Raw genomic sequence first — 56,503 nt, 5'->3', positions numbered from 1 at the left:
ATGTTACGGCGGCCAAAGCCAACCTTGTCCGGGTAGGACACGTGAGCGCCAATCGTGACGTTCTTTGCGGCAGCGGCTTTCAGTGTCCGCAGGATGCCCGCCGGGTCGCCGGCGTGAAAACCACAGGCGACATTGGCGCTGGTTACGATGTCGAGCATCGCGGCATCGTCGCCCATGCTCCAGGCGCCGAAGCTTTCACCCAGGTCGCTATTTAGATCAATCGCACGCATTTGAAATTACCTCTTTGTAATCAGGCATTTTTAATCAGGCTGCGCCAATGAACGCAAAGATGGCACCGGCCGACTTGTAGGCCATGAACCACGACAGCAGGCAGGTCAGAATACCCAGCACCAGCAACCAGCGTGGATAGTGGTAGCCATCCATCAGGTCAGACCGGGCCCAGCCCACGTACATGAAGATGCTCAGGCCCAGCGGCAGGATCAACCCGTTGAAACCGCCAGCAAACACCAGCAACGCTGCCGGTGGCTTACCCAGCACGATATAGACAGCCATGCAGATGACGATGAAAACCACGGTCGCGAGGTTACGAACGCGCTCTGTGATTTTCTTGGAGAACACCGTGATAAAGGACATCGACGTATAAGACGCGCCGATTACACTGCTGATACCCGCCGCCCACAGCACCAGGCCGAACATCATCATGCCGATGTCGCCTGCCGCTGCCTGAAATGCCTGACCAGCAGGGTTTGCGCCCTTGCCAGACACATCGATAACCACTCCGCTTGCCACCACACCCAGAATAGCCAGAAACAATACGTAGCGAGCAATGCCTGTGACCAGGATACCGGTCAGCGCTGCGCGTGATACCGCCTGAAGATTTTCTACACCCACGGTGCCGCGATCAAGCAGACGGTGAGCGCCGGCATAAGTGATGTAACCGCCTACCGTGCCGCCGACGATGGTGGTGATGGAGGCAAAGTCGATGTAGTCAGGCCATACCGACTGACGCAGGGCTTCGCCCAGCGGAGGATGGGTCGCAAAGCATGCGAACACGATCAGGCATATTTTCAGGATGCCCAGCCCCATCATGATCCGGTCCATCGCCACGCCAGCGCGATGAGACGAGAAAATCCCAATGGCAAGCAGCGCACTCAACGCACCACCCCATTTAGGATCAAGACCAGTCAGCGCATTCAAGCCCAGACCTGCACCGGCAATGTTACCCAGCATGAACACCAGCCCACCGCACAGCACCAACACCGTCAGCAAGTAGCCACTGCCCGGAATAGCAGCGTTGGCCAGATCGGCCGCGCGCATTTTAGTCAGCGACACTATGCGCCAGACGTTCAGCTGAACGACGAAGTCAATCAGGATCGAAGCCAGAATGCCGAAAGCAAACGCAGCACCCAATGTTGCCGTGAACGTAGCGGTCTGGGTCAGGAAGCCAGGCCCGATGGCAGACGTGGCCATCATGAAGACAGCGGCGACTAAAGACGCCCGCCGCGCCTTTGTGAACTCTTTTGTGGTCGTTGTCACGGCATCATTCCTACGGTGAGAGGTATCTCGACTGAGCAATGAGCATGCCAAGACTCAAGAATTGCCGCTGTAATGTAGGTTGATAAAGGATTTATTGTTGAACAATTTGTTGTTTATGACTGATGCAAAAGCACCAATTGTTACCTTAAGCGCTTGCGGTGCTACCTAATGAAGCATGTTCCAGGCTTGATCCTTGTGCCACGCACTAGGCTCTGATGGAATAACCCTGCGGTTTTCCTCATCCTGGACCTCTTAATGAACGACGCCTCTCCCACCCTTCCCCGAACACTGGGAGAAACCATCACCCGAGAAATACGCAGAATGCTGGTCGAGGGAGAACTCGTGCCCGGCCAACGCCTTTCAGAAGCCGCACTGGCAGAAAACCTCGCCATTTCGCGCAACACCTTGAGAGAGGCATTTCGGGTTCTGACGCGCGAAGGCCTGCTCAAACACGAACCTAACCGCGGAGTGACGGTTGCAGAACCCGACATGGCCTCGATCATCGACATCTACCGAGTGCGCCGCTTCATCGAGTGCAAGGCCATCGCCCAAGCCTACCCCCAGCACCCAGGCACCCTGCACATGCGTGAGGCTGTCGAATCAGGCGTGCACGCGCGCGAATCGAAAGACTGGGTAGCGGTCGGCACGGCCAACATGATTTTTCACAACTCAATCGTCGAACTGGCAGATAGCCCACGCCTGCTGGTGTTTTACGGGCAGATCTCGGCTGAATTGCGGCTGGCCTTCGGGTTGCTCAACGACCCCCGATTACTGCACTTGCCGTTCCTCGATATGAACGCATCGATACTTCAATGCGTTGAAGAAGGCCGAGCGGGCGACGCGACGATCATGCTGGATGCCTACCTGGTGCAATCTGAGCGAACTGTCCTGGCCGCTTACGAGCGCAGCATGAAACGGTAGTCGCGTTGGTGTGGTGCTGGGGGGGGGCGGTGTCTTTGTTGGAGTCTTCGTTTATGCGGGCATTGGATTTATGGGGGCGTAAAAACGATATTTTGTTGATTGATGATCCAGCTAGGGTGGAACGTAGGTCCTTTTCCTGGATGAGGAATCGTCACGGGTCGGTGCGTTGGCCGCCCACGTCCGGCCTGTGCGAAACGACCTTTGACATTCCCACGCCCAGTGCCTGGAGCACCTTCAGGATGGTGGAGAGCTTGGGGTCGCCACCAGCTGCAATAGATCTGTAAAGGTTGGGTCGGGCCAGGCCTGTGTTCTTTGAGAGGTTTCCCATACCGCCTCTCGCCTCGATCAAGCGACGGATGGCGATAAGAAAAGCGTCTTCGCCACCGTCCTCGTCGATTTCCTCCAGCGCAACAGACAGATATTCGATGGCAAATGCTTCGTCTTCACGAAGCATGTCGAGAACGCTTTCGTCATGGGATCGCGTATGAGTGGTCATTTCTTTTTCACCTTGTGGCATTTCCATAGCGCCTTGGCTTGGTCGATGTCGTTTTGTTGCTTGTCCTTTGAGCCGCCGCCCAAGAGAAAAAGCACCTTTTGACCTTCTATCGCGTAATACACACGAAAGCCGGGACCAAAATCCAGCTTCATCTCAAAGACCCCATCACCTACCGGTTCGGTTATACCGAAGTGGCCAAGCGCCGCTCGGTCGACTCTGGTGGTGATTCGTGCCTTGGATCGGGTGTCTCGAACGGTGTCGAGCCAACCCTGATAGATATCTACCCCATTGGCAGACAGTACGTGTTCCACTTCGTACATAGAAAAATGTACCTTAAAAGAGACATTGTGGTGATTGAATATTCTTATCGATGGCGAGTGTGGTGATCGGAAATGGGTAAAACCGCGCTCCGCGTTGGCGGACGCTACAGAAATTTTCGTTTTTGAGAGAGCGATATAAAGCGGCGAAATGTTGCAGGGTCCATACATAATCTAAAATTTAGGCGCGGTTCAGTTCATTAGCGAAAACACCGAAGTCAGAGCCTCCAAGGAGATGACCCATACCCCAACCGACCACATTTGCCGGCATTGTAACTCCAGTACCTATTTCTCCCTATTGACAGCTTAACGGGGCTCTGATATTTAAAATCAAGGATTCAACAACCCCAGCGATAAAGGAAGTCGACCATGAGTATCAAACCTGGCCCTAAAAGAACGAACGAGGATGGCACTCCGGACAAGCGGCAAAGAGTCACGCCTGAAAAGCAAAAGGAGCATCCAAAGCTGAAGCCCCATAAGCATAAACCGGGGGAGTAGGATTAAAAGGCGGCTCTTAAGCATAATGATGACAGCTGATATGACTCGCAGCCTTTTCGCTCTGCCAGCTTGCCGCCGGATTTTGCCCATTGGCATATTTAACGTTGATGAGCATGCCCTTCCTCCCGTAAGCAAGATTCGGCAATCAAACTAGTCAGTAAGGTAGTCGATTGCCGTATTACCGTCTCAGTATGGGGTGTTGTGATTTATTCGGTACGTGAAGCTAGCGCAAGGTCTAACATACTCACAATCTTTTTGTCCAATTGACATAGTGGAGACTTTTCATGAGTCAGCATCCATTCCATTGGATACTCCCCCATTGGGTAAAGCTCGTCCTCAATCAAAATATTACCCCACCTATTGTATTCGATGTATGGGATATCTATATATTGAGCATCACATTTTTTACCACTCAACGAAAAACGGACTTCGTGCATTAAGCAATCAGATTTTGAAATCTCGAAATATCCCGTTTTGGCAACTTCAATTGCATCCTTCGGGCTAAGACCTATCACTCCTTCAAACTTTAGTCCTTTCCCTGCATAAGATCGACTAAAGTGCTCAAAGCATTCGGCGACGTAATTAGTAATAGCATCATGCTTAGAAATATCGCCATCGAACACGGGGCAGTTATGAAATGAATAAACACTACTGCGCAGCTTTTCCATCAGTTTCTCTACGACTCTGAACCTAGCCTTGGCAAAAAACTCTTTACCCTTTGGATCTTTATCATAGAAAGTTACTTCCACTTGATCTTTAATATCAGATTCATGAATTAGCGATAGAGGTATTCTCAGCTTAAAATTGTGATGACTAACGGCATTGCGCAGACGCGTGACAAGTTTAAGTATTGGCGGATTTTTAACCGCTTCATCCTCAATAATATCAAATTCGCTAAAGTGCCAATCGGATTTGAGCTTGTCACTAATTTTGTTAGGGATTTTATCTGATGCTATTTCTTTTGCGATGCCCAAATTAATACTCATATACGCTGCCAAGGATCCTAGCCCCATTGGGAACTTTAAGTTTCGAATCGCCTGTTTTTCATTTGGGTTATCCGCTCTCCCTCCAACCACCCTCGGATAGTCATCATGCGTATTAATCAGACCAAGGGCATATAAATAATCTCTGTATACACTTAAAAGAGAGCGATGCTGTTGCTCTCGGTCGAAGATTGCTGCTTGAAAATACTCTAGAAATCTTATGGTCGAATGATAGCTAGTCATCAGATCTAACGCTTCACGCTTTGGATCTAATTCATCTTCTTCAAAAAGCGCCTTCAATGACATATTTATGCACCTCAGAAATAATTATTATGTAAATGATGAAAGATCATTCAGATCGCCATAGAACTATCATGAATAGACTTAACCAAATCCAAGCAATCGGTGGCGCAATATCATTATGATATTATAATAGGTATATTTCAACCGTCCGGAAGGTCTACCTTCGGTAAAAGCGACTGGGCAAGACTTGCGACCTTCCAGCTAGGTCGGTATCACTCTGTTTAAGGTCGGTAATCGCACATTGAGATCCTCACCTTAATACTTATCAACCGTACGCTCACTCAATAATTGCGAAAGCAGTTGCTTGAGCAATACAGGGTCATCTGGAAGATCTTCGGGCATGGAAATCATGCCCGGATTATACCTGTCAGGCGACGAATCTTGGAGTTAAAACCTGATGAGGACGGTTGCGCCAGAGATCAAAACCGTCAAGCAACCAGTTCAGTTCCTGAACCGTCAGCGCGATGGCGTCGTCTGTCTCATCGGGAGATGTTTTGAAACGCTCGGACTCCAGGCGCTTGAGCCAAAGGCATAAGCCGTTGCGCTCCCAGTAAAGGATTTTCACCAGGTTACGAGGGCGATTCAGAAAAACAAAAAGCACGGGGTCGAACACGGCGACTTTGATATCTAGCTCGACCAGCGCAGCAAGGCCGTCGATAGATTTTCGGAAATCCACAGGCTTGGGGTAGAGGTACACTTTTTCGACTTTGGCGTCGGGTCGCATCATGAGGTGCTGTCTCCTGAAAAGAATTTAGAGCACAGCATCAAGCTTTAATTGTCGGCTGGGAATGTGGGGTTCATGAGGCGCTTACACCTAAACCTGGTGGTCGGCCATAAGCACAACGCCACGGTGGGCGGCGACATGTTGGAAAGAATTCAAGGGTTACGAGAGAGTATCACCAGCGAGAGCCAACGGCTGCAGGCTCCCAAAAACTGGGTAGGTGTCAACGCCAACTAAAAAGTGACCCCCTTCCGTGCTAAATCGCCAACTTAGTTTTGACCCCCCTCGGGTTCATATTTTCGAGCCGGTTCGGCCCGAGAAGATTTGGTTCCTGCTTTGCGCTTGTCCTTGAGTCGATAGCTTTCACCTGTCATCTGCACGATATGGGCATGATGTAACAGCCTGTCCAGCATGGCCGCTGTCAGTGTTTGATCATCCGCAAAGGTTCCGGCCCACTGGGTAAACGGCAAGTTACTCGTGAGGATCAGGCTGCCTTGCTCGTAGCGCTTGGCGACAACATTGAAGAACAGGTTGGCTTCATCACGACCAAACGGCAGGTAGCCGATTTCATCGATGACCAACAACCCAGGGGCCATCACCACACGACTGAAGTATTCCTTGAGCCGTTCCTGGCGGTGCGCAGCGGTCAGTTGCAGCATCAAGTCAGCCGCCGTGACGAAGCGGGTTTTGATACCGGCCATCACTGCCCGGTAGGCCAGGGCGATAGCCAGGTGGCTCTTGCCTACACCACTAGGCCCCAGGAACACGATGTTCTCGGCACGTCCAACAAAACTCAGTGCTGCCAGCTCCTGGAGCTGTGCCCGGGGGACGCCGGTGGCAAACGCGAAGTCGTATTGCTCCAGCGTTTTCACAGCGGGCAGCGCGGCAGTTTTCAGCAGGGCCTGTCGAGAGCGTTCACTTCGGGCATCGGTCTCGGCAGCCAGCAGCTTTTCGAGGAAGTCGGCAAAGCTGTCTTCGCCGCTTGCTGCTTGTTGGGCCAGGTGCGGCCAGTCCACCCCGACGCGCTCAAGCTTTAGCCCCTTGCATAGTTCTGTCAGGCGAGCATGTTGAAGGTTCATGCTCTCACCTCCAGCAGTTGCTCATAAACCGACAGCGGATGCTGCAAGCTCTCGTACGGCAGGACCCGTCCCAGGCGTAGGCCTTGGGCGGGTTGTGGGCGCAGGCTCTGTGTTGGCAGTGGTAATAGTACCTGCTGCTCTTGGGCCAGACGTACCGCCGGTTGAACACCCGTCGTGCCGTGAATCCGCTGATGAGCGACTTCGTCGAGCCATTGGCCGATATGTGCGTTGGCCGTCACCACATCCAGCGTCAGACCCGCACTCTTGAGCGTAGCGGCCAACGGGGTAATGAAACTGCCCTTCAGATACCCGTTGAAGCGCTCAACCTTGCCCTTGGTCTGGGCACGGTAAGGGCGGCAGACCTTGGGAATAAAACCAAACTCATCGGCCAGCGCAGCCAATCGGGGATGCCAACGGTGCTGGCCCTCCCCAAAAGCATCTCGCTCGGTGATGATGGTTCCGGCGTTATCAAACAATGCCTGCTCGGGCACGCCGCCAAAGTAAGCGAACGCCTCCCGAAGCCCTGTCAGCCAGGCTTCGCTGTCCTCTCGCTCGGAGAAACGTAAGCGATCCACCAACCACACCTACCATCAGATGCGGCTTCCGTTTATCTTGGCATTTCCGGTGAGCAGTTCCACGGCAGCAACGCCTCATAGTCGGCCACCGACTGCGCAAGTGGCAACCTCTCCAGTACGTGGCGCAGCCACGTATAGGGCTCCTGGCCGTTGACCTTGGCGGTCTCGACCAAGCTATAGATCTGTGCACTGGCGGTGGCGCCTTTAGGCGTGTCGCTGAACAGCCAGGCTTTGCGCCCAATAACAAACGGCTTTATTGCGCGCTCTGCCGGGTTGTTGTCGATCGGTAAAAAGCCGGCTTCCACGTAACGCTTCAGCCGACTCCAGTTATTCGCCAGATAACCAACTGCCTTGCCCAGCACGCTTTGCGGCGTCACGTGGGACTGAGTTTTATCCAGCCAGCTTTTCAACTGAGCCAAGATTGGCAGGCTTTTCTCCTGCCGACCGGTAAAGCGCTGTTCGTCGCTGCCGTCTTTCAATTCGCGCTCGATACCGTACAGCTTATTGATCATCGTCAGCGCGATATCGGCACGCCCGGTCTTGCCCTTAGGTTGCACTTTTTGTGCTTCGACAAATTTGCGCCGCGCATGGGCCATACACGCCAAGCGCTCCACGCCCGGTTGTAACGCCAGCGCGTTATAGCCCGCGTAATCATCAGTCATCACATAGCCGCGATAACTTTCCAGCAGCCGTAACGGTACGTCCTGCGCGCGGCTGGAAGTGTAGTCGAACAATACGACTTTATGATCTGGAGGCCCGCTGGCCTGTACCCACATCCAGGATTGGCTGGTCGGGTCTCGATCTGGTTCTTTCAGTACCTGAACGCGGGTTTCGTCACAGTGGATGACCGGGCTTTCCAGCAATCGATCACGCATCAGATTTAACAGCGGCTGCAAATGTTCGCCGCACTGGATAATCCAGCGGGCCAACGTTTGACGCGGGATTTCTATGCCATGTCGGCTTAGCACCGTTTCAAAACGATGCAGCGGCAAGCCGTCGACATACTTGGTGGTCAGCAGCATGGCCAACACGCTGGGGCTGGCCATGCTCTTTTCAATCAACTGCGCAGGCTTGCCGGCTGTGACCGGTGCCGACTCACAGCCACGACAGCCGTAGACTTTGCGGATGTGTTTGATCACCCGAATCTGCATCGGCACGATATCCAGTTGCTCGCTGGTTTCCTCGCTGACGACATGCTTGCGGCAACCGCAGGCACAGGTCAGTTCGTGTTCGGGCAGCTCGTGGATGACTTCAATGCGCGGCAGATCAGCCGACAGTGGCTTGCGCTTGCCACGGCGTGGCGCAGGAGCAACTACTTCCTCATCAGCATCGCCGACCGGGAGCATAGGCTCGCTTTCAGGTTCATTGAACAAGGCAAGTTGAGGGGTATTAGGCTCGACGGTTTGTTCGGACTTTCGACCAAAAATACGGTCACGCAGCAGCTTGATCTGCTCTTTGAGATCAACGATGTGAGTGGCGTAGGCGTCTTTAACTTCCTGTTCGCGCGAGCGTGCTTCGTAGCTCTCAAGCAGCATCTGTTTGAGCAATACGGGATCGTCAGGAAGGTTGTCGGGCAATGGTCGCATGCCCTGGATTATACCCGTCAGGCAACAAACCTTGGAGTCAAAATCTTATGAGGACGGTTGCGCCACAGATCAAATCCATCCAGCAGCCAATTCAATTCCTGAACCGTCAGCACAATGGCTTCGTCGACATCATCTGGCGAGATTTTGAAACGCTCGGACTCGAGACGCTTGAGCCAAAGGCAGAAGCCGTTACGCTCCCAATACAAAATCTTCACTCGATTCCGGGATTTGTTGAGAAAGACAAAGAGCACCGGATCAAAGACCGCCACTTTAATATCCAACTCGACCAAAGCAGCTAAGCCATCGATGGATTTTCTGAAATCCACGGGTTTGGGATAGAGGTAGACTTTCTCGACTTTGGCGTCGGGTCGCATCATGGTGCTGGCTCCTGAAAGAAAACGGGAGCACAGCATCAGGCGTCAGCCAGTGGCTTGAAATGTGGGGTTCGTGGATCGGATACGGAGAAACGGACAAAGCTTGCTCGACTAAAACCAAGTGTCGCCACGAACGCCTTAAGCGGCTGACGGCCTCGTCGAATGGTGGTGAAGTCCACCTGTATCTGCTTGCCGGGCAGTGTCTCGAAACGTACCACCGGCTCTTCTGCCTTACGTTTGAAGGGGCGAATATAAGCCTTCAGACGACTGACGCCGCCGCTGTACCCCAATGCCGTGATCTCACGCAGCAGGACGGTCGCCGGAATCCAGTGTGGGCGCGCCGCCTCAATACGCTCGTGCAGGTAGTCCTTGAAGGGGTCGATTTTGCACGGACGTGCGGGTCTCACCTTGTCACTGGGTAGCGACCGGGCCTTTCGCAGGTACTTGCGCACGGTGTTACGCGAAATACCCAGCTCACGGGCGATGAATTTGATGCCATGGCCCTGACGGGCCAACACTTTAATTTCCACAGACTGCTCCTGGGTCAACATATTGGCAGCTCAAAGCCGCCAGTTTTACCCAGGGGGGTCAATTCTAGGTTGGCGTTAGGGGGTCATTTTTACAGTGGCGGTGACAGGTAGGCTCGAACAGTGTAAATATTTTTCAAGTCGTCTGTGAACTTTTGGAACTGCTGCATGATATGAGCAGCGAGATCGCTGCCCATACACATGGGCCAACTTCGATACCTGGCAATGCATTGCCATTCAGTACAACGGCTGCCAAGGCAGCATGGTTGCACACGCTCCTTCAGCCGATAACTACTCAGAAAGCATAGAATTCACTTGCTGAGGTTTCAGAACCAGTTTTTCGAGAAAGTTCATCTCGCTCCCTTCTGCCGCTATCATCTCCAAGATAAGAGAGTTATCCATAGTAACTTGGGTGCTTGCGATGTCTTCTGTTTCTGGCAGGGGCAATAGTAGTAAGGCTTGGCTTTCCGGTGTTTGACGCTGTGTCGTAGACTGCTGTTCAAATCTGCCCGCAACATGCTTAATGACAAATGTCGGATATGATATTATGGCGTGATCGCCAGTGAACGTATATAAATCATCTTTGTCGCTGAAGTATGCGTAAATAATCTTGGCATGTGCGCCTAGATTTTCAACGTATCTTTCAAAATATTGAGAAGGTTTGGGGTCAGAGAAGCCACAGCTCTGATAATTGTGAAACTCCCTTGCTTTCATTAACCACTCTGTAGGGTATAGTCCATCTATCTCTTGAGACAATAGTCGAGAGTTCGGGAAGTTTTTTTCCAGAAGATAAAGTACCGACCCATGAGAGCCGGAAAGGTTTTTCTCCGCGTTTCCGCCTGCGCAGTATGATTTTTTGCGTGGAAATGCCGTGAGGCACTCCCCAGGCTGTGTTTTAATCCATCCCAGCTTCTTGTTTACTGATACATAGGCAACGCCTTCAAGGGCAAGCAATGCTCTGACTAGGTAGAAAACTGAGTAGTAAAACTTTACAGCGCTCCAAGTCCAAGTTTTTTTCTTAACCCTGCTATCGCTTCGAGATAGGTAATTAATCCGGACTGATAATACTTTCTAGCATCCAGTCGTAAAATATTAGTCAGCTCCCAAGACTCCACCTCTGTCAAGGGGGCGCCAATATCTTGGGTTAAAATTCGCTCTGCTAAATAAGCATTTGCTCCGTGCGCGCTCATAGATTAGATTCTTATTTGATCATTGCCCGTCGATGGGAAGAAGTTGTTTAGTAGAGCTTTGAATACTATATTTGGAGCCTCCTTTCCCTGAATTCCTTTCACCTCTTCTTGGAGTATCAAAGAATCCTTGTCAATTTTTAAAGCCGCCTGCATGTGTTCTCTGGTGAAGTTATAGCTAGAGTTGGTGCAATAAGGTATCATTCTTTTTGCTAAAAACTCCATTGCCCCCGTGAAGCCAGAGGCATACATAAATGCGTTAGTTTTCTCCTGCCATATTTCGCCATAAGGATTGGAGATTATTATGAAAAAATTCTTTATGATGTCTTTTTGTTGTTCAAAGTTAACAATGCCTATTTGCTCGAAAGGGCCTTTTTCTTCCACAAGTGGTTTTATAGCACCAACGGCTGAAGACAATGCAATTCCTCCTTTTCTTCGGGGTGATCCTGGAGTTTTTATTTCTTCCAGATAAGGAGAGTCTTCTTCAGTGTTTAAGGCCTCGGCAATATCCCTGGCTCTTGCAATCGTTGGGTCAACTATCTCTTCGTCGGCAACAAGATACAAATCATAGACTAAACTACGTGGAACCGGCTTCTGCTCGGTGTTGATGGAGAGAAAAATGTTCGCGCACTTTTTGGTGGAGAGACCTATATATATAGTAACTGGAAGTTCCAGCTCACCTAGCTCTTCATTTTCTTCGACTGCTGCCTGAATTCCCGCGACTCTGTGCTGGCCATCAATTAGCTGTGCGGATTTTGGGACGATGGGAATGCTTAGACGGCTTTCGTCGAACTCAATATTCTGTTCATGGTTAACCCAGTTTAAAACAATAGATGAAGGAAAAGAAGCTTGATGTAGTGTGAACTCTTTAATGCTCGATATGCGTCTTGTGTTCAGGAAGCGTTGCACCGCCCCAGCCTCATTGTCTCTACCTCTCACTGAAACGTAGGAGATATTAATCAAATCACGAGCCTTAAGTTTAATTAGAAAAAATTCTTGGCCTCGCTGTTCAATTTTTATGTATGGGCATTCTATAGTTGGCATTTCATGTCCTTTTGATAATGTCATGAGTTTTGGGCTTCTAATAAATTAAAAGTTCTTCTCATAAGCTTACAGGGCCTTGAGAAAAATCTGCCTCAATTTACGCCAGTGACAGGCATTTATTCAAGCGCAACTGACAAGTTTCGCAAGAAATTTCAACGCCTTGCTAGTCTATTTTCGTTTGCCCCGCAGCTTTGCTCTGGTTGTAGCATATTCACCATGCCTTCCCCCTCCCGCCAACGGGCTTTGCATCCTTTTTTTGTGCAAACTAGGATGCGATGAAAGCAATACTCCAGCCCAGGCCGGCTGTGGGGTTGCGCAGGGCAGTGGCAATTGCACAACGTGCAAGGTTATGAAGAAAAATGTCATCGCCTTGCACAGCGAGTGACAAGGCCGCGCGCGAGGTGCGAATACTCGAAGGCCCGGCCAGACTGGGTCAAAAATTGGAAAACCGAGGAAGGGGGCAGTTTTCTAAATCGACACTGGTCCTAAAACTGTGCATCAGGGGCGCGCTGGTTAGATCCGGTCCGGCCTCTACATACTAAGCAGGCCCTGGGCTGCAGTCGTATCGACGACGTTTCCCAAGTTGCATTCGATTGCATCGGTGCTGCGAAGGTGGGGAAGATCCGTGTTGCGAGTTATTCGGGCGAATTCAGCTTCCACCATCGGTATCAACAACTCACATAAGGCACTGTGCAGTGCCTCGGCTTGGTTCTGATCAAGTCGTTTGACGGTGCCAGTCACACCGCTCGCACAGCAAACCCTCTCTGGAGCGATGCGGAGCATGTCCAATACCCCATCTATGTAGCCGCGCAGATATTCGGCACGGTTGAACAGCACCAAGCTCGCGGGCCCCTCCTGATAATCCCAGTGAGCCTCCCATTGTCCACCCTTCTTGATCATCTCGATTTGTGGGGTAGGGGCGCGGGTACTGGGCTTCGGCATGGGGTTCTCCGGTCAGCGATGCGAGGCGAGGATGGTTTTTAGGGTGTTTCCAAGTGGGCTACCGAAAACCTTTTTCCGGCATACCCCCTCCTGACGCGTAAGTAGTGTAAGTGAGCGAGTAAAAGCTCTCTAGCCCCCGTAATCATTGAGGATCCTCACTTACAGTCGGGTCGTCAAAAAATGTAAGCGAGAGAAAGGATTAAAAATATCCTTTAAAAGCAGTAGGTTACAGAGCGACTCACTTACAGTCACAAACTGTCCTGCGCTTACGCTTTTCTGACAGTCTACTTACGGTTAGGTCTGTATGCCAAACCCTTGATATAGAAGGATTTTATAGAGAGTAAAAATCTCACTTACACTTCTGACGCACTTTTTAGGTATGCACCGGAAAATTTTTCCCCGTGTGTAGGGTGTGTGGCAGACATGTGCGCACACATCCTCGTGAGGCTCAATTTCTGAGGCCATCACTACCTGTAACTGGTCGAATTCAGGATGCCCGCTGGCCCTGGAAAGCGCCGTTCGGGACGGCTTATTACGTGCGTTGTTACGTGCGGGACAAAAAACGAGGGCCTGCATCGCTGCAAGCCCTTGATTTATATGGTGCCGGCACCAGGAGTCGAACCCGGGACCTACTGATTACAAGTCAGTTGCTCTACCAACTGAGCTATACCGGCGTAATGGGCTGCGAGTATATAGCTTCTGATGCGCTTGTAAACCCTAGCTGTCTGATTCAGTTGAAAAAAATTGACCGTTGGTGCTCCAGGTAGGATGTGGGCGGGTGGTGGTGCAGGACGTTTCCTTTGGTTTGCAGGGATTGGTCTGTTTGATGTGTGTGAGCTCTGCGCTTTTGAACGCTGATTTTGCTTCTGCTGCGGGCGGCTTGAGCGTCAAGGGAGGCTGGATTTTTAACCTGGCCTTGCAAACCGATGCTTCCAGCGTTGATGGCTATCTGGCGCATGAAAAGGCGCTGAGCGGGGCTGGTGGTTTTGGGGGTGTTGCAGGGCGGGGGGGCTTTGCATAGGCTTGTTCTCAACGGCCCAGGCTACTGAGTCAGCAGCACAGGCCGTTAGCTTTTCAGCCATGCAGACAAAGGATTGTCTGGTGAGTGATGCGATGGATCGTAACCGGGCTTGGGGTGTTGTGTGCCGCAGGCTGGTCATTCGCTGAGGAGTTGTTGAAGAATAGGTGTCATTGCGTCTGGCCTGTTGGGTCTTGCGCAAGGTGGGGCCGAGGATTGCTGTCTGAATCGCATGAATGTGCGTCTGGATGGTGGCGAAGGTTTCATCGATGTTTCAAGAAATGCCCGAATCCTCTGGATTCGGGCATTTTCTTGTGGGCTGGTTCCTGTTGCGCGGCATTTGCACTGGAGCTATGGGCTTTTTGGCCGATATAGCTGTATCGAAAATGGCAGTCGGCCATGGACAGCTAGTGCAATGCAGAGAACGCCCACGCATTACGAGCTGCTGAGTGTTGCTCGCGATGCCTCTCCTGAGCAGATCAAGAAGGCTTATCGCAAGCTGGCGCAGAAGCTGCACCCGGACAGGAATCCCGATCCTTATGCCTCGGACATGATGGGCGTGGTCAACGCGTCTCATGATGTGCTGGCTGACCCCGGACGGCGGGCGGCTTATGACGCGCAGCTGGCTGCCGATGAGCACAAGGCCCGTATCGAGGCGCAGCGTCGCAAGCAGGCGCATGCGGCGAAAGGGCAGGCGGTTCATGTTTATGCTGCAACCTCTGCCGCCGCGACTGTGACGCCCGCTCGGGCGGCTCAGGCAGGCCCGGCTCACAAGGCGGCTCCTTCCCCTGCTTCACCTTCCAGTGGCAAGCGGCGTCGCAATGCGTGGCGCTGGGCGCTGGTGTTTGTGGTGTTCTGCGCAGGCGGGGCGTGGATGGGGTATGAGCCGGAGGCGGGCAAGGCGTTTGTGCCGACTGAACCGGTGCCTGTGGCGCAGACGTGGGCCAAGCCTGCGCCCGCCGAACCGGTTGAAGAGCCTGTGGTCAGCCAGGCAAAGCCTGTTGAGGCGGCGCCGTCGGAGTGTGAGGTGCCCGCGCTGGACCCGATGGGCGCGCCGTGGTCGGACAAGGCGGGGTATGTGAAGGACATGCCGTTGCTCAAGGACAATGGCTGGTCGCAGATCACTGTGGATAACTCGGCGGGTGAGTCGGCGGTGTATGCCAAGGTCACGGATGCGGTGGGGCGCAGGGCGTTTCGGCATGCGTTCGTGCCGGCCGGGGCGGTGTTCAGTTTCGCCAAGATGGACCCGGGGCTGTATCTGCTCAAGTACAAAATGCTCAATACCGGCTGTGCCTTTGCGTCGGGGCGTATTTTGCTGGAGGAGACGCCGATGGGCAGTCAGATCAAGTCGAGTGCCTACAAGCTGACGTTGCGTAAGCTGCAGAATCGCAGTGTGCCGTTTACGCGGTTGAAGGATGATCAGTTTTAGAGGGCATTGTCTGTTTGTGCTCTGATAGCCGGAATCTGACGCAGAGTCACGGTGCTCCTATTTTGCTGTCGGTTCCCGACAGATCGTGGACAAGTCCACTCCCACTGCCTTTGGCCAGAATCCCAGGCATCGTGTGTGCCGATATCATCTCCCACGGCCTTTGGTCAGCATCAAAAGCTGTGTACACGGAGATCATCTTTTGCAACGCTTTCAGGCCGGTTTTTGCAGGCATGGTCTCTTTCTTTTGAAGGACATTTCCGAGAGAATCCCCGACCGCTTGCGTCCCTCGATTTGTGCTTCTACTCTCCGCCCGTCGCTGCCCATCAGCGATCGGGTTTAGTAGCCCGCAGTGAGTTAAGGCGCAACACAGCCGTGTTTCATCAGGTTTTGTCCCGATGCTATGGCGACTGTGCGCTTGGCACCTTCGGGTGCGCCGGTTCTTAGCTCACCGGTCTACTAACTTGCGTACAGTTGCCGCCTTTCGTTTAGTAGCGAGCAGGCAGCTACTTCATAGAAGGAGCTAAAACATGGTCAAAGTAACCCCCGATCCACCCAACACCACTCCGGTCTTCGACAAGGCCGTCGTCAAGCGCGCCATGGCGTGCTACCTGCCAGTCCCTCGGTCTCCCCGAGAACCCCACGACAGCAAGTTCGACTTCATCAGCCTGGAAGCGACGTTGGTGCATGCGCTGGATTTCCTGCGTTGCGCATCGGCCACCGCTTACGAACTCGGCGATGAATTGACCGGCTCACAACGCGATCTGGCCTTCGCCTCCATGCACATGGTGGAGATGGCCAAAGTGATGATCGAGCGCTCGGTGGAGTGTGTCGAAGAGGTCTGAAAACGCGCATCAGACAGGTCGTGCACAGGCAGCTGCATGTGCACGATCAAGGCGTGTAAAAGGCTTGTGCCAGAGCCTTTACCAAATCTTTATGCACAATTTCGGAATAAAGAATTGCCCGCGTGACCAGATATGTGCAGTCAGCCGCATTGTGCCGCAAAGCACTGTTTTTAAGGGTTTAAGGACGTCTGGCGAGAAAAAATAAGGGGCTTCGTTAACTGGCGCGCCAAGCTTTAACGCACTCATCCACATTTTCATCAACAGACTTATCCACAGGTTGCTCTATTGTTTTGCGTCACGTTTTTCGGGCCAGAATCAGCAGGTTGCGCGGTGTAAGCTGGCTCTCGCAAAAAGTACCGACGCTGACGCGATAACCCTGCTCTTGCACATACATCGCCCGGTCGAGCACCAGCCATACTTCCAGTGCGCGACGAAACAGGTTGCGCACCAGTTCCAGATTGCGAACGTGCGCCAGTCTTTCCCAGCCAGCGGCTTCAAGTGCTGCCCAGTCCTGCTTGCCCGGTGCAGGAAGACTCTTTAGTTTCGCTAGATGACAGCAATAGTCAGCGTAGGGTGCGTCCAGCCAGGACGTCGGCAGCGAAGGCGTGGGCAAGTAATCGTCAATGCCGCGCAGATTGCGCTGTAACAGATCGAAGCCAAGGCGCCGGGCCATCGACGTATCGCGCTGCCGGCGCACACGAGCGCCAGCGGTGACGGTTTCGCTCAGCGGCAGCCCGAGTTCGTCCCGCGAAAGCTTCAGGCCGGATGCCTTGCCTTCGCTGGACAACGGCTGGTAGTGGTCGTGACGGGTGCGGTTGTAACAGCACGGCGCAACGGCCATGTGCTGGCAGCCGGTCTGGCTGGCCAATTCCATCAATTGAATGTGCAGATCGCCGCACGCGTGCAGCGCCACGGGCGTGTGCTGTGCCTGCAGACAGCGCCAGGCGTCATCGGCCATCACGTCCTGCTGCACATGCCGCGCCTCGATGCTTTGCCGGGCGCTGAGGGCCAGGCCCGCTTCGATCAGCGCCGGGTCGTGTTCCAGGCAGGTCAGGCTTTGGCCACGCGCCGTCAGCCGACGGCCCAGATGGCCTTTGCCTGCGCACCAGTCCAGCCAGTGAGTGGTGCTGTCGCGCATGTCCAGATGAGCCGCAAAGGCTTCGATCTGCTGCCATTTACGCCCTGGCACATCGACGTTCATGCGCGCATTGACGGGCGCCAGAGGGAAGGCGGGCAGTTCGGCAACGTGGCTTAGCGCTACCGCTTCGGCAGCCAGCTGTGTAAAGGGGAAGGGCGCGTCGAGGTGTTGCGGGTGATTGTGCGCCGCTTCGGCCTGCGCCAGCGTGCGGTGCCGCAGCCAGTGCGACAGCTGCGGGTATGTGTCTTCCCATGGCAGGTGCAGGTGGGTGAACGGCTTGGGCCGCCACAAGGCCTGATGCGCGAACAGAAAGCTGTCCAGTGCACGAAAGTGGCTGCCGAGGTGTGCGTCCTGCAAGCAGGGTTCAGAGGGCATATCGACGGCCTCGGTTGACTGGGTGCTGACTGGATCGACGCCAGCACCCTTCATATCAGCGCCCCTGACTTGCGTCTACACGCAGCAGCTTTTCCAGCAGGCGGAAGCCTTGCACCAGCACGAATGTCATCACCAGGTAGAACATGCCGGCGGCGAAGAAGATCTCCACCGGCAAGTAAGTGCGGGCGATGATCGTACGCGCCATGCCGGTCAGTTCCAGCAGGGTGACGGTGCTGGCCAGCGCGCTGGCCTTGAGCATCAGGATCACTTCGTTGCTGTAGGCGGGCAGGCCGATGCGCGCGGCGCGCGGCAGGACGATGTAGAACAGCGCTTTCCATTTCGACATGCCCAGCGCCCGCGCAGCCTCGACTTCACCGACCGGCACGGCCTGAATTGCGCCGCGCAGGATTTCCGCGATATAGGCGGCGGTGTGCAGGGTCATGGTAACAACCGCACACCAGAACGGGTCGCGCAGGTACGGCCACAGCGGCCCCTGACGCACGGCATCGAACTGCGCCAGGCCGTAATAGACCAGAAACAACTGCACCAGCAGCGGCGTGCCACGGAAGAAAAAGATGTAGGCGTAAGGCAGGGCGCGCACTGGCCAGTGCCGCGACGCGCGAGCGATGCCCATCGGGATGGCGAGGATGAGACCGGCGATGACGGCAATGGCCACCAGCTCCAGGGTCAGGGTCGCGCCCTGCGCCAGTCGCGGCAACCATTTGATGATGACTTCCCAGTTCATGACGCGCTCCTCAGAAAGCCGCGGCCGGCATGTTTTTCAAGGAAATACATGCCGATCATGGCCAGCACGGTCAGGCCCAGGTACATGATGGCCGCGACCATGTAGAACGTGAACGCCTCTTTGGTGAAGCCCACGGCGATCTGCGCGTGGCGCATGATTTCTTCCAGGCCGATCACCGAGACCAGCGCGGTGTCTTTCATCAAAATCATGAACAGGTTGCCCAGGCCGGGCAGGGCGATGCGCCACATCTGCGGCAGCACCAGTTTGAACAGGATGCGCGACCGCGACATGCCCAGCGCCAGTCCGGCTTCGCGATGGCCTTTGGGAATGGCGAGAATTGCGCCGCGAAACACCTCGGTGGCGTACGCGCCAAAGCACAGCCCCAAGGCGATAACCCCGGCGGCGAAGGCGCTCAGGGCCAGGTTGGGAATACCGAGCAGTTCGCCCAAAGCGCGCATGCCGTTGACGGTGCCGAAGTAGATCAGCAGCACCCAGAGCAGTTCGGGAATGCCGCGTACCAGCGTCGAGTAGGTGCCGCCCAGCCATTGCAATGGCTTGTAGGGCGAGGTCTTGGCCAAGGCGCCGAGCAGTCCGAGCACCAGCCCCAGGCACAGGGCCGAGAGCGCAAGCTGAACCGTCATCAGCGCGCCAGCCGCAAGGGCCGGGCCGAATCCGTGGAGATCAATGTTCATGGGCAGGCTTTGTCAGGACCAGTCGCCGCGCCTGGGTTCAAGGCAGCGGCGACGTGGTCGGGTGAATCAGAGAATGCTGAAAGGGAAATACTTGTCGTTGATCTTTTTATAGGTGCCGTCAGCGATGACTTCTTTCAGGGCAACGTTCAGACGCTCGCGCAACGGGTCGTCGCCTTTGCGCACGGCGATACCGATCTTGTCGTTTTCCACAACAGGCTCGCCCTTGAACTCGAAGTTTTGCCCGGCCTCGCTTTTCAGCCACTCGTAGCTGACGTACTTGTCGGCCAGCATGGCGTCAACGCGACCGGAGAGCAGATCAAGAAAAGCGTTTTCCTGAGTGTCGTAGAGCTTGGCGTCCATGATCTCGAGTTTGTCTTCCAGCCAGGTGGCGGCCAGTGTCGAGCGCTGTGCGCCCACTGATTTGCCAGTCAGGCTTTCCTTGGCTTTTTCAATGGACGAAACGTCAATGGAGGATGTCTTCGGCGCCAGAAACTGCAGCTTGTTCGAGTAGTACGGATCGGTGAAATCAACCACCTGCTTGCGCTCGTCGGTGATCGACAGCGACGAGATCAGGAAGTCGAACTTCTGCGCGTTGAGCGCCGGGATGATGCCGTCCCAGTCGGAGGTCACCACTTCGCATTCGACTTTCATCTTGGCGCACAGGGCCTGCCCGATTTCATAGTCGAAGCCGACCACCTGGCCGCTCGCATCCTTGTTATTGAACGGCGGATAAGCCCCTTCAATACCCATTTTCAGCTTTTCGGCAAAGGCACCGCTGCTAAACGCCAGCGTGGCCGCCGCAACCAGCAAGATCTTCTTATACGTCTTCATGGGGTGTTGCTCCGTTAGCGGTGACTCGACATGAATTGTTTGCACCTTGCCGACAGCGGGTTTTCGAACACTTGCTGTGGTGTGCCCTGTTCTTCGACCATTCCCTGATGCAAAAACACCACTTCACTTGATACCTGACGTGCAAAATTCATTTCGTGGGTCACCAGCAGCATGGTCCGGCCTTCTTCGGCCAGGGCGCGAATGACCCCGAGTACTTCCTGGACCATCTCCGGGTCGAGCGCCGAGGTTGGCTCGTCGAACAGAATGACCTTCGGCTGCATGGCCAGCGTACGCGCAATGGCGGCGCGTTGCTGTTGGCCACCGGAAAGCTGGGCGGGGTACGCGTGACGCTTGTCAGCGATACCGACTTTTGCCAGCAGCGCTTCGGCCACTTCAATGGCTTGGGCCTTGCTCTGGCCAAGAACACGACGCGGGGCTTCGATGATGTTATCGAGCACGCTCATGTGCGGCCACAGGTTGAAGTTCTGGAATACAAAGCCGATCTGGCTGCGCAGACGGTTGATCTGCCGGTTATCGGCGGCAATCAGGTCGCCGTTGCGCGCCGCCTTGAGTTTCAGTTCTTCACCGGCCACCAGGATCTGACCCTGATGCGGGTTTTCCAGCAGGTTGATGCAGCGCAGCAAGGTGGACTTGCCGGAGCCGGAAGAGCCGAGGATCGAAATGACGTCGCCATCGCGCGCGGTCAGCGAGATGCCTTTGAGCACCTCAAGCTGATCGTAGCGCTTGTGCAGGTTACGGATTTCCAGGGCGGGCGTGGCCTCAGCCATGTGGGGTCCTCATAAAAGTGTGCGCTCTTGCTGCCGGCGAACGCCAAGCTAGCACAGCGTTTGAAGGACAACCATCAGCGTTGAGCGCTCAATGTGACAGCGTTCGCCGGGTTGTCGCATCGCGGTAGCAGGCTGTCGCTGGAAGGCAAGCATGATGCCTGTTTCAGGCGAGCGTGCGCGAAAAAGGCGCGATGTTGCCAGCTTTGAACGGGTGTTGGAAGCAGCTTTTAGCGACCGGCGACCAAGAGCTTGCACTGTTTTTGCGCCTCTCGCTGGGTACGGGGCTTTTTTGGTGCGCGCGTGTAGACGATTCTGAGGCGTTCGGTAACAAATCCTACAAACGGCGTAAACGATTCAGCGTCCTGCACGCCCCGCAGACTGCGCCACACGCCTTGCAATCGCTAAGCGACGTCGTTTTTGAAATATTTTGGCGTAATTCTTGCGTCAATAATAAAGAACGGCACCGTAGCTTTCTTTTTACGTAACGCTTCGGTGTGCCTCGCTCGTCTTGCACAGGTGGTTTTATGAGCAGTACCGCTAACTCTTCCGAGCTCGAACAAGGGCTGAAACCTCGACACATTACGATGCTGTCGATTGCCGGCGTCATTGGCGCTGGTCTGTTCGTCGGCTCCGGCCACGCGATTGCCGAGGCCGGGCCAGCCGTGCTGTTGGCCTACGCCGCAGCGGGTACGCTGGTGGTGCTGGTCATGCGCATGCTGGCCGAAATGGCCGTTGCCTCGCCGGATACCGGCTCGTTTTCGACCTACGCCGACCGGGCCATCGGACATTGGGCCGGCTTTACCATCGGCTGGCTGTACTGGTGGTTCTGGGTGTTGGTGATTCCGCTGGAAGCCAACGCCGCTGCGACCATTCTGCACGCCTGGTTCCCCGACATCGCCATATGGATGTTCACCCTGGTCATCACATTGCTGCTGACCGCGACCAACCTGTTCAGCGTGAAGAACTACGGCGAATTCGAGTTCTGGTTTGCGCTCATCAAGGTTGTGGCGATCATCGCCTTCGTGGTGCTGGGTGTTGCGGCCATTTTTGGTTTGCTGCCGACCAGTAGCGTGAGTGGCGTCAGTCATCTGTTCGACACCGGTGGTTTCCTGCCTAACGGCATGGGCGCGGTGCTTGCTGCCATGCTGACTACCATGTTCTCGTTCATGGGCACCGAGATCGTGACCATTGCGGCAGCCGAGTCCAGGAACCCTGGCAAGCAGATCACCAAGGCCACCAATTCAGTGATCTGGAGGATCTTCCTGTTCTATCTGGTTTCGATCTTCATCGTTGTGTCGCTGGTGCCGTGGAATGATCCGCGCCTGGCCGAGGTGGGTTCGTATCAGACCGTGCTGGATGCGATGGGCATTCCGAACGCCAAGCTGATTGTCGATCTGGTGGTGTTGGTTGCCGTGACCAGTTGCCTGAACTCGGCGCTGTATACCGCTTCGCGCATGCTCTTCTCGCTCGGCAAGCGCGGCGATGCACCGGCGTTGTCCAAGCGCACCAGCAAGGGCGGCACGCCATACTGGGCGGTGATCATGTCGACTGCGGCGGCGTTCCTGACCGTATTTGCCAACTACGTCGCACCCGCTGCCGTGTTTGACTTCCTGCTCGCCAGCTCCGGTGCCATTGCGCTGCTGGTGTATCTGGTGATTGCCGTTTCGCAACTGCGGATGCGCCAGAAGCGCATTGCTGCAGGCGAGACCATCGACTTCAAAATGTGGCTGTTCCCATGGCTGACCTGGGCGGCGATTGCGTTCATCGTTGCCGTGCTGACCATCATGTTGATCCAGCAAGAGCACCGCGTCGAAATCATCGCCACCGGCGTGCTCAGCCTGCTGGTGATCGGCGCCGGCCTGATCGTCTCTCGTCGCCGCAAGGCCGGGCCCGTGGGCGCTGCTGCACTGGGCTGACTGGCCACTCGCTCCCGTGCTGACGCTCTGCGTCAGCACGATCTCGCTCAACGCAACGTCTTGCTGTCTCTTCTGGTCAGCAGATCCGACGCCAGCGTGTAATCCTTCTGGAACGCAGGGCTCTCTATCCATTCGATAGCGGTGTCCTCGTCTTCATCGTGGTACATGGCGCGGTACACGATCAGCAAGCCCATCATGAAGTCCGTGGCCGGGTCTTCGTCTTCTTCGGAAACCACCAGCGCCAGCACCGGGTATTGCAGGAAGACGACGCACAGCGCGAGCTGACTGATGTTTTCGGCGGCTTTCATGGCCACGAACAGGTCGTCATAGTCAGCCGGGTCGAAGCCGTTCTCCACGATGTCGTTGAAGTCGAACGTGTTGAGATCAAGTTCGACGTCATCAAATGGCAGATTGACCAGTGCCGAGGCAAACACCGGGTGCACGAGGCTGGTTGTACCCTTGCCCGAGCGGTTCTGTTTAGCCTTGATCTTTGCGCGCTTGGCGCGTTTTTGCTGCTTGTCTGGCGAGGCCATGGGCGGTCCTTTGGCTGGCGTGAAGTGCGAAGGCCGCTATTGAAGCGCAGACATGGCAAATAACCAAGGTTTTGCCAGGGTGGGTCTCACTCAGAATCGCTGCACTTACGCCGAACGCTGCTTTCATTTCGTGTTTCGAAGGGCCGGGTTGTCCGGGTCATAGCCATTGGCAGACAGTGATAGCTTCAATCTGGCCAGAAATGGCATCCCGTCCATCCTCAAGGCATCGCTGATCACTTCCGCTCGCGACATCCCATGGCCTCTGGTGTCGCCCAGGATGCTTTCTGCATAGGACAGACCTTTACTCAGGGATTGCATGCTCAAAGGGGTGTGCTCAACGAACGCATCCAGAGGAATGCCGCTCATCTGTTTCAGTTTCTCGCCCAGCTTTTCTGCCTTTGCAACATCACCGTTGATATACAAAACTGCCGAATCGGTCATTTGGCCGTGGCAGGCGGGGCCTATTACTTTGCCATGCGTGATTGCACTTTCCTTCCCTATCAGGGTTGCCATGGCGCGGGTCAACTGTGTTGCATATTGGGGTTGCACGCCAATGGTCAATCGCCCTTGATTCTTATCTTCTCGGCGCTCATGTTTGGGGATAATTCGATAGAAAAACCTCTTTGCATCCGGGCTCTCTGCGATGTACTTGTCCAGGTTGCGGTCTTTTTTATTTCTGACGCTGTCGTGGTCCTGAGTGCGCACCTCAATGCCGTTTTTGCCATTCAATGCCTTTAGCGTGTGCAGGAACTCTTCTTGCTGCTCGTCGCTCATGGGGTGTGAGTGAGGTGCATCTTGTTTATAGATCTTGTAGATATCCATTCGAGACGGGTTTCGCATCGCCTCTGCCTGTTTGGCCCACTCATGAAAGCTGTTAAAAGTACTTTGCGCAGCCTGTTTGGCAGTGGGTTTGATGGCTGTTGTGGCTGAGCTGCTTTCGCCCCGCTCAAGGGTGTCCAAGCGTCCGCCCGTCATAGCGCTCTGGTGCAAGACAGTGCGTGCCGATGCGACCTTCTCGTTGAGCGCCTGGGCAATCTGCGCGCGCTGGCTGCTGCCACCTATCAACTGGGAAGCGCCCTTGAAAAAACTTTTCGCTTTGGATTGTTGCTCCGGTCGAAGGACCGAAATTGTTCCGTCATCGGCTGCACGAATCTCGTACCTCTTGCCGTCGACCTCCAGTTGGCCATTGGCTTTGAGCGCCGGAATATCAACGTTGGATCGTCTGAGCTCTTGCACACTGGAGAAGCGTGACTGAATGGGGTTCATGGGTTATTTCTCATTTAAAAAGTGCATCGAGAGTCTTAAGGCGTCTATTGGCTTGCTTCGCGCCAGCCCCTCATCCACTCCAGCAGACCTGCCATTTCGCGTTTGAGCGTCGGCACGCTGAGTTTTTCTCGAGGGATGCTTTGATACGCGTGATACAGGCCGCTTTTCTCATCCAGGCCAAGGCCTGGGCCTGCATTGAGGAGCGGATTGAGAGCGCCAGCCAAAAGGCACTGCTGAGGTATGTCCTTGTGCGGCTCAAGCAAGCCGATCAACAGCAGGCGCTCACGCGCGTAATCGCATGACAGTGTCAGCGCGAACGTATTGTCGATGATCATGTTGCACGTCCCGTGATCATCAAATACCAACGGTTGCATCTCGAGGGATCTGGAGAAGTCATCAAGCAGGGTTTTGTAGAAAAGGTTGCTCATCAGCCTGCTCATCAACGGGGGTTTTTCAATGAGTGGAGCCTCTGCTCGAGGCGGTTCCATGCATGCATAAAAAATGCTCAAGCGTTCCCGTGCCGAGCAAGCGACACAATGCAGGGCAATAAAAAAACCGCAGGGCGCGGGTTTTGATTTGCGGGTATTACCAGGCCGTCATCGCTTGCCCGGTTTTGCAAACGCGTCAGCTTCGTCCATGCGCGTGGCAAACATGTTGACGGCCTCGACGGCATCGCTCGCGCCGTCACGGATCTGCACGATGACCTGTCCGGCCTGATCGGCCAGTGTCACACCACGAATGGCACCTTCCTGTGTGGCACTCATGCTGGCCACGGCTTCGCGTGTTTCCGCGAGGATCTTGCCAATCATCTCGGCAATCTCGGTGGTAGAGCCGCTGGTACGGCCCGCCAGTTGCCGCACTTCGTCGGCCACTACGGCAAACCCGCGACCCTGATCACCGGCACGCGCAGCTTCGATGGCGGCGTTAAGCGCCAGCAGGTTGGTCTGGTCGGCGATGCCACGGATGGTGTTGACGATGGCAGTGATCTGCTCGGAGCGATCCCCGAGTTGCCCCACCAGCTTCGCCGAGGCACCAATATTTTCGGCGATCTGACGCATTTCCCGCGCGGTTTCCTGAATCACCAGCGTGCCCTGTTCGGCCACTTTCTCGGTTTCCGCCGAGATGTGGTAAGCGCGTGAGGCACCGTGTGCGTCGGCCTCCTGCTTTTCGACCCGCGCGGTAATGTCACTGGCGAACTTGACGATCTTGTAGAGCTTGCCGTCGACATCGAAGACCGGGTTGTAGGTGGCTTCAAGCCAGACGACCCGGCCATGCTTGCCAAGGCGCTTGAACTGATCGCCAATGAACTCGCCATTGTTCAGCTTGCGCCAGAACTCGGAATACTCCGGGCTGTTGACCAGTGACGGTTCGCAGAACGACCTGTGATGCTTGCCTTTGATCTCGGCCAGCGCATAACCCATGACGTGCAGGAAGTTGGCGTTGGCGGTGATCACATTGCCGTTGGGCTCGAATTCGCAGACCGCCATGGCCCGGTCTACTGCAGCGAGCTTGCTGTTGGTCTCGTTCTCCAGCATCACGCGCCGTGTGACGTCCAGTGCGTACTTGACCACCTTGACGACTTTGCCCTGCGTGTCGATCACCGGGTTGTAGCTGGCTTCAAGCCAGACACTGTGGCCGTTCTTGTTGATGCGCTTGAATGTCCCGGAGATGAACTTGCCGGCCTTGAGCGATGCCCACAGATCCGCGTACTCGCGGCTGCGAAGTACTTCCGGTTCGCAGAAGTCGCGGTGCGTCTTGTTGGTCAGCTCATCGGCCCGGTAGCCCATCGTCGCGAGAAAGTTATCGTTGGCCCGAAGGATCTTGCCGTCGAGACCAAGCTCGACCACAGCCATTGATTTTTCCAGTGCGCTTGTCAGTCCTTTGAGTCCATCTACCTCGGCCTTCATGGCTGTCAGTTCAGCTTTGTTCTTGTTTCCGAACATAACCTGCCCCTTGGTGTGTTAGTGGACTTGCTGTGATTAGAGTATCGGCTCGAAAAGCTGCGGCATGAATGGGTCATTGCAACAATTGGCTGGATAAATCAAGAGATTTTCTGGCGTCAAAAAAGTGCAGTTTTTTGTCAAAAAAAACACGCTGACTACAGGTGCACGGATATCTGGAAAAAGCGGTCTGCCTGCCAAATTCCGGACAAAGAAAAGCCCGCGATGGGGGAGCGGGCTTAAGGATTCACACTTGGGAGCAGCTCTACAATGACCTGTCGGCTGTGAAAAGTTTGTGAAGGGTTTTCACTGTTTTCACTTTTTTTCCGGCTGAATGGTTTTGGTCACTTCGGAGGTCGGCACGAAGGTTTTCGACTCTTCAGCAGCGGCTTCTTTGGACGCAGCTTTGTCCTTGGCGGCTTCAGTGTTTTCTTTGGCAGCCTCGTTCACCTTGTCCTGAGCAGATTCCATCTTTTCCTGGGATTTTTCCTGATGAGCCTGAGCATCCTGTGCTTTCTGTTCGGACTTGCTGTCGCAGGCAGCCAGACCCAGAGTGGCGACGATGATGACGGCGGAGGCGGTAAACTTGAGCACGGAATTTTCCTTGTGGAAGCAAATGTATGGCTTCGAGGGCGGGCGGGGAAAATTAGTTCAATGGGATGGGGGGGCTCATAGCTCTGGATGGCGCGTCTTGATGCCGAATTTAGTCTCGATCAGAGGCCCAATGGCTGTTCGGAAAGCATGTGGATTCAAACGATGGTGGTGTGAGGGTAGGCGTGCATGGCGCTGTCATGCGTGACCAGAGTAAGACCCTCTGCAAGAGCCTGAGCAACCATAATTCGGTCAAATGGATCGCGATGATGGTTTGGCAGGCTGGCAACGGCCAGTCCGTGAGTCGAGGTGATGGGTAGCTCCAGATAACCTGCATCTGTCAGTTCCTTGCGCAGCAGTGCGGGGTTCACGCCTGTGCGCTCTGCACCTTTTATCGTCAGTTCCAATATGCTCGCTGCACTGAAATGAAGGTGTTGGCCTCATCGTCAATAAGTTGGGCTGCCGCCGCGGGGAGCTTGGTATCGCCGATTGCAGCCCATAATAGAATGTGCGTATCGAGCAGCAGCTTCATTCCTTGCCCTCAAAAAGCTCTGTAATTTCTGCGTCCATGGCATCCGAGGCTTCTGCGTCAAACATCACGTGGCTCAACATTCCTCTGCGCTTGGGTGCAGAAATGGGCACCAGCTTGGCAACCGGTATGCCTGCTTTGGCGATAATAATCGTTTCGCCACCCGCCGCTGCGTCGACCAGCTGCGAGAAGTGGGTTTTGGCTGCGTGGATGTTGTGGGTTTGCATGGTATAGCCTCCCGTTTACGTAAGGTCTTGTCTTGGTCCAGTGGGTGGACTAAGTAACGAGCGTTACATCCGAAGGCGATGGATTTATCGACTGGGGCCGGTCGCGTCAAGGAAGATTGCAGGGCTTGGCTCCAGACAACAAAAAGCCCGCACGAGGCGGGCTTCTTGTGTGCTTTCAGGTGTGCTTGGCATCAACTGAAAACGAAAGGTGGTGCCAGAGACGGAATCGAACTTTTTTATTAAAGCATTGTAAGTTATGGGGTTTTTTAGTTTTGCCGCTTTAATCTACTCACAAATCTACTCTCTTTTTGAAATGTGGCTTTGTTTTGCTAGTACATTCGGCAGCCGAAACAAGCCACATTTACTCGTCTTGCCTCCGACGAACGGATGCCTAGATTCTGCGTATTTCCAAGGTGAACGCCATCACTCGGGTTGTTCGGTGTGGTGAGGTGCCCGGTGTTTTCCAGATTTGCCTGTAACCATCGCCACCACCCTCTCGAACTCCTCTTTTGAGTTCGCGTGAGGATCAGGCTTTGCTGCAGGTGCTTGGCTGCCTGATCTACCCATCAACCGTTTTTCGGGTTTCGGTAAAAGTGGCGTATCCGAGCGCTGCTGCTTATCAACCGAGTTTGTCGCAATATAGGCGTCCGCCCACGCGTCCAACTCCAAGCGGTCGAATCCGACCCCCTGTTTACCGATGGGGAATTCGCGCACATTCGGGCGCACGGTCTTGTTGAATTCATCCCGGCACATCCCTAGGTAGCCATGCGCTTGGTTCGCTCTCAGAATTCGCGGCGGAATGACGGTATTGTTCACGGGAGTGCCCTTGATGCGTCAATCAAATGCTGATTCGCTGATCGCATTACGGCCAGCCTGGCGCAGCGAGCGGCCATGCTTTATGGATACCAGGCTAGCCGGCCGAGACACGAAGTCCCGACGGCTCCAACGTACTGGAGGAGTCGCGCTGGAGCAACGGTCAAACCGACAGGTGGAATGGCGGACAGATCCGCATCGGCTGAAGGGAAGCGTTTTTTGACGACCAGTATGAAAGATGCGAGCGTGGTCACTGAAGCCTCGCACGTCGAATCACACGGGTAGTGAGATGGATCAGGATCGCGTTCACAGAGATACCCTCTACGCCGAAGTATGGGCCACACCCATGCTTTCTCTCGCTCCCAAGTACGGAGTGTCAGCGGTTTTTCTGTCACGAGTCTGTGCCCGCCTGAACGTACCTTGCCCGCCCCGAGGTTACTGGGCGAGGAAGAAATCGGGACAAAAGCTGAGTATTCCGCCCCTCCCAAAGTTGAGGGTTGGACACCCTGCCGAGTGGAGGAAGGGTGATCAGCTACTCCGCAGTAATGGAACTGCGCCCGTTGATGCTGCTGTGAAAGGCCGAAGTGATAGTCGTTTGATGGTGATGGGATCGCTCGAGCCGTTCACGAGCGGTAGGGTCGCGGGTGACGGCTACCTCAAACCGATGAAACGGAACCTCCCTGATCTGGTAGTCACCGAGCCCACTCTTCACCGGGCGGCGACGATACTCCAAAAAATCGCGACCCGTTTCCGCGACCAGAAGCATCGTATCTCTGTGGCATGCGGGGAAACCGGATTTACGCGCAAAGCGCTTACAGACGAGCAAGGCAGATTGAAACGCTCGATATTCGAAACCAACACTATTTGGTCGCCAGGCAGGCCAACAGTAGTTTTTATCGGCGAGGTTGCGATTGGACTGACTATTTATGAGCAGACAGTCGAGAAAGAGATGGTCTACATCGATGGACAGTCTCTGCCGGTGCATGAGGCGAGAATTCTCAATCCGGGTCTTTGGGATCGTAGGACGAAGACCACGTACACGAAAAGCGTTCTGCCTGCCCCCTCTGGCCGACTCTGCTTGAAAGCCTACAGCCCATACTACCGAGTGGAATGGGCTCAAACCTGGACAGAGGATGATTTAAGACTTTCAAAAAAAATAGACGAGATTGTTTCGTTGCTGATCTCCGCTGCCAGCGATCTCAAGGTGCTGCTCTCCGAGGCAAACAAAAAAGCTGAAGAGGAGCATGAGCAATGGCAGGTGGCGCGCGCGATTTTCCAGGCAGAGCAACAGCGTTTGGTGATCGAAAAAGCCCGGGAAGACTCACTCAAGAGTTTGCTGAAAATAATCGACAGATGGAGTGAGAGCAGAAAAGTTGATGATCATCTTTGATGACATCGTTGCTCGCTCCGCCAGCCTTACAGAACGTGAGCGATCGGAGATTTTGGCAAAGGTAAAAGACGCGAGAGAATTGATTGCTTCCCCTGATAGCACTGAAGCTCTCAGGCTCTGGGATTCGCCTCCACCGCTGCCATCCGAGTAGGCGGCAGGTTGCCAAGCAAATCTGTGGAAACCTGAGTGGCAACCTGTGTGTGGAAACCTGCTCAGCATACATTCGCCGTCACCTTGATGGCACGAACCTGCGCCGATAGTGATGCTTCCACTGGAATGCCTGTTACAGCCGCTGTTACACCCGGCCTGTTACAGATATCAGATGCCGCCGCAACCATTGTCGGTCCAGGCGCACCCCTCCACCTTCCACGTAGGGGCGTTAACCAGGTTTCAACTCGCCTTCGTGCCGCCAATCCTCTGCAGCAGGATTTGGTCATGCTTCCGAACCGTGGATACCGACGTGGATACCGCCGCGCTGGATACCTAGATTGTGCGTGCGCGCCCTGGAGGCTTGATCGGGCATGAGCACCAGAGCACTACCGATTTTCTCGGTACTGCTCCTGAGTGGTGTGGATGCCACGGCGTGTTGAAATCTACACAGTGTGTGGAGTTCAACACGGTTTGGGCGTCCTCAGGCCGACCCGCCGGAGATCGGTCTGCTGATGGTTGTTGAGGTCTGAGCTATCCGCAGATGATGGGAATGCTCCATACGCAACCACGTGAAGGTGCGTACCTGTCTGCGTACCAGCCAACTGCGTACCTGCTGAGCGCAGCCCGATCAGAACCGATCCTGCCTATTGGGCGCAACTGGATGTTGTTCGCGCAGTGCTAAGTACGCGAAACCGATGCGCGAAGCAGTGCGCGAGATCTCGGCTATCCGTTCAGGCGCCAACGGCTCATGAATGTAGTTCTTCTGAGCTCAGGCTCCAGCGCTTCGTGCCAGCTATCACCCCGCAAACGACGCATCTTCACGGTCTGCCATTTCAGGCCGCGCGTTGCCGCCCAGATCATCGCTGGCATGGTTTCGGTGCCTAGCGTGACCAGCGTTGCCCCGGCGCATACCGTAGTACGGATGGGCATACGTGGGAGTGAAATTGCGGTGTTGCCAACGGTCACCAGTTGCATGCTCGGCCATCCTAAGTAAGTCCAGATGACGCGAATTTATGTGACTGGTAGCAAACCGCCTTACCTTGGACGCACCCGCCCTCAAACCGTTTGATTTCAGGGCAGGTCAGGATGCCCGAGCTAGATCGATGGTGCCGACTGCTCCTTCGCTCGTATCGACCATGCCCCGGTCCCAGGCACTTTGAAGGCCTCGTATTCGTTGCGGATGCGCGCTTGGCGGAGTGCTTGGTTCGCGGCGCCCTGCGTCTGGTAGTAGCCCGCTGTCGCGGCTTGGATCTCGTTCTGCCTCTGAGATGCGCGGCGCGCTGCATCGGTAGATCCATCCTGACCCGCTGCGATACTGGCCACCGCTGGCACGTTGCGGCCGACGACTGCGCGAGGCAGCACGCCGGTGAGCGCATCCAGCCCGTCCTTGGATGTCAGGGCATTGGCCAAGACCCGTTGGGAGCGCTCATTGATTCTTGCGCCGGCTGCCCGCGGCAGGGAGCGCAGTAGGGTATGCATCAAGCCTGTGCCGGAACTGGCACTGAAGCCGATAGCTACCAGATCGCTCATCACCCCATTGGCTTCGTCAATTTCAGCTTGTCGCCGTGCGGTGGCGCTATTGCCCAGTGCCCGGCCGCTGAGTCTGGAAACCTCGATCTCATGATTGAGAGAGTTCTCCCAGCGCTGACGCGCAGCATCGTCCGGAAGAATGGCTGCGATCTTTGCTCGTCCGTTCGGGCTTCTTAGGTATTTCGTGATGTCAGGCATGGCTGCCGCGTCGTTGCCGATCTTCCCGATGATGGATGAGATGGCACCAATACGAACTGCTTCCTGTTCCGACGGGTTCAGCCTTGCAATGTCGCTTGCCCAACGCTCTGGGGAAATATTGGGTTTCATGATCATTGCCCCATGGTCTACCCCATCCAGATAACGGCTGTGCCCGGCGAACACAGCACGAGCTTGGGCATAGGTTGGCGCGCTGGCATCCATAACGCTCAGCAGGTCATTTCTGATGCCGACGATATCGCGAGCCTCGGAGCGGGCACCTGAGTTGAGTAGTCGCTCAACCTGGCCGTCGAGGTTCTGTTTGATGACATCGAGATCACCGGTCCGCGGGACTGCTTTGGCAGTGATAGTGCCGTCTGGAGCAATCTCCATGAATTGACCGTCGAACTTGCGGCCCTGGTTCGCTGCGCGGCGTTCTGCGTCACGGTAAGCGGCCTGCATGGCTGGGCGCTTCATTAGGCTTTCCAACTCAGGTGTCCATGGCACTTCCTCTGCGTGGGCTGCAGCGTAGAGCGGACCGGCTTCGCGCGCACGCTGGGCCATTGTTTCGTCAATGGCTGTATCTGCAGATCGGTTCACCCCGCTCAAGCTGCGCGCGCTATCCGAGATGCGGGTTCGTTGCGCGGCCTGCCGCTGGGCCAAGGTTTCGACAACCGTCGATCTCGCCTGTCCTGGCGTGTTGGCCAAGCGTTCAACAAGGCCCCGCACGTTTTCACCGCCGGCGTCTGCCGGGATTGCGGTGTTTGGATGCTGCACAGCCAGGTCGTCGTACTGTGTACGGAATTGATCGGGTGTGAGGCCGTCCCGCTCAAGTGCGCGGCCGAGCTGCGCCTGTGCGCGGACCTCTGGATTGAATGCGGTGTTGCGCACCCCCTTGCCTTGCCGGTCGCGGCCGAGGGCAGATGCTTTTTAAGGAATGCGATCAGCGGAGTTTTGCGTGGCGGTACTTTCCTGCTGGCAATCCACCGGGCCAGCGGCAGGACTAACTCCGGGTGTAGCCAGAAGCCGGGACGATAGTCGACCTCACCACGGCCGAACTGGCCTGCTCCGAGCGCTGCGCGACGACCGACATCGCCCAGAACACGCATGGCAATTCCGGATGCACGAAGAGCATGAAAGGTCTGGCCTCGATCTGCGCCAGCGGCCTGGGCGTCGGATAGTCGCTCAGGACAGGACTTTCCCTCTCTGCTCAGGATGGCTTGAATCAGCTCCAGTGTGCTTGCCAGGCAGAGAAAGTCCATGGTCGATGGCGGGCGCTCACCAGTGATCAATGTCTCGGCATTGACCATGCTCTGCTCATTCATGACCAAGGCATGCCGATCGTCAGCGATGATTCTGAGGCCTTCGTTTACTTTGCTCATGCCGCTACCCCACGACTCTCAGCAATCCTGGCTTCACACCATGCCAAAATTTCAGTCTCTACCCAGACAACGGACTTAGGTCCGAGGGTGACTTGCTTAGGGAAGTTGTCAGCAGCAACGCGGCGGTAAATCTCAGTGCAGGAAAGACCAGTGATCGACTCTACTTCCTGACGTTTGATGAATCGGCGAGCTGGGGAAGGGGTGTTGGTAGTGTTTGCCATCGTCTGCGCCTCCTGGGGCGTGCTTGGTAATCGACGATGGAAATGCTGGCAGGGATAACGCGCACTTAAAATTGCTGAGCGGCGCCGGATATTCTGTTATCCGGTCGGATGTGTGATTTATTTCTTTATTTTTCCTTGCGCGGACGACCAGGTCGCTTTGCAAACTCCGGTGCAGAACTTGAAATCCACCTCGCTAGCGCCGCATCGTTCTTTGGCAAATCCCATTCGGGCTCCGAATCAGCGAGTCGCCTAATAACGTTAACCATATCCATGGTTCTATGCTTGGCGTAATCGTCATGCTGCCAAAGTGATATGGCTCGTTCCTCTACCTGTGCCTGGCACGCCCTGGCTTTTTCGTTTCGCATCTCCACATTGGATAGCTTTCTGGGCTTAGCGTCTGGCTTTCTGGTCGCGATGTACGCTGGAGGTAACTGCGTATTGGATCGCTCTTTGCGTAGCTGGTCGTTCTCGCGTGTGAGTATTTTTATCGCTTTGTCGGACGCGTCGTTTTTAGCAGCAAGGGCTTTTTCCCTAGCAGTAGACGCCTCCAATTGGATTCTAAGGCGCTCAATTTCGGCTTCTCGCTCGTCGTCTGGGCGTATTACCAGGCTCCGCTCTATGCGGATATTTAGTTTGCGAAGTTCGGCGCGTGCGGCTTTCGGGTCTTGGTCCTCCAGCGGTTGAATGATCGGGGTTACAGTTGCACCATGTGAGGCGTAGGACCGTAGCTCTATCTCTCGCACCACCTCAGGCTGACGCGCGGCGTGCTCGCGCTGGTTGAGCAGCCATTCGCGATTGACTGCGACGTGCGACGACTCAATAACCCCAACCTCGGTCTCGATAAGGACCGAAGCGAGCCTAGTCACAGCTGTATTCAGATATCCGCCAAGCTGCCCATAAGTGATGGCGAAGCCAGGAATGCTATCTCCGTGTTTTGATCCAGTGATGATTTCGCGGTTGAATTTGGCGTGCGGGTCTACCGAGCTAATAGCGTTCGCGATAGCCTTTAACACTTCTGGGTGGTCGCGCTTGAGCGAGGCTATAGCGCTTTCAAGCGGTATGTACTTTCCGGGTGGAAGCATCTAATTGCCCTGTCCGCGCACTTTTGGGGCCAGCCAAGCGATTGGCGGCCTGGATTGGAACAACCGGCTGATACTCATTGCTGTACGAATATCCAGCGATGGCCACTAGCTTACCAGCTACTCCCGATCATAACCAAGCGTACCCTGTGGATAAGTGTTAAGCCTGGCGCTTGATGCTCACCACGTTGGAGCCAGCACTTAGCGCGTCGATTGAGTCGGCCCAGGCCTGCATCATTCCCCGGCGCTGCTCCAGATAGCTGGCATGGTTGTAGGTGTCGCGGATGCCGTCAGCGTCACCGTGCGCAAGCTGGCGCTCTATCCAGTCTTTGTTATACCCGCGCCCATTGAGCTCGGTGGAAAGCAAATGGCGGAAGCCGTGGCCGGTTTGACGATTCTCGTAGCCCAACAAGCGCAGTGCTTTATTGATCGTGTTCTCGCTCATTGGTCGGCTGGGGTTGTGCTGGCCAGCGAATACCAACGGGTATCGACCTGTGATTGGCTGGAGCTGGCGCAGGATGTCGACCGCTTGAGTGGGTAGGGGGACGACATGAGGTCTGCGAGCTTTCATTCGCTCCTTTGGGATAGCCCAAGTAGCAGCATCCAGATCGAACTCTGACCAAGGGGCATTTCGCAGCTCGCCTGGTCGAACGGCGGTCAGCACCAGTAAGTGAATGGCGCATCGGGTCAATGTGTTGATCTTAGACCCGTCGCATATCTCAAGAAGCTCGGGTAATTCTGAGAACGGCACATGTGGATGATGACGGGGCGCTTTCTGCGGCGCGGCTACAACGTCCAGGTCGGTGGCCGGGTTGCTCTCGACAACTCCCTTTGCCAGGCCGTAACGGAATATCTGGTGCAGCCACTGACGGATCTTGCCAGCCGCATTCAATGTGCCGCGGGCCTCCACCTTGCGCACCAGATCAACCAGATCGGGCCGGGTGAGCGCTTTCACCGGACGGGCACCGATACCGGGAATAAGGTCGTTCTCCATATAAAGCTTGGCCTTATAGGTGGTGCTCTCTGCCCAGCGGGGGGAGTTGTACGCGAACCACTCACGGGCAAGTGTTTCAAAAGTCAGCCCTTCAACCTTCTGTGCTTGCTGAGCGGTTTTTTTGTGCTCGCCGGGATCATTGCCCTCAACCAGCAACTGACGTGCACTATCGCGGAGCTGGCGAGCTTTCAGAAGAGTGACAGCTGGGTAGGCACCAAGCGCCAGCATCTTTGCTTTGCCGTTAAAGCGATATCGATATCGCCAGAGCTTCGATCCCGATGGAGCGATTTCAAGGCAAAGGCCGTTGGCATCGGTCAGGCGATAAAGCTTGTCCTTGGGCTTTGCGGTACGGATGGTGGTATCTGACAACGGCAAAGCAGCCCCCTTGCAGGCTTTACCAGGCGGGGGCTTTGCCGCTTGGTGTGAGTAGATTTCTAGACCGAACTGGATCTACTCACGAATCTACTCACATATCTTTGGGCTTACAAGGGAGCGGTTGGGAACTCCAGACAACAAAAAGCCCGCACGAGGCGGGCTTCTTGTGTGTTTCAGGTGTGCTTGGCATCACCTGAAAACGAAAGGTGGTGCCCAGAGACGGAATCGAACCGCCGACACGGGGATTTTCAATCCCCTGCTCTACCGACTGAGCTATCTGGGCAACGGGGCGCATTAAACGTGTTTTTCAGGAGGTCGTCAAGCGTGTTTTTTAAAAAAATGAATTATTACCGACGCTTACGACCTTCACTGGGTGAAACGCTTTATTTTTCGGGGGGAACGTAGCCTTCGGCCTGAGCGTATTCTTCCCCGGAAAGGAACTTGTCCATCTCGGTCTGGAGGAATTTGCGGTCTTCGGCGTTCATCATGTTCAGGCGACGCTCGTTGATCAGCAGGGTCTGGTGTTTCTGCCAGTCGGCCCAGGCTTTCTGCGAGACGTGGTTGAAGATGTCTTCGCCCTTGGCGCCAGGGTACGGGGCGCGTTCCAGGCCGGGCAGTTCTTCTTTATATTTGCGGCACATTACGGTGCGGGTCATGACGACTCTCCTGCGTTCAATACGTCAGCTGCGCGTTTGAGCAGCTTTTTCACCGGGGCCGCAAGGCCCAGGCGTGGCGGGGTGGCGAGGTTATACCAGAGCCAGTCGGCCTCGGCCACGTGATCGGCGGACTCCTGGACCTTGACCAGCCAGGGTTCGATGCTCAACTGAAAGTGGCTGAAGGTGTGTACCAGCCCCGGCAGTTCGTGATGCTCGCCCAGTTGCAGCGCGTGTTGCGTGGCCAGGTGTTGCAGGTCATCGAAGTCATCCAGCTCCGGCAGGCTCCATAAGCCGCCCCACAAGCCGCTGGAGGGGCGACGATAAAGCAGAATCGCGCCGTCTTCGTTGGCGAGCATCGGCATGAGCGTGCGTTTCTGTGGCACGGTCTTGCGCGGCTTGGGGATCGGGTAGCGGGTTTCCAGGCCCAGCATGTGCGCCTCGCAGGCTCGTTCCAGCGGGCAGAGCAGGCAACTGGGTTTGCTGCGGGTGCAGAGCGTGGCGCCTAGGTCCATCATCGCCTGGGTGTAGTTGTTGACCCGGCTGTGCGGCGTGAAGCGTTCGGCGGTGGCCCACAGCTGTTTGGCGACCTTGGGTTCGCCGGGGTAGCCCTCTTGCGCGGTAAAGCGCGCCAGCACGCGTTTGACGTTGCCGTCGAGGATCGGCGCGCGAAGGCCCATGCTCAGGCTGGCAATCGCGCCGGCGGTGGACAGGCCGATACCTGGCAGCAAAATCAGTTTTTCGACGTCGCGGGGAAACTCGCCATCGTGATCGGCGACCACGATTCTGGCGGTCTTCTGCAGGTTGCGGGCGCGGGTGTAGTAACCCAGCCCGGTCCACAGGTGCAGCACTTCGTCTTCGGGGGCTTCGGCGAGCGCCTGCACGGTCGGCAAGGCTTCCATGAAGCGGTCGAAGTAATTCAGGACGGTGCTGACCTGAGTCTGCTGCAGCATGATTTCCGATACCCAGACCCGGTAAGGCGTAATGCCTTGTTGCCAGGGCAGGTCATGTCGGCCATGACGGTCGTACCAGTCCAGCACGGCGCTGGAGAATTGTTCGGGTTGCATGGCCGGGTGGGCTCTCATAGTCGGGATGTGAAAAGTTTTTTGCCAGTGCAGGAGCGCCAGAGAATGGCGCTCCTGTGCTGCGCCTCAGCGCTTGAACAATCCCTTGAGCGCGTCCTTGAGTTCAGGGCTGACCTTGTCGCCCAGTTTCTCGTCCAGCTTGCCCTCGAGCTTCTCGCTGATCCGGTCGCCGGCCAGCTTCGCGGCGATCTGGCCAACGCCTTCCTTGTCCAGACGGCAGGCCTTGGCTCCCAGTTCCAGGGGGCCACGGCACTGCACCGGCCACTCGATGCCGACAAAGCGCGGGTTGATCTCGCAGGCCGGGTCCGGCATGTCGCTCTTGTCGCCTTCGACGATGATGCCGACGCGGTAGTTCATGCCCAGTACGCGCAGGTCTACGTCACCGTTGCCGTTGACGGTCATGCCCGGAATGCGCATTTTCAGGTCGGGGTTGCTGGCGACGCCGTTGCGCATGACCAGCGTGCCGTTGAGTTGCTGGAACGGTGTGTCCTTGGCGCGCGGCTCGCCGCTGAGCGTTTTACGGTTGAGGATCGAAATGCCTCTGCACAGTTGCTGCTCCAGGTTGGCATTGACCAGCACGCCGTTGTTGAGTGCAAAGCTGGCGGTGCCATTGAGGCTGTCGATCAGGGCTTTTTCGCTGTTGCCCTTGCCGGTCATGCTGCTGTCGAGGGTCAGCAGGCCGCGTACGGGAGGTGTCTGGCCCTGGCTTTCGAGAACGCGCTCGATCGGCACCTTGGCAACACGCGTTTGTACACTCGCAACCGGCACATCCGGACGTGCATCCAGGTCACCCTTGACCTCGAAGTTGCCGTTGTAGAGATCGCCACTCAAGGTGTCGAGCTTGATCACGCCACCGCTGGCCTGTGTTCTGAGCGCAGCGTTGCCGATGGGCAGCTTGTTCAGGGTCAGCTTGCCGAAACTCAGGTCTGCCGCGACATCCAGCGTGCGCAGACGCTCCAGTGGCAGCAGTTTTGCGCTGCTCCAGGCCGCCTTGGTCGGTTGCTCGGGCAACGGCGAGTCGCCTGCAACGGCGGCGGCTTCGCCCGATTGCACTTCGGATTTGCGCGCAGCCTTGGCGCCTTTGCTTTCTTCGCTTTCAGCCGGGCGATAGCGGTCGGCGTCGAAGGTGTCAGCCTTGAGCTGGACGCGCAGCGCCTGTCTGGCGAAGTCGTCTACGGCAATGCGCCCGGTGAAGGTGCTGTCATCAACTTTCAGGTTGAGGTTTTCCAACGCAAGGCTGGTGGGCGTGCCGCTGAGGCGCGTGACCATTTCAACCTTGCTCAGCGCACCTTCTGCCATTGCTGGCAGCGGCTGACCGATGTTTTCGAAGAATGCGCGCAGATCAAGCGAGGCTATGGAGAGGCCGCCGCTGATCTGCGGGGTTTTGTCCAGGTCGCGAGCACGCAATTCGCCCAGCGCGCGCAATTGGTTGGCCGAGATTTTGAGGCTGTTCCATTCGGCGATGTTCGCGGTGAGGTCCACCAGCAGTTGGCCCTGGGCCGAGAACGTTACCAATTTGCCCTGCAGCGGCTCGCCTGCGACTTCGCCGGACAGGCGCATGTCTTCGAACTGATAGCGCTTGAGCACGCGGTCCATGCGCAACTGGCCGACCAGCTCGGTCTTGGTGCGTACAACCGGCTGGTTGGTGCTCAGGAACGCTGTCAGTTTGATCGGGATATCGGACGCTTCACGAATCGGCCCGGTGCTCAACTGGATACTCTCGGCCGTGAAGGTTCGGCCCTTTCGGGCGTCGCTGTAGTCAACGCGAGCGTTATTGACGGTCAGGCTGTCGATGTCCAGCCGGATGGGCTGGGAAGGGCGATCAGGTTTCGCCGCGTCCGGCGCTGGCGCTGGGGTCGCTTCGCCGGGTGTGCCGGTGGTTGCGACAGCAGGCTTGCCGATGTCTTCCCAGTTGCCATGGCCATTTTCATCGCGGTGCAGCGTCAGGTTCAGACCTTCGACACGGATGTCGCTCATCTGTACCTGGCGGCGCAGCAGTGGCAGAACACGAACGGACAGGCCAAGCATCTGCACATCGGCAAACGGCTGATCGGGTGCGGTCAGGGTGGCGACATGGGCCTCGTGCAATTCCAGGCCGAGCCAAGGGAACAGGCTCCAGCCGATATCGCCGTCAAGCGTCAGCTCGACGTTTGCCTTGTCGCGTGCCAGCTGTCGAATCTCGTCTTTGTAGTCGTTGGGATCAAACAGGTGGGTCAGGGCGAAGCCCAGAGCCACGATGATCAGCAACAACCCGAGAATAAACAGCCCCAGGATTTTGCCGAACGCTTTCATGGGCGAGTCCTTGTGTCGATGTTCAAAAATAGCCCACGAGTATACCGCTCTGACGCACGGACCGGGCTGCGGATGCCGTTATTGCTCGTGGGTGTTCAGCTTGAACGGGTTGCGGTCCTCGATTCAGGTCCGGAGTGGACGAAAAAACGAGGGGACGCTGTACGTGCCGCACTATCTTTCGGGCATCTTCCAGGGTTAAGCAGACCCCAAAGTTAGTAGTCCGACTCAGCGCAGAACAGGGATTTTGATATTACTTAATTGAGTACATCTATGGGCTCATAGATGGCGCGGATTAACCTTTTGATATTGATAATAAAAAGCCTGCAACAAGATGCTTATTTGCCATCAGACAGTGATAGTCTCCGTTTTTGCTGGGGTAGGGTGCGTCTTTTTGTCACGTATCCAGTTCACCTGCCGATAAAACAGACATGGCCGCACGGCATGGAGTCTGTGGCGGACCAGCGGACCATCTGCGAGCTTCACACATTGGGGTAATTATAATGAGCACAAGTACAGCCTTGGGCGGCGAAGCCGCTCAGCCTGCGTTCTTGTCCAAAGAGCGCATTATCGCCAAGCCCGGTTTCAACCGTTGGCTTGTTCCACCAGCAGCATTGGCAATCCATCTTTGCATCGGCATGGCTTATGGCTTCTCGGTGTTCTGGTTGCCACTGTCGAAGGCAGTCGGTGTCACTGCACCTGTTGCTTGCACTCCGGACATGGGTTTCTTCGCGCAGATGTTCGCGTCGACCTGTGACTGGCAGATCTCCATGCTGGGCTGGATCTACACGCTGTTCTTCATCTTCCTGGGCTGCTCGGCTGCCATCTGGGGTGGCTGGCTGGAGCACGCAGGTCCACGCAAGGCAGGTGTTGTTTCGGCACTGTGCTGGTGTGGCGGTCTGCTGATTTCCGCGCTGGGTATCTACACGCACCAGATCTGGCTGATGTGGCTGGGCTCGGGCGTGATCGGCGGTATCGGTCTGGGGTTGGGCTATATCTCCCCGGTATCCACCCTGATCAAGTGGTTCCCGGACAAACGCGGCATGGCGACCGGCATGGCGATCATGGGCTTTGGTGGCGGCGCGATGGTGGGCGCACCCCTGGCCACTGCGTTGATGGGCCACTTCGCTTCGGCTGAGGGCGTGGGCGTCTGGCAGAGCTTCGTGGTGATGGCGGTGATTTACTTCATCTTCATGATCGGCGGCGCGCTGGGCTATCGTGTTCCGCCAACTGGCTGGAAACCTGAGGGCTGGACTGCTCCGGCTGCCAAGGCCAAGAACTCGATGATCACCAACCGTCACGTGCACGTCAGCGTGGCCTGGAAAACACCGCAATTCCGTCTGGTCTGGCTGGTGCTGTGCCTTAACGTGTCGGCCGGTATCGGTATCCTGGGCATGGCTTCGCCACTGTTGCAGGAAGTGTTCGCCGGCAAACTGCTGGGCAACGATCTGACATTCAGCGAACTCAATGCTGATCAACTGAAGGCCATTGCTGCCATTGCAGCCGGCTTCACCGGTCTGTTGAGCCTGTTCAACATTGGCGGTCGTTTCTTCTGGGCGTCGTGCTCGGACTACATTGGCCGTAAAGCGACTTACTTTGTGTTCTTCGCGCTGGGCTTCCTGCTTTACGCTTCGGTTCCGACACTGGGTCATATGGGCAGCATTGCGCTGTTCGTAGCGGCTTTCTGTGTGGTGCTGTCGATGTACGGTGGCGGTTTCGCGACGGTTCCGGCCTATCTGGCTGACTTGTTCGGTACGCAGATGGTGGGTGCGATCCACGGTCGTCTGCTGACTGCATGGGCTGCGGCAGGTGTGCTGGGTCCGGTATTGGTCAACTACCTGCGCGAGTATCAACTCAGCCACGGTGTTGCGCGTGCCGATGCCTACAACATCACCTTGTACATCCTCGCGGGTCTGCTGGTGCTGGGCTTTATCTGCAACCTGCTGATTCGTCCGGTTGCCGACAAGTACTTCATGACCGACGCCGAACTGGCTGCTGAACAGGCCATTGGTCGCGACAAGGGCGCTAGCGCCGCTACTTCGCTGGAGTGGAAAGCATCCTCCTCCAGCAAGCCGCTGGTGATCGCTGCCTGGCTGGCGGTCGGCATCCCGCTGGCATGGGGCGTCTGGATTACCCTGCAAAAGACCGCAGTGCTGTTTCACTAAAAGCCTGCAGGTAACCAAAAGCGCTTGCACCTCGGTGCCGGCGCTTTTTTTTGCCTGGGTTTTTGGTGCGCTGCACTTTTGACTATCGTGCCAGTGCTCCGCATGGGAACGATGACCACTGTGTTCGTCGCGATAGCGATATTCAGTTGACCCGATGTACTCGATGCACTGCCCGTTCCCCCGCAGACGCTGCTACATTAGCAACCCCTGTGTTTATTGCCTGAAGGAGTTGTTTGCATGCTAGCCCACGTGGAGTCGTACGCCGGTGATCCGATCCTTTCGCTGATGGAAGCCTTTGGCAAGGATCCACGCGCAGACAAGGTCAATCTGAGCATCGGTCTGTATTACGACGCGCAGGGACGTATCCCGCAGTTGGCATGCGTGGCAACTGCGCAACAACAATTGGCCGAAGGCGAGCAGGCGGCTTCTGTCTATTTGCCGATGGAAGGCCTGGCGGCTTACCGGCAGGCGGTGCAAACCCTGTTGTTCGGCGCCGACCATCCGCTGGTGCAGGCCGGTCGCGTGGCGACTATCCAAACCGTGGGCGGCTCGGGCGCGCTTAAAGTGGGGGCCGACTTCCTCAAATATGCATTCCCCGATTCTCAGGTGTGGGTCAGTGATCCGACCTGGGAAAACCACCTTGCGCTGTTCGGCGGTGCGGGCTTCAAGGTCAATACTTACCCCTACTTCGATGCCCAGACTGGCGGCGTCAGGTTCGAGGCTATGCTCGACACCGTGCAGGGTCTGCCGGCGCAAAGCATCCTTTTGCTGCACCCGTGCTGCCACAACCCGACTGGCGCGGATTTGTCCGTCGAGCAGTGGGACCGGTTGATCGAAGTGATCAAGGATCGCCAGCTCATCGCGTTTCTGGATATCGCCTATCAGGGCTTCGGCAAAGGCATCGACGAAGACGCCTACGCTATCCGCGCGATGGCCGACGCGGGCATCACCACGCTGGTCAGCAACTCGTTCTCGAAAATCTTCTCGCTGTATGGCGAGCGGGTCGGCGGGCTATCGGTGGTCTGCGAAGACACCGCATCGGCCGCCAATGTATTCGGCCAGCTCAAGGCCACAGTACGCCGCAACTATTCCAGTCCGCCTGCGCATGGCGCGTTTCTGGTGTCCAGAGTGCTCAACACACCGCAACTGCGTGATCAGTGGCTGAGCGAGGTCGAAACCATGCGCCTGCGCATCATCGACATGCGCAGCCGTCTGGTTTCGGTGCTGGCGCAGAAAGTTGCCGGGCGCGATTTCAGCTTTATCCTCAGGCAGAGCGGCATGTTCAGCTACACCGGATTGACGCCGCAGCAGGTTGACGAGCTGAAAGATGTTCACGGTATTTACATGCTGCGCAGTGGCCGGGTGTGCATGGCGGGCTTGAATGAAAGAAATATCGACAAGGTGTGTGACGCGATTGCGAGCCTCTTTGCCCACTAAATGCCCTGCTGGTCGTCTGTTTGCTTCATGGCGAGCGCTTCTGAGCCTATAATGCTCGCCTTTTTTCGCCCAATGATTTTGCGGAGCTGGTGATGGCCGAACGTAAGGCGTACGTCGAGCGCAATACTCTGGAAACCCAGATCAAAGCCTCGATCAACCTGGATGGCACCGGAAAGGCCCGATTCGATATCGGTGTGCCTTTCCTTGAGCACATGCTCGACCAGATCGCCCGGCACGGGCTGATCGACCTGGACATCGAATGCAAGGGCGACCTGGCAATCGACGACCACCATACGGTAGAAGACGTCGGGATCACCGTCGGCCAGGCGTTCAGCCAGGCCATCGGCGACAAGAAGGGCATTCGTCGTTACGGCCACGCCTATGTGCCGCTCGACGAAGCGCTGTCGCGTGTGGTGATCGATTTTTCGGGTCGTCCGGGCCTGCAAATGCATGTGCCGTATACCCGCGCCACGGTTGGCGGCTTTGATGTGGACCTGTTTCAGGAGTTCTTTCAGGGCTTCGTCAACCACGCGAACGTGACGCTGCACATCGACAACCTGCGTGGCACCAACACTCACCACCAGATCGAAACCGTGTTCAAGGCTTTCGGTCGTGCACTGCGCATGGCGGTCGAGCTGGATGAGCGCATGGCCGGGCAAATGCCATCCACCAAGGGTGTGCTCTGATGCAGACGGTTGCGGTCATCGATTACGGCATGGGCAACCTGCACTCGGTCGCCAAGGCGCTGGAACATGTGGGCGCAGGCCGTGTGCTGATTACCAGTGACGCCAAGGTGATTCGCGAAGCCGACCGTGTGGTGTTTCCGGGTGTGGGCGCGATTCGCGACTGTATGGCCGAGATCCGTCGTCTGGGTTTTGATTCGCTGGTCAGGGAAGTGAGCCAGGATCGCCCGTTTCTGGGCATCTGCGTCGGCATGCAGGCGTTGCTCGACAGAAGTGAAGAGAGCGGCGGCGTGGACTGCATTGGTTTGTTCCCCGGCCAGGTGAAGTTCTTCGGCAAGAACCTGCATGAAGAAGGCGAGCACCTGAAAGTGCCGCACATGGGCTGGAATCAGGTAACGCAGGCGGTCGATCACCCGCTGTGGCACGATATTCCGGACCTGGCGCGCTTCTACTTCGTGCACAGCTTCTACATCGATGCCGCCAACCAGCGTCAGGTGGTCGGGCGTGGTCATTACGGCCTCGATTTTGCCGCAGCACTGGCCGACGGTTCGCGTTTCGCCGTGCAGTTCCACCCGGAGAAGAGCCACACCCACGGCCTGCAATTGCTGCAGAACTTCGCCGCCTGGGATGGTCGCTGGTAAGCGCATGAGCAAAGCCAAGGGCAAGCCGCCCATTCTGACCCTCTCGCCCGAGCATGAGCAGCAGGCGATCGACAAGCTCAAGCGTCTGTTCGCCGACCGTTTCGAGCTGGACCTGGGTTCGTTTGAGGTGGCAGAGGTGCTTGAACTGTTCACTCGCGAGATCGCACCGCATTACTACAATCGCGCTATTTTCGATGTTCAGCAGCACCTCAAAGAGCGCTTCGAGAGCATCGAAAGTGATCTCTGGTCACTCGAAAAGAATTAGATAAAGCAGCTTCAAGCGTTGAGCTTCAAGCTGCAAGAATTGGTGAGTACGCATACTTGCAGCTAATCGCTTGCAGCTTGCCGCTCTTTTGACGAAGGAATAAGCATGCTGATTATCCCCGCTATCGACCTCAAGGACGGCGCCTGCGTACGTCTGCGTCAGGGCCGGATGGAAGATTCCACGGTGTTCTCCGACGACCCGGTGGCCATGGCTGCCAAGTGGGTCGACGGTGGCTGCCGCCGTCTGCATCTGGTCGACCTGAACGGCGCGTTCGAAGGTCAGCCGGTCAACGGTGATGTGGTTACCGCCATCGCCAAACGCTACCCGAACCTGCCGATCCAGATTGGTGGCGGCATCCGCTCGCTGGAAACCATTGAGCACTACATCAAGGCCGGTGTGAGCTACGTCATCATCGGTACCAAGGCCGTCAAAGATCCCGAGTTCGTGGCGCAAGCCTGCCGCGCGTTCCCCGGCAAGGTGATCGTGGGTCTGGACGCCAAGGACGGTTTTGTCGCCACCGACGGCTGGGCTGAAGTCAGCACTGTGCAGGTCATTGATCTGGCCAAGCGCTTTGAAGCCGACGGCGTGTCGGCCATCGTGTACACCGACATCGCCAAAGACGGCATGATGCAGGGCTGCAATATCCCGTTCACCGCAGCATTGGCGGCCGCCACGCGGATCCCGGTGATCGCTTCGGGCGGTATTCACAATCTGGGCGACATTCAGGCGCTGTTGAATGCGAAGGCTCCGGGCATCATCGGCGCAATCACCGGTCGTGCGATCTACGAAGGCACGCTGGATGTGGCTGAAGCCCAGGCGCTCTGCGACCGCGAACAACGCTGAATAGCTGGAGACTGACTCTGTGGCCCTAGCCAAACGCATCATTCCTTGCCTGGACGTCGACAACGGTCGAGTGGTCAAGGGCGTCAAGTTCGAGAACATCCGTGATGCTGGCGACCCGGTGGAAATCGCGCGTCGTTACGATGAGCAGGGTGCCGACGAAATCACCTTTCTCGACATCACCGCCAGCGTCGATGGCCGTGACACCACGCTGCATACCGTCGAGCGCATGGCCAGCCAGGTGTTCATTCCACTGACCGTGGGCGGCGGCGTGCGCACCGTGCAGGACATCCGCAACCTGCTCAACGCAGGTGCTGACAAGGTCTCGATCAACACCGCCGCAGTCTTCAACCCGGAATTTGTCGGTGAAGCCGCCGCCCGTTTCGGCTCGCAGTGCATCGTGGTTGCTATCGACGCCAAGAGGGTTTCCGGCCCTGGCGAAGCCCCGCGCTGGGAAATCTTCACCCACGGCGGGCGCAAGCCTACCGGGCTGGATGCGGTGCTCTGGGCGAAGAAGATGGAAGATCTGGGCGCTGGCGAAATCCTGCTGACCAGCATGGATCAGGACGGTATGAAAAACGGCTTCGACCTGGGCGTCACCCGCGCCATCAGCGATGCGCTGGGCATCCCGGTCATCGCCTCGGGCGGTGTCGGAAACCTTGAGCATCTGGCTGCGGGCGTGATCGAAGGCCATGCCAGTGCAGTGCTGGCGGCGAGTATTTTCCACTTCGGCGAATACACCGTTCCTGAGGCCAAGGCGTACATGGCCAGTCGCGGGATTGTGGTGCGTTAAATCGTCCTGCAAAAAAGCGAGCGTCGCTTGTTTGAGCCCATAAGCTTGAAACGATCGATGCTCGTTTTCGTTTCAGGCCCTTCGCCCCGGTTTATTGTCTGTAAGCGACATCGCAAAGTACCGGGCTAGACAGTGCACCGGGTTCACGGCACTCTGCATGCGTCGTTCACGATCGAGTGCCGGAACATGTTCAAACGTTTTTTCCTTGCCCTGATCGGGGTCGGCATCCTGTTGAGCGAAAGCACCCAGGCCAGCGAGTCACCTCCTTATTCCATGGTCTTGCTGACCGAGAATTTCCCGCCGTTCAACATGGCGGTCGATGGCAAGAACTTCGCTCAGGAAAACAACATCGACGGCATTGCCGCTGAAGTGGTGCGCGAGATGTTCAAGCGCGCGAACATCGGCTACAGCATGACCCTGCGTTTTCCGTGGGATCGCGTTTACAAGCTTGCCCTCGACAAGCCTGGCTACGGCGTGTTCTCCACCACCCGCCTGCCCGAGCGGGAGAAGCTGTTCAAGTGGATCGGCCCGTTAGGTTCCTATGACTGGATCATGCTCGCCCGCGGTGACAGCCCCATCACGTTAGCGTCGCTGGAGCAGGCAAAGGATTACCGGATCGGTGCCTATAAGGGCGATGCTATCGGCGAGCGCCTGAACGCCATGGGGCTCAATCCGATCCTGATGCTGCGTGACCGGGACAACGTTAAAAAACTGGCCAATGGTCAGATCGACCTGTGGGCGGTGGGCGATCCTGTAGGTCGTTATCTGGCGAAGCTTGAAGGTGTCAGCGGGTTCAAGACAGCGCTGCGCTTCAACAGCGCCGAGTTGTACCTGGCCGTCAACAAAAGCACGCCCGACGAGATCGTCAACCGCTTGCAAGCGGCGCTTGACCAGATGCGCACCGAAGGCTGGGTGGACGCCGTCAAGGCGCGCTATCAGTAACCGCTCAACCGGCTGCGGGAACGATGTCTTCGCGTAAGGCAGAATGCTGCCCATTGATATCGTGGGCGTAGGTGCAGATCTTCTGCGGCAGCGACTTTGCGCGCAGTGTCAGGTCGCGGAGCTGGGTTTTGAAACCTTCAGGCTCCGAACAGTCAGTAGTATCCGGTGGACCCATCTTGACCGTGTAGTGGTCGATCAAGCGATGCTCATAGGACCAACTGACCGATGATGCGCCAAAGCGGTTTTTGCCGATCTTCACCTGCGGCTCAGGTGTAGGTCCCGCCGGTTGCAGCTCGATGGCAAGCGTCAGTGCATTGCGCATCAGACCGACAGTGGGAAGGTGCTCTGCCGAAGACACGCCGATCATGCACAGCCAGTTGATTCCGATCTGCCGATCCACAGGATCATCAATGGCCGCATCCTGTGAGCTGATGGTGTGGCTGTAACCCACCGGGTCTTCGCACTGCATGGCCGAGTCGACCTTCTTGTAACGGTACAGCGGCGTATCGATCAGAAATCGCAGGTCCCAGGACGGATAGACATTCCTGCCTTCGGCATCCAGTTGCACCCTTGCAAGCTGCGCCGGCTGCCTGCCCAGCGTTTCAAAGTCGACCGAGAACGTTGGAAACAGGTCACAGATTGCCGGATCCGTACTCAACGTGCCGTCGACAAAGCATTTGTTCAGCAGCGTGACCGGGTTGCCATAGTTACTGTCGGCGACCATGGGTGGAAAGCCGGGTATTTCGTCACTGAAGTTTTCAGTTGCGTTATCCGACGAGGCTTGGTTGGTGAGGTTCAGGACCGCATAAACCTCGTTGTTGTCGCGGGTCAGAAGCGGGCTGCCGGAGGCCCCGGTATCGACATCCCGGCATTGATTGCGCACCGTTTGACGCCAGACCCAAGGCTGCTCCATGATCACCTCCGACGGCTGATGCACACACGCTGCCATGCGCAGATGCCCGGTATCCTTGTTGAGCGGGGCACCCACCCATAGAATTTCGCGGTCCTGCTCCGGCATTTCGCTGGCCAGTGCAAGCGGCTGAATGCCGTCGTCGATCAGCGACTTGAGCGTTGGCTGCAACTCGACAACGGCGAGGTCCACGCCCTGCATGCTGCTCCAGTTGATGCGTTTCAGCGGATAGCTGCGCGCCGTGCTGTCAGTGAAGAAGTTGAACTGGATACTGCCTTCGACCTCACGGTCGGTGATGATCACGCCGTTCTGTCGGCTGATGCAGTGGCCACTGGTGACTACATAGGCCGGGGCGTCAGGCGTGCTGTCCGGGCTTCGGGTGTCGATCAGCGTAGCAGTGCAGCTCGACCCGCCCTTGCTCTTGATACGACCGATTCCGTTCCAGTGGTCGCGTGAGCTATCGGCATTGAGCAGGACTTTGGAGGGGGCAAGGGAAAGCAGTCCTTCGCCCAGGTCTGTGGCGGCAGCATGAATGGAAAAGGGCAGCAGTGCGGCGATACAGCACGCACCTGTAATCGTGGGTAATTTCATAATCATCCTTGATAGCAGTGTCTTGGCCTCCGTCATGGAGACACCTTCCTTTAAGCCGGAATCGACAGGGTTATCAAGGCTGAAACGGCGGTGGACATGGAAAACAGATTTGGCCTACTCCGCTTTTAGAAAGTGCTGACGCGAACCTGGGGAGTGTATCCGTTGGTTCGCGCTGTGTGACAAGTGTCGGTCTACAACCAGCCGCAACCGAACGCTGCTTAATCCCTATAAGGCCTGATCGCGGTCAGTCGCTGTGACGGGTAGGGAAAGCCAAGTGCGCTTACAGCGATCCACACTTCGGTGTCTGTGACTTTGAGCAAGCCCCAATCAGCGAAAAACTCAGTGAGGTTACGTTTAGCCGCAATGCACGCCGACAGCACAAAGTATTTTAGGCCTGGCGCCTCGCCTGGGTTTTCTCTGATGTAACGGTGCCATGCGGGCATAAAACCCTCACCCAGCCCCTTGCGCAGTTGTTCAAGCATTGCCAGCGGGTCAGATTCGGGCGCCCCGTAGGTTTTCGCAGTGCGTGGTAATGCCAGCCAATTCACAGTGCCAGACCAGCGATCAGGGAAGACGTATGTGTATTCGTTTATGTAGTGCAGACTGACTGCAAGGGCATATAAATTGACGGTGACTTCGCCAAAAGGACCGTACGAGTTGTAAGAGGTCTGATAATGATGGCCATATTCGTGCAATGTAACCCATCGCTCGGCTGCCAGCCCCCCAAGTAGGGCCTCGTTATACTGGCTGATATAGTCCGTGTGGGGCAGGACGATGCAACCTGTGGTTGCATGGGGGTTTGCAGTGCCTGAACCTTCCACTGCATAGATCAACAAAGCAGGCCTGGTATGAATAGGCGCAGAGCCATCCAGCCCGCTGACCTCTGCTTCCAGTCGCATCACTTCTTCATGAGAGCGCATCACCGCTTGAGCGCCGATACTCGAGAACTTGAGCGCCGTCTCTTTAAGCGCCGCAACGACTATGCGTGCACCCACCAACTCCACTTCGGGCGCTTCTGTCAGCAGCAGCATTAATAGCCATTGTAGTTGGGCAGTGGCACCACTGACATAGTAGGGCATCGGTATCGCCCCACGCATAAACACAATCCGAGCTGCGCCGGTCGTGTTTCCGATTAATTTACGGATGTGAATCGCACCTCCCAAGGGATCTCGGATAATGTTCTTTCCTTTGAATAGAGGTGTCTCCCGCATGTTTTCGGATTGCCTGAACGGGTTGTTTCGGTCCGCCATGCCTTGTGTGCCGACCAGCACGGTCAGGTTTTCAGTATTGCCCGATATCCATAGCTCAACGTCTGTTCCCGCCGGCGCAAAATATCCTGTTGGCTGATAATCGGCCCACCTTAATCGCCAAGACATCGCCGCCTGCTCTGCAGCGGCAGATTGCAGCGGTTGAATAAGCACCGACCGTGGATGAGGGAACTCAAGCGTTGAATCAAGCGCGCCGGAGGCTACAACTCCAACGTTGTAACGCACGCGAACCCGCATTGTATTAGCGTTATACAGATAGGTAGACGGAACTGCCGTGTTGGAGAAGACGCCTTCGGTGACGATACCGATGCCTTTCCAGGCATTGCCGGACAACGCTTCCACCAACCCTGACCGCATCGTAGTAGATCCGGTCACCGAGATACTGCCATCGTTGTTTTCGTGTGATGACAAGCGGGTCAGTATCGGATGGACGTAAAACGTAACCTGAGTGCCTGGAAAGCCGGCTATGCGTAGACTAATGCGCTCAGCGTCCATAAGATAGCTTGAAGGTACATCCGGGTTGGACAGCTGAGGCCCGACCACCGAGCCGATAGAGGCCCATATGCCGTCCGCTCTGAACGCCTCAACTATCGCCCCAGGCGCTGCTCCTCTGACGCCGACGATAACCTCGACCCGATCATCTGAAATGGCCGCTATGCTGGTTGCGGCAATTGAAATTATACGCGTTGATTGTTCTTCAGAGTATGAAGTGTCGGTGCCGCAGATAAATTCTTGCGCACCCTTTGCTCCTGCATTGACTGTCGTAAAGTCGTCCATCGAATCATTACCTCTTGCTGCCCGAATACGTTGTATCCAGGAAAAAAAGTCGGGAAGGGTAAGCATCGCGGGTGAGACACCGTGCGCTCGCGCCTACAATCGTCTGGTACAGCAAGGGTGGGTGACGGGTGCAACAGGATGCTGCCTACCGCGCTGTTACGGCCATGTCCAAACCAGTTCAGCGCAGTATGAGTCGGCTCTTGGCAGAAGGTTACTAGCAGAACTGATAGGCACGTTTCGTTGTTAACGGGATCAGCGGTAAAGTCCATTCTTGCCATGCGCCGCACTCGCCTGATTGCCGCGTTCGCTGATCATGCTGCGCAGGTCGATCCATTCGACGCCCTGAGCCTTGAGCTTGGGCAGCTCGCGCTCCAGCACGTCCAGCGTGACCGGGTAGGGGTGACCGATAACCACCGCTGAACCGTGCTTTTGGGCCAGTTTGATTGCAGTCTGCAATTGGCGGGTGATGGCTTCGGCCGTGCGTTCGTCGTCCAGGAACACATCGCGCGAAACGCTGGCCAGACCGATGCGCTGCGCCTCGGCGGCGGCCACGGTTTTTGCGCTGGTGCGGCTGTCGACGAAAAACAGATGACGTCGCTGCAGTTCGGCCATTAGCCAGGTCATGGCTACCGGCTCGGCGGTCATGCGGCTGCCCATGTGGTTATTGATACCGGCGGCATACGGCACTTTCAACAGCGCTGCATTCAGACGACTTTCCAGTTCCGGCAGAGGCAGCTCGGGGTGCCAGGCGTAAGGGCCGGTCGCGGGGTCCATCGGCATGTGCAGAATCACCGTTTTACCGGCGCGATGGGCCTCGCGGGCAAACTCGGTGGCGTGCGGGGTGTCGGGCATGATCGCCAGCGTGACCGGGCCTGGGAGCGCCAGAGTACGGCTGTCGCGCACCGGGTTCTGGCCCAGATCGTCGATGATCAGGGTGAAGTAGGCTTTCGAGGTTTTTTCAGCATGATCGACTGGCGCTGCATGCGCAGCGCCAGTGATCGAGAGTGCCAACAGAAGCGAGCCGAGAAAGCGCACCCGTCAGTTACCGCGGGTGATACTCAGCCCCTTCAGCAGGCTAAGCGCCTGACTGAGCTGGAAGTCGTCATCCTGCGGACGCGCCTTGGCCGCTGCGCTGCCTTTGACGGTCGGTTTGTCGGCGCCGCCATTGCCGTTGCCCAGGTGACCCATCAGGTCGGCTTCCTTGTAGTTCTCGCCGTCCGCTTCGCTGGTGACCTTGGCCCGACGTACCACGATGTCCGGGTTGATACCCTGCGCCTGAATAGAGCGACCGTTCGGCGTGTAATACAGCGCCGTAGTGATCTTCAGTGCGCGATCGTTGTTCAGCGGCAGAACGGTTTGCACCGAGCCTTTGCCGAAGGTATCGGTACCCATCAGGATGCCGCGTTTCTGGTCTTGCAGGGCGCCGGCGACAATTTCAGATGCCGAGGCGCTGCCGCCGTTGATCAGCACCACCAGTGGCACGCCTTCGCTGGCGTCTGCCGGGTCGGCCGAGAAGCGCAGTTCGGAATTGGCGATGCGGCCTTTGGTGTAGACGATCAGGCCTTTGGTGAGGAAGTGGTCCGCCACCTGCACTGCCGATTGCAGCACGCCGCCAGGGTTGTTGCGCAGGTCGAGAATCAGGCCGCTCATCTTCTTGCCGTTGTCCTTGCGGAACTTGGCCAGCGCCTTGCCGACCTCGTCGCCGGTCTTGACCTGGAACTGGGTGATGCGGATGTAGCCGTAGCCGTTTTCCAGCATCTGCGCCTTGACGCTCTTGACCTGAATGGTCGCCCGCGCCAGCGTTACGTCAAACGGCGTGCCGCCATCGCGCACCAATGTCAGCGTTATTTTTTCGCCGATCTTGCCGCGCATCTTGTCGACTGCTTCCTGCATGTTCTGGCCCTGGGTCGGCGTGCCATTGATCTTCACGATCAGGTCGCCTGCCTCAATGCCAGCCTTGGAGGCGGGGGTATCGTCGATGGGCGAAACCACCTTGACCAGGCCGTCTTCGACGCCTACTTCGATGCCCAGACCACCGAATTCGCCGCTGGTGCTTTCCTGCAACTCCTGGAAATCTTCCGGGCCGAGGTAGGCCGAGTGCGGATCAAGGTTGCTGAGCATGCCCTTGATAGCGTTTTCCAGCAGCGTTTTGTCGTCCACCGGCTCGACGTAGGCAGCCTTGACCCGATCCATGACCTCGGCAAAGGTCCGCAACTCGTCAAGCGGCAGCGGCGGCTTGGCGTTGGCATTGGGTTTGGCGGGTGCGACTGCTGCAGGCGTGGCTGGCGCGGTTTTTTCGGCAGCTTGCGCCAGGGGCGCGCCGATAACGATGGCAATTGCCAGGGCCAGCGAGGTGAGGCGGGACAAATGCAGCATGTCTAACGAACTCCTACAGATATTGGCGCCGGCTTATCCTTGAGTGCGGCACCATTGGGCCGGATCGCTGGGGCGACCCTGCTGACGAATAGCAAAGTACAACGCTGCCGTGTCCTGACCACCACTATTGCCGACCGTGGAAATCGCTTCACCGGCTTTTACAATGTCACCTGCCGACTTGAGCAGGCTCTGGTTATGCCCGTATAGGGTCAAATAGCCATTGCCGTGGTCCAGAATGACCAGAAGCCCGGCACCGCGCAACCAGTCGGCAAACACCACTCGTCCGCCATGTACGGCATGGACCTGACTGCCGGCTGTGGCACTGATCATGACGCCGTCCCACTTGGTCCGCTCGTCATCACCGCGTGCTTCACCGAAACGCGCAAGCAGTCGACCATCGATTGGCCATGGAAGTTTTCCCCTGGCCTCTGCAAAAGGTCCGCCGTAGGACACACCGGCACTGGAAACGACTGCGCCGGGGGCTTTGACCGGGCGATGCGGTGCGGGTTCATCAGCGCTTTTACTGCGGCTGGTGCTGTTGTTGCGGGCGATGGCCTCAGCTTCGCGCTGACGTTTCTCTTCGGCCTCGCGCGCAGCAACCAGCGCCTTCTGGCGAGCCTCTTCGGCTTCACGTGCCTGACGCGCCAGGGTTTCTTCGATGGTCTTGAGGACTTTGGCCAGATCAGCCTGATCCTGCTGACGGGCCTGCAGTTTCTGATCGCGAGCTTTGTAGTCCTGATTCAGTTTGGCCAGTGCCTGTTGACGCTCCTGGCGGACTTTGGCCAGTTCTTCGCTCTGGCTGTCCAGGTTGCTCTTCTGCACCAGTAGCTGTGCTTGTTGCAGGTCGATTTCTTTTCCGACGTTGGCCAGCTGGCGCAGGGTTTCATTGAAGTTGCGTAGCTGCTCCAGGCGCGCCTGGCTCAGGTAGTCGTAATAGGTGAGGGTGCGGGCGAACTTCTCGGGGTGCTGCTGGTTGAGCAACAGCTTGAGGTATTCCTGGCGGCCGCTTTGATAGGCGGCACGGGCCTGGATGGCAATCAGGCGCTGTTGTTCGACGCGAGCGCTGTTGAGTTTTTTCTTCTCACTGTCGAGCTTTTGCAGCTCGGCTTCCGTCTTTTTTAGTTCCTTTTGCAGGACCTCGACCTGCTTTTCCAACTTGCCCATTTCGGTTTCAGTGGTGCGCAGGTCTTTCTGGACGCCTGTGCGTTCTTCCTGAAGCTTGCTCAGGACCTTTTGCAGCTCCGTCACATCCTGACGCGCAGCATCTATCTGTTTTTGGGTTTGCACACGCTCGTCTTCGGCAAACGCCGGATTGAGCAGGCAGATCAGAGCAAGGGCGATCAAGGCGCGAAGCATGTGGGTGGGCGATACCGGGCAATTGTGAGAAAAAATGTCAGGCCTAGTATGCCCGCCATGCGTTGCAAAAAAAACGCCCCGCAGCCACTGCTTTAGGGCTTGAAGCATAAAAAACCGGCCTTGCCTGATGGCTATAGGCCGGTTTTTAACGGTTACTCTTCCACAAGGATCGAGTGGCCGGTCATCTCTTGCGGTTTTTCCATGCCCAGCAGTTGCAGCATGGTTGGCGCCACGTCGGCCAGAACGCCGCCTTCGCGGACCTTCAACTGACGTTTGCCGACGTACACAAAAGGTACAGGCTCGGACGTGTGCGCGGTGTGCGCCTGGCCTGTGGCGTCATCGGTCATCTGCTCGACGTTGCCGTGGTCGGCGGTGATCAGTGCTTCACCGCCGACTTTCTCCAGCGCATCGGTAATCCGTCCGACACACACGTCGAGGTATTCCACGGCCTTGATCGCCGCTTCCATGATGCCGCTATGGCCAACCATGTCGCCGTTGGCGTAGTTGACGATGATGACGTCGTAACGCTGATGCTCGATGGCGTCGACGATCTTGTCGGTCACTTCCGGCGCGCTCATTTCCGGCTGCAGGTCGTAGGTCGCGACTTTCGGCGACGGGATCAGAATGCGCTCTTCGCCCGGAAACGGTTCTTCACGACCGCCCGAGAAGAAGAAAGTGACGTGGGCGTATTTTTCAGTCTCGGCAATGCGCAGTTGAGTCTTGCCGTTGTCTGCCAGGTATTCGCCCAGCACGTTTTTCAGGCTGCCGGCGGCGAACGCCGAAGGCGCGGGGATGCTGGCCGCGTACTGGGTCAGCATCACGTAATTGACCTTGGGCTGGCGGGCGCGCTCAAAGTCCTTGAAATCGTCTTCGACGAAAACACGGGTCAGTTCACGGGCGCGGTCGGCGCGGAAGTTCATGAACACCACGGCGTCGCCGTCTTCTACGTTGGCTGGCTCGCCAATGCGCGTGGCCTTGACGAACTCGTCGTTCTCGTCACGCGCGTAAGCGGCTTCAAGCCCGGCGACGCCGGTAGCTGCGTGAAATTCGGCGCTGCTGTCGACGATCAGGTTGTAGGCCGTCGATACCCGGTCCCAGCGGTTATCGCGGTCCATGGCGAAGTAGCGGCCGATGATCGTGGCGATGCGGCCCTTGCCCAGACGTGCAAAGGTTTCGTCCATCAGTTCGAGGGATTTCTTCGCGCTGCGCGGTGGTGTGTCGCGACCGTCGAGAAACGCATGCAGATAGATTTTATCGGCGCCACGTCTTACCGCCAGCTCGGCCATGGCCACCAGGTGATCCTGATGGCTGTGCACGCCGCCATCGGACAGCAAGCCCATGATGTGCACCGCCTTGCCGGCGCTCACGGCTTTATCCACCGCGGCGCAGATGG

Annotated in this window: 54 protein-coding genes, 2 tRNA genes and 3 pseudogenes (2 of these 59 only partly in view); 14 read left to right on the top strand and 45 right to left on the bottom strand. The window is 56.5% G+C overall.

The genetic code is table 11. From position 1 onward, the window contains the following. On the bottom strand, positions 1 to 230 hold the start of the coding sequence (locus PSPTO_RS27815; RefSeq protein ID WP_011105454.1) for a LamB/YcsF family protein. 541 nt of this gene lie to the left of the window's left edge; the window shows 230 of its 771 coding nt (coding positions 1–230); it begins with the start codon at positions 228 to 230; the stop codon falls past the left edge of the window. Positions 231 to 264: 34 nt separating this feature from the next. Further along, complete coding sequence (locus PSPTO_RS27810) at positions 265 to 1,497, bottom strand: NRAMP family divalent metal transporter (RefSeq protein ID WP_011105453.1); 1,233 nt, start codon at positions 1,495 to 1,497, stop codon at positions 265 to 267. 255 nt (positions 1,498 to 1,752) lie between these two features. On the opposite strand from PSPTO_RS27810, the gene PSPTO_RS27805 reads away from it, so the two are divergent. Beyond that, positions 1,753 to 2,418: a GntR family transcriptional regulator gene (locus PSPTO_RS27805; protein ID WP_011105452.1), complete on the top strand. Its 666-nt coding sequence runs from the start codon at positions 1,753 to 1,755 to the stop codon at positions 2,416 to 2,418. A 151-nt stretch (positions 2,419 to 2,569) separates the two neighbouring features. Here the strand turns inward: PSPTO_RS27805 and PSPTO_RS27800 are convergent, their stop codons facing one another. From PSPTO_RS27800 to PSPTO_RS27735, 14 genes and pseudogenes are all read right to left on the bottom strand, one after another. After that, complete coding sequence (locus tag PSPTO_RS27800) at positions 2,570 to 2,935, bottom strand: addiction module antidote protein (RefSeq protein WP_046463685.1); 366 nt, start codon at positions 2,933 to 2,935, stop codon at positions 2,570 to 2,572. Further along, positions 2,911 to 3,234 (bottom strand): type II toxin-antitoxin system RelE/ParE family toxin, encoded by a 324-nt coding sequence (locus PSPTO_RS27795; protein ID WP_011105450.1) that lies wholly within the window; start codon positions 3,232 to 3,234, stop codon positions 2,911 to 2,913. The genes PSPTO_RS27800 and PSPTO_RS27795 overlap by 25 nt, the downstream gene beginning before the upstream one ends. 701 nt (positions 3,235 to 3,935) lie before the next feature. Beyond that, entirely contained in the window at positions 3,936 to 5,018 is a 1,083-nt protein-coding gene (locus PSPTO_RS27790; RefSeq protein WP_011105449.1) for a hypothetical protein, read from the bottom strand. A 364-nt stretch (positions 5,019 to 5,382) separates the two neighbouring features. Next, a complete protein-coding gene (gene tnpB, locus PSPTO_RS27785; protein ID WP_011105448.1) occupies positions 5,383 to 5,742 on the bottom strand; it encodes an IS66 family insertion sequence element accessory protein TnpB in 360 nt (119 codons plus the stop codon). Positions 5,743 to 6,005: 263 nt separating this feature from the next. Further along, the gene (gene istB / locus PSPTO_RS27780) at positions 6,006 to 6,815 is read right to left on the bottom strand and encodes an IS21-like element ISPsy4 family helper ATPase IstB (RefSeq protein WP_005741073.1); all 810 of its coding nucleotides are present in this window, start codon (positions 6,813 to 6,815) and stop codon (positions 6,006 to 6,008) included. Continuing rightward, positions 6,812 to 7,381, bottom strand: a pseudogene (istA, locus tag PSPTO_RS27775) (IS21-like element ISPsy4 family transposase); the annotation flags it as partial. The gene istB and the pseudogene istA (PSPTO_RS27775), both read right to left, overlap by 4 nt. A 41-nt stretch (positions 7,382 to 7,422) precedes the next feature. Continuing rightward, the gene (locus PSPTO_RS27770; protein WP_003409202.1) at positions 7,423 to 8,976 is read right to left on the bottom strand and encodes an IS66-like element ISPsy5 family transposase; all 1,554 of its coding nucleotides are present in this window, start codon (positions 8,974 to 8,976) and stop codon (positions 7,423 to 7,425) included. A 17-nt stretch (positions 8,977 to 8,993) separates the two neighbouring features. Beyond that, positions 8,994 to 9,353 carry an IS66 family insertion sequence element accessory protein TnpB gene (gene tnpB / locus PSPTO_RS27765; RefSeq protein WP_003409203.1) on the bottom strand — a complete coding sequence of 120 codons (360 nt, stop codon included), beginning with the start codon at positions 9,351 to 9,353 and terminating at the stop codon, positions 8,994 to 8,996. 83 nt (positions 9,354 to 9,436) lie between these two features. Continuing rightward, a pseudogene (gene istA / locus PSPTO_RS27760) lies at positions 9,437 to 9,901 on the bottom strand (IS21-like element ISPsy4 family transposase); the annotation flags it as partial. A gap of 267 nt (positions 9,902 to 10,168) precedes the next feature. Then, positions 10,169 to 10,831, bottom strand: coding sequence for a hypothetical protein (locus PSPTO_RS27755; protein ID WP_149032176.1), 663 nt, complete (start codon positions 10,829 to 10,831; stop codon positions 10,169 to 10,171). 35 nt (positions 10,832 to 10,866) lie between these two features. Then, positions 10,867 to 11,067, bottom strand: a complete 201-nt coding sequence (locus tag PSPTO_RS27750; protein WP_149032177.1) for a hypothetical protein — start codon at positions 11,065 to 11,067, stop codon at positions 10,867 to 10,869. A 3-nt stretch (positions 11,068 to 11,070) separates the two neighbouring features. After that, the gene (locus tag PSPTO_RS27745; RefSeq protein ID WP_011105447.1) at positions 11,071 to 12,108 is read right to left on the bottom strand and encodes a DGQHR domain-containing protein; all 1,038 of its coding nucleotides are present in this window, start codon (positions 12,106 to 12,108) and stop codon (positions 11,071 to 11,073) included. Between the two features lie 531 nt (positions 12,109 to 12,639). Next, entirely contained in the window at positions 12,640 to 13,050 is a 411-nt protein-coding gene (locus tag PSPTO_RS27740) for a hypothetical protein (RefSeq protein WP_046463721.1), read from the bottom strand. Between the two features lie 598 nt (positions 13,051 to 13,648). Continuing rightward, positions 13,649 to 13,724, bottom strand: a tRNA-Thr gene (locus PSPTO_RS27735). Positions 13,725 to 13,828: 104 nt separating this feature from the next. Between PSPTO_RS27735 and PSPTO_RS27730 the strand changes: the two genes are divergently transcribed. Further along, positions 13,829 to 14,071 carry a hypothetical protein gene (locus PSPTO_RS27730; protein WP_024657986.1) on the top strand — a complete coding sequence of 81 codons (243 nt, stop codon included), beginning with the start codon at positions 13,829 to 13,831 and terminating at the stop codon, positions 14,069 to 14,071. Positions 14,072 to 14,483: 412 nt separating this feature from the next. Further along, positions 14,484 to 15,497 carry a J domain-containing protein gene (locus tag PSPTO_RS27725; RefSeq protein ID WP_011105445.1) on the top strand — a complete coding sequence of 338 codons (1,014 nt, stop codon included), beginning with the start codon at positions 14,484 to 14,486 and terminating at the stop codon, positions 15,495 to 15,497. 46 nt (positions 15,498 to 15,543) lie between these two features. On the opposite strand, the gene PSPTO_RS27720 is transcribed toward PSPTO_RS27725, so the two are convergent. Continuing rightward, positions 15,544 to 15,729: a hypothetical protein gene (locus tag PSPTO_RS27720; protein ID WP_046463720.1), complete on the bottom strand. Its 186-nt coding sequence runs from the start codon at positions 15,727 to 15,729 to the stop codon at positions 15,544 to 15,546. A gap of 295 nt (positions 15,730 to 16,024) precedes the next feature. On the opposite strand from PSPTO_RS27720, the gene PSPTO_RS27715 reads away from it, so the two are divergent. Beyond that, positions 16,025 to 16,339, top strand: a complete 315-nt coding sequence (locus tag PSPTO_RS27715) for a DUF6124 family protein (RefSeq protein ID WP_005767187.1) — start codon at positions 16,025 to 16,027, stop codon at positions 16,337 to 16,339. A gap of 295 nt (positions 16,340 to 16,634) precedes the next feature. Here PSPTO_RS27715 and PSPTO_RS27710 read toward each other — a convergent pair whose 3' ends face one another. The 5 genes from PSPTO_RS27710 to PSPTO_RS27690 all read right to left on the bottom strand — a co-directional run bounded on the left by PSPTO_RS27710 (position 16,635) and on the right by PSPTO_RS27690 (position 20,908). Beyond that, complete coding sequence (locus PSPTO_RS27710; protein WP_011105444.1) at positions 16,635 to 17,906, bottom strand: methyltransferase; 1,272 nt, start codon at positions 17,904 to 17,906, stop codon at positions 16,635 to 16,637. A 1-nt stretch (position 17,907) separates the two neighbouring features. Next, positions 17,908 to 18,597 carry an ABC transporter permease gene (locus PSPTO_RS27705; protein WP_003383265.1) on the bottom strand — a complete coding sequence of 230 codons (690 nt, stop codon included), beginning with the start codon at positions 18,595 to 18,597 and terminating at the stop codon, positions 17,908 to 17,910. Next, the gene (locus PSPTO_RS27700; protein WP_011105443.1) at positions 18,594 to 19,289 is read right to left on the bottom strand and encodes an ABC transporter permease; all 696 of its coding nucleotides are present in this window, start codon (positions 19,287 to 19,289) and stop codon (positions 18,594 to 18,596) included. The genes PSPTO_RS27705 and PSPTO_RS27700 overlap by 4 nt, the downstream gene beginning before the upstream one ends. 66 nt (positions 19,290 to 19,355) lie before the next feature. After that, entirely contained in the window at positions 19,356 to 20,120 is a 765-nt protein-coding gene (locus PSPTO_RS27695) for an ABC transporter substrate-binding protein (protein WP_011105442.1), read from the bottom strand. A gap of 14 nt (positions 20,121 to 20,134) precedes the next feature. Next, a complete protein-coding gene (locus tag PSPTO_RS27690) occupies positions 20,135 to 20,908 on the bottom strand; it encodes an ABC transporter ATP-binding protein (protein ID WP_005737152.1) in 774 nt (257 codons plus the stop codon). A 524-nt stretch (positions 20,909 to 21,432) separates the two neighbouring features. Between PSPTO_RS27690 and gabP the strand changes: the two genes are divergently transcribed. Beyond that, positions 21,433 to 22,824 carry a GABA permease gene (gene gabP / locus PSPTO_RS27685; protein WP_011105441.1) on the top strand — a complete coding sequence of 464 codons (1,392 nt, stop codon included), beginning with the start codon at positions 21,433 to 21,435 and terminating at the stop codon, positions 22,822 to 22,824. Between the two features lie 47 nt (positions 22,825 to 22,871). On the opposite strand, the gene PSPTO_RS27680 is transcribed toward gabP, so the two are convergent. The 8 genes and pseudogenes from PSPTO_RS27680 to PSPTO_RS27645 all read right to left on the bottom strand — a co-directional run bounded on the left by PSPTO_RS27680 (position 22,872) and on the right by PSPTO_RS27645 (position 28,726). Then, on the bottom strand, positions 22,872 to 23,357 hold the full coding sequence (locus PSPTO_RS27680; RefSeq protein ID WP_005737150.1) for a hypothetical protein: 486 nt from the start codon (positions 23,355 to 23,357) through the stop codon (positions 22,872 to 22,874). Positions 23,358 to 23,480: 123 nt separating this feature from the next. Then, complete coding sequence (gene hopA1, locus PSPTO_RS27675; RefSeq protein ID WP_011105440.1) at positions 23,481 to 24,623, bottom strand: type III secretion system effector HopA1; 1,143 nt, start codon at positions 24,621 to 24,623, stop codon at positions 23,481 to 23,483. 44 nt (positions 24,624 to 24,667) lie between these two features. Beyond that, a complete protein-coding gene (locus PSPTO_RS27670) occupies positions 24,668 to 25,063 on the bottom strand; it encodes a type III secretion system chaperone (RefSeq protein WP_161797794.1) in 396 nt (131 codons plus the stop codon). 156 nt (positions 25,064 to 25,219) lie between these two features. Then, a complete protein-coding gene (locus PSPTO_RS30570) occupies positions 25,220 to 26,566 on the bottom strand; it encodes a methyl-accepting chemotaxis protein (protein WP_011105438.1) in 1,347 nt (448 codons plus the stop codon). A 312-nt stretch (positions 26,567 to 26,878) separates the two neighbouring features. Beyond that, positions 26,879 to 27,157, bottom strand: a complete 279-nt coding sequence (locus tag PSPTO_RS27660) for a lipoprotein (RefSeq protein ID WP_011105437.1) — start codon at positions 27,155 to 27,157, stop codon at positions 26,879 to 26,881. A gap of 155 nt (positions 27,158 to 27,312) precedes the next feature. Further along, positions 27,313 to 27,686, bottom strand: a pseudogene (locus PSPTO_RS27655) (type II toxin-antitoxin system VapC family toxin). Next, entirely contained in the window at positions 27,683 to 27,910 is a 228-nt protein-coding gene (locus PSPTO_RS27650; RefSeq protein ID WP_005767161.1) for a type II toxin-antitoxin system Phd/YefM family antitoxin, read from the bottom strand. Before PSPTO_RS27650 ends, PSPTO_RS27655 begins: the two are co-directional and overlap by 4 nt. A gap of 423 nt (positions 27,911 to 28,333) precedes the next feature. Further along, complete coding sequence (locus PSPTO_RS27645) at positions 28,334 to 28,726, bottom strand: hypothetical protein (protein WP_226992668.1); 393 nt, start codon at positions 28,724 to 28,726, stop codon at positions 28,334 to 28,336. A 592-nt stretch (positions 28,727 to 29,318) separates the two neighbouring features. Here PSPTO_RS27645 and PSPTO_RS30435 point away from each other — a divergent pair. Next, a complete protein-coding gene (locus tag PSPTO_RS30435) occupies positions 29,319 to 30,113 on the top strand; it encodes a hypothetical protein (RefSeq protein WP_226992667.1) in 795 nt (264 codons plus the stop codon). Positions 30,114 to 30,986: 873 nt separating this feature from the next. On the opposite strand, the gene PSPTO_RS27635 is transcribed toward PSPTO_RS30435, so the two are convergent. The 9 genes from PSPTO_RS27635 to PSPTO_RS27595 all read right to left on the bottom strand — a co-directional run bounded on the left by PSPTO_RS27635 (position 30,987) and on the right by PSPTO_RS27595 (position 40,069). Further along, a complete protein-coding gene (locus PSPTO_RS27635) occupies positions 30,987 to 31,238 on the bottom strand; it encodes a hypothetical protein (protein WP_005767157.1) in 252 nt (83 codons plus the stop codon). Positions 31,239 to 31,358: 120 nt separating this feature from the next. Next, positions 31,359 to 32,879, bottom strand: coding sequence for a hypothetical protein (locus PSPTO_RS27630; protein WP_052746252.1), 1,521 nt, complete (start codon positions 32,877 to 32,879; stop codon positions 31,359 to 31,361). 487 nt (positions 32,880 to 33,366) lie between these two features. Further along, positions 33,367 to 33,591: a helix-turn-helix transcriptional regulator gene (locus tag PSPTO_RS27625; RefSeq protein WP_005767133.1), complete on the bottom strand. Its 225-nt coding sequence runs from the start codon at positions 33,589 to 33,591 to the stop codon at positions 33,367 to 33,369. 125 nt (positions 33,592 to 33,716) lie between these two features. Beyond that, the gene (locus tag PSPTO_RS27620; protein ID WP_005767131.1) at positions 33,717 to 34,673 is read right to left on the bottom strand and encodes a hypothetical protein; all 957 of its coding nucleotides are present in this window, start codon (positions 34,671 to 34,673) and stop codon (positions 33,717 to 33,719) included. 157 nt (positions 34,674 to 34,830) lie between these two features. Beyond that, positions 34,831 to 36,039, bottom strand: coding sequence for a tyrosine-type recombinase/integrase (locus PSPTO_RS27615; RefSeq protein WP_011105434.1), 1,209 nt, complete (start codon positions 36,037 to 36,039; stop codon positions 34,831 to 34,833). 207 nt (positions 36,040 to 36,246) lie between these two features. Continuing rightward, positions 36,247 to 36,322 (bottom strand) — tRNA-Phe (locus PSPTO_RS27610). Positions 36,323 to 36,422: 100 nt separating this feature from the next. Then, the gene (locus PSPTO_RS27605) at positions 36,423 to 36,695 is read right to left on the bottom strand and encodes an oxidative damage protection protein (RefSeq protein ID WP_002555777.1); all 273 of its coding nucleotides are present in this window, start codon (positions 36,693 to 36,695) and stop codon (positions 36,423 to 36,425) included. Further along, complete coding sequence (gene mutY / locus PSPTO_RS27600) at positions 36,692 to 37,759, bottom strand: A/G-specific adenine glycosylase (RefSeq protein ID WP_005767127.1); 1,068 nt, start codon at positions 37,757 to 37,759, stop codon at positions 36,692 to 36,694. Before mutY ends, PSPTO_RS27605 begins: the two co-directional genes overlap by 4 nt. Positions 37,760 to 37,843: 84 nt before the next feature. After that, positions 37,844 to 40,069: an AsmA family protein gene (locus PSPTO_RS27595; protein ID WP_011105433.1), complete on the bottom strand. Its 2,226-nt coding sequence runs from the start codon at positions 40,067 to 40,069 to the stop codon at positions 37,844 to 37,846. A 500-nt stretch (positions 40,070 to 40,569) separates the two neighbouring features. Between PSPTO_RS27595 and PSPTO_RS27590 the strand changes: the two genes are divergently transcribed. From PSPTO_RS27590 to PSPTO_RS27555, 8 genes are all read left to right on the top strand, one after another. Next, positions 40,570 to 42,231, top strand: coding sequence for an OFA family MFS transporter (locus tag PSPTO_RS27590; protein ID WP_011105432.1), 1,662 nt, complete (start codon positions 40,570 to 40,572; stop codon positions 42,229 to 42,231). A gap of 237 nt (positions 42,232 to 42,468) precedes the next feature. Next, positions 42,469 to 43,668, top strand: coding sequence for an aromatic amino acid transaminase (locus tag PSPTO_RS27585; protein WP_011105431.1), 1,200 nt, complete (start codon positions 42,469 to 42,471; stop codon positions 43,666 to 43,668). Positions 43,669 to 43,760: 92 nt separating this feature from the next. Continuing rightward, entirely contained in the window at positions 43,761 to 44,354 is a 594-nt protein-coding gene (gene hisB / locus PSPTO_RS27580) for an imidazoleglycerol-phosphate dehydratase HisB (protein ID WP_002551454.1), read from the top strand. Continuing rightward, positions 44,354 to 44,992, top strand: coding sequence for an imidazole glycerol phosphate synthase subunit HisH (gene hisH / locus PSPTO_RS27575; protein WP_005767120.1), 639 nt, complete (start codon positions 44,354 to 44,356; stop codon positions 44,990 to 44,992). Before hisB ends, hisH begins: the two co-directional genes overlap by 1 nt. Positions 44,993 to 44,996: 4 nt before the next feature. Next, a complete protein-coding gene (locus PSPTO_RS27570) occupies positions 44,997 to 45,257 on the top strand; it encodes a DUF2164 domain-containing protein (RefSeq protein ID WP_004397145.1) in 261 nt (86 codons plus the stop codon). A gap of 105 nt (positions 45,258 to 45,362) precedes the next feature. Next, a complete protein-coding gene (gene hisA / locus PSPTO_RS27565) occupies positions 45,363 to 46,100 on the top strand; it encodes a 1-(5-phosphoribosyl)-5-[(5-phosphoribosylamino)methylideneamino]imidazole-4-carboxamide isomerase (protein ID WP_007246848.1) in 738 nt (245 codons plus the stop codon). Positions 46,101 to 46,119: 19 nt separating this feature from the next. After that, the gene (hisF, locus tag PSPTO_RS27560; protein ID WP_005767116.1) at positions 46,120 to 46,890 is read left to right on the top strand and encodes an imidazole glycerol phosphate synthase subunit HisF; all 771 of its coding nucleotides are present in this window, start codon (positions 46,120 to 46,122) and stop codon (positions 46,888 to 46,890) included. A gap of 186 nt (positions 46,891 to 47,076) precedes the next feature. Beyond that, positions 47,077 to 47,832 carry a substrate-binding periplasmic protein gene (locus tag PSPTO_RS27555; RefSeq protein ID WP_046463718.1) on the top strand — a complete coding sequence of 252 codons (756 nt, stop codon included), beginning with the start codon at positions 47,077 to 47,079 and terminating at the stop codon, positions 47,830 to 47,832. A gap of 4 nt (positions 47,833 to 47,836) precedes the next feature. Here PSPTO_RS27555 and PSPTO_RS27550 read toward each other — a convergent pair whose 3' ends face one another. From PSPTO_RS27550 to gpmI, 6 genes are all read right to left on the bottom strand, one after another. Then, a complete protein-coding gene (locus PSPTO_RS27550) occupies positions 47,837 to 49,333 on the bottom strand; it encodes a trypsin-like serine peptidase (protein WP_046463717.1) in 1,497 nt (498 codons plus the stop codon). 218 nt (positions 49,334 to 49,551) lie between these two features. Further along, entirely contained in the window at positions 49,552 to 51,378 is a 1,827-nt protein-coding gene (locus tag PSPTO_RS27545) for a M60 family metallopeptidase (protein ID WP_046463716.1), read from the bottom strand. Positions 51,379 to 51,630: 252 nt separating this feature from the next. Next, on the bottom strand, positions 51,631 to 52,413 hold the full coding sequence (locus tag PSPTO_RS27540; protein ID WP_007246844.1) for a divergent polysaccharide deacetylase family protein: 783 nt from the start codon (positions 52,411 to 52,413) through the stop codon (positions 51,631 to 51,633). Between the two features lie 3 nt (positions 52,414 to 52,416). After that, positions 52,417 to 53,754, bottom strand: a complete 1,338-nt coding sequence (locus tag PSPTO_RS27535; protein WP_005767110.1) for a S41 family peptidase — start codon at positions 53,752 to 53,754, stop codon at positions 52,417 to 52,419. Between the two features lie 33 nt (positions 53,755 to 53,787). Further along, positions 53,788 to 55,110: a murein hydrolase activator EnvC family protein gene (locus tag PSPTO_RS27530; protein WP_011105427.1), complete on the bottom strand. Its 1,323-nt coding sequence runs from the start codon at positions 55,108 to 55,110 to the stop codon at positions 53,788 to 53,790. A 152-nt stretch (positions 55,111 to 55,262) separates the two neighbouring features. Then, positions 55,263 to 56,503, bottom strand: the 3' portion of a protein-coding gene (gene gpmI / locus PSPTO_RS27525; RefSeq protein ID WP_011105426.1) for a 2,3-bisphosphoglycerate-independent phosphoglycerate mutase. It continues 292 nt past the right edge of the window; the window shows 1,241 of its 1,533 coding nt (coding positions 293–1,533); its start codon lies off the right edge, out of view; it ends in the stop codon at positions 55,263 to 55,265.

Source organism: Pseudomonas syringae pv. tomato str. DC3000, assembly GCF_000007805.1.
GTDB lineage: Bacteria > Pseudomonadota > Gammaproteobacteria > Pseudomonadales > Pseudomonadaceae > Aquipseudomonas > Aquipseudomonas avellanae.
Note: the sequence above shows the minus strand (reverse complement) of the source record. Positions and strands in the feature narration are given on the sequence as shown.

Bases quoted from the DNA above. Each gene is read 5' to 3' on its own strand.
- PSPTO_RS27805 (WP_011105452.1), top strand. From the start codon at position 1,753: ATGAACGACGCCTCTCCCACCCTTCCCCGAACACTGGGAGAAACCATC.
- PSPTO_RS27800 (WP_046463685.1), bottom strand. From the start codon at position 2,935: ATGCCACAAGGTGAAAAAGAAATGACCACTCATACGCGATCCCATGAC.
- PSPTO_RS27795 (WP_011105450.1), bottom strand. From the start codon at position 3,234: ATGTACGAAGTGGAACACGTACTGTCTGCCAATGGGGTAGATATCTAT.
- PSPTO_RS27790 (WP_011105449.1), bottom strand. From the start codon at position 5,018: ATGTCATTGAAGGCGCTTTTTGAAGAAGATGAATTAGATCCAAAGCGT.
- tnpB (WP_011105448.1), bottom strand. From the start codon at position 5,742: ATGATGCGACCCGACGCCAAAGTCGAAAAAGTGTACCTCTACCCCAAG.
- istB (WP_005741073.1), bottom strand. From the start codon at position 6,815: ATGAACCTTCAACATGCTCGCCTGACAGAACTATGCAAGGGGCTAAAG.
- PSPTO_RS27770 (WP_003409202.1), bottom strand. From the start codon at position 8,976: ATGCGACCATTGCCCGACAACCTTCCTGACGATCCCGTATTGCTCAAA.
- tnpB (WP_003409203.1), bottom strand. From the start codon at position 9,353: ATGATGCGACCCGACGCCAAAGTCGAGAAAGTCTACCTCTATCCCAAA.
- PSPTO_RS27750 (WP_149032177.1), bottom strand. From the start codon at position 11,067: ATGAGCGCGCACGGAGCAAATGCTTATTTAGCAGAGCGAATTTTAACC.
- PSPTO_RS27745 (WP_011105447.1), bottom strand. From the start codon at position 12,108: ATGCCAACTATAGAATGCCCATACATAAAAATTGAACAGCGAGGCCAA.
- PSPTO_RS27740 (WP_046463721.1), bottom strand. From the start codon at position 13,050: ATGCCGAAGCCCAGTACCCGCGCCCCTACCCCACAAATCGAGATGATC.
- PSPTO_RS27725 (WP_011105445.1), top strand. From the start codon at position 14,484: ATGCAGAGAACGCCCACGCATTACGAGCTGCTGAGTGTTGCTCGCGAT.
- PSPTO_RS27720 (WP_046463720.1), bottom strand. From the start codon at position 15,729: ATGCCTGCAAAAACCGGCCTGAAAGCGTTGCAAAAGATGATCTCCGTG.
- PSPTO_RS27715 (WP_005767187.1), top strand. From the start codon at position 16,025: ATGGTCAAAGTAACCCCCGATCCACCCAACACCACTCCGGTCTTCGAC.
- PSPTO_RS27710 (WP_011105444.1), bottom strand. From the start codon at position 17,906: ATGAAGGGTGCTGGCGTCGATCCAGTCAGCACCCAGTCAACCGAGGCC.
- PSPTO_RS27705 (WP_003383265.1), bottom strand. From the start codon at position 18,597: ATGAACTGGGAAGTCATCATCAAATGGTTGCCGCGACTGGCGCAGGGC.
- PSPTO_RS27700 (WP_011105443.1), bottom strand. From the start codon at position 19,289: ATGAACATTGATCTCCACGGATTCGGCCCGGCCCTTGCGGCTGGCGCG.
- PSPTO_RS27695 (WP_011105442.1), bottom strand. From the start codon at position 20,120: ATGAAGACGTATAAGAAGATCTTGCTGGTTGCGGCGGCCACGCTGGCG.
- PSPTO_RS27690 (WP_005737152.1), bottom strand. From the start codon at position 20,908: ATGGCTGAGGCCACGCCCGCCCTGGAAATCCGTAACCTGCACAAGCGC.
- gabP (WP_011105441.1), top strand. From the start codon at position 21,433: ATGAGCAGTACCGCTAACTCTTCCGAGCTCGAACAAGGGCTGAAACCT.
- PSPTO_RS27680 (WP_005737150.1), bottom strand. From the start codon at position 23,357: ATGGCCTCGCCAGACAAGCAGCAAAAACGCGCCAAGCGCGCAAAGATC.
- hopA1 (WP_011105440.1), bottom strand. From the start codon at position 24,623: ATGAACCCCATTCAGTCACGCTTCTCCAGTGTGCAAGAGCTCAGACGA.
- PSPTO_RS27670 (WP_161797794.1), bottom strand. From the start codon at position 25,063: ATGAGCAGGCTGATGAGCAACCTTTTCTACAAAACCCTGCTTGATGAC.
- PSPTO_RS30570 (WP_011105438.1), bottom strand. From the start codon at position 26,566: ATGTTCGGAAACAAGAACAAAGCTGAACTGACAGCCATGAAGGCCGAG.
- PSPTO_RS27650 (WP_005767161.1), bottom strand. From the start codon at position 27,910: ATGCAAACCCACAACATCCACGCAGCCAAAACCCACTTCTCGCAGCTG.
- PSPTO_RS27635 (WP_005767157.1), bottom strand. From the start codon at position 31,238: ATGCAACTGGTGACCGTTGGCAACACCGCAATTTCACTCCCACGTATG.
- PSPTO_RS27625 (WP_005767133.1), bottom strand. From the start codon at position 33,591: ATGGCAAACACTACCAACACCCCTTCCCCAGCTCGCCGATTCATCAAA.
- PSPTO_RS27620 (WP_005767131.1), bottom strand. From the start codon at position 34,673: ATGCTTCCACCCGGAAAGTACATACCGCTTGAAAGCGCTATAGCCTCG.
- PSPTO_RS27605 (WP_002555777.1), bottom strand. From the start codon at position 36,695: ATGACCCGCACCGTAATGTGCCGCAAATATAAAGAAGAACTGCCCGGC.
- mutY (WP_005767127.1), bottom strand. From the start codon at position 37,759: ATGCAACCCGAACAATTCTCCAGCGCCGTGCTGGACTGGTACGACCGT.
- PSPTO_RS27595 (WP_011105433.1), bottom strand. From the start codon at position 40,069: ATGAAAGCGTTCGGCAAAATCCTGGGGCTGTTTATTCTCGGGTTGTTG.
- PSPTO_RS27590 (WP_011105432.1), top strand. From the start codon at position 40,570: ATGAGCACAAGTACAGCCTTGGGCGGCGAAGCCGCTCAGCCTGCGTTC.
- PSPTO_RS27585 (WP_011105431.1), top strand. From the start codon at position 42,469: ATGCTAGCCCACGTGGAGTCGTACGCCGGTGATCCGATCCTTTCGCTG.
- hisB (WP_002551454.1), top strand. From the start codon at position 43,761: ATGGCCGAACGTAAGGCGTACGTCGAGCGCAATACTCTGGAAACCCAG.
- hisH (WP_005767120.1), top strand. From the start codon at position 44,354: ATGCAGACGGTTGCGGTCATCGATTACGGCATGGGCAACCTGCACTCG.
- PSPTO_RS27570 (WP_004397145.1), top strand. From the start codon at position 44,997: ATGAGCAAAGCCAAGGGCAAGCCGCCCATTCTGACCCTCTCGCCCGAG.
- hisA (WP_007246848.1), top strand. From the start codon at position 45,363: ATGCTGATTATCCCCGCTATCGACCTCAAGGACGGCGCCTGCGTACGT.
- PSPTO_RS27555 (WP_046463718.1), top strand. From the start codon at position 47,077: ATGTTCAAACGTTTTTTCCTTGCCCTGATCGGGGTCGGCATCCTGTTG.
- PSPTO_RS27550 (WP_046463717.1), bottom strand. From the start codon at position 49,333: ATGAAATTACCCACGATTACAGGTGCGTGCTGTATCGCCGCACTGCTG.
- PSPTO_RS27545 (WP_046463716.1), bottom strand. From the start codon at position 51,378: ATGGACGACTTTACGACAGTCAATGCAGGAGCAAAGGGTGCGCAAGAA.
- PSPTO_RS27535 (WP_005767110.1), bottom strand. From the start codon at position 53,754: ATGCTGCATTTGTCCCGCCTCACCTCGCTGGCCCTGGCAATTGCCATC.
- PSPTO_RS27530 (WP_011105427.1), bottom strand. From the start codon at position 55,110: ATGCTTCGCGCCTTGATCGCCCTTGCTCTGATCTGCCTGCTCAATCCG.